The 57,671-nt window shown below is 35.9% G+C and carries 56 protein-coding genes and 1 tRNA gene (1 of these 57 running past the window's edge); 38 read left to right on the top strand and 19 right to left on the bottom strand.

Annotation, left to right across the window (positions count from 1 at the left end):
- The 6 genes in view from U6A24_RS22690 to U6A24_RS22665 are tightly spaced (at most 58 nt apart) and all read right to left on the bottom strand, a layout consistent with a single transcriptional unit that may run on beyond the window.
- Positions 1 to 418: the 5' portion of a porin family protein gene (locus U6A24_RS22690; RefSeq protein WP_324182323.1), read on the bottom strand. Its footprint begins 191 nt before the window's first position; the window shows 418 of its 609 coding nt (coding positions 1-418); it begins with the start codon at positions 416 to 418; its stop codon lies off the left edge, out of view.
- Between the two features lie 32 nt (positions 419 to 450).
- A complete protein-coding gene (locus U6A24_RS22685) occupies positions 451 to 1,179 on the bottom strand; it encodes a YebC/PmpR family DNA-binding transcriptional regulator (RefSeq protein WP_324182322.1) in 729 nt (242 codons plus the stop codon).
- 58 nt (positions 1,180 to 1,237) lie between these two features.
- Positions 1,238 to 1,525 carry a 4a-hydroxytetrahydrobiopterin dehydratase gene (locus U6A24_RS22680; protein WP_324182321.1) on the bottom strand — a complete coding sequence of 96 codons (288 nt, stop codon included), beginning with the start codon at positions 1,523 to 1,525 and terminating at the stop codon, positions 1,238 to 1,240.
- A gap of 25 nt (positions 1,526 to 1,550) precedes the next feature.
- Entirely contained in the window at positions 1,551 to 2,483 is a 933-nt protein-coding gene (locus U6A24_RS22675) for a septum formation inhibitor Maf (protein ID WP_324182320.1), read from the bottom strand.
- A 43-nt stretch (positions 2,484 to 2,526) separates the two neighbouring features.
- Positions 2,527 to 3,114, bottom strand: coding sequence for a Maf-like protein (locus U6A24_RS22670; RefSeq protein ID WP_324182319.1), 588 nt, complete (start codon positions 3,112 to 3,114; stop codon positions 2,527 to 2,529).
- Between the two features lie 3 nt (positions 3,115 to 3,117).
- Positions 3,118 to 4,011 (bottom strand): geranylgeranylglycerol-phosphate geranylgeranyltransferase, encoded by an 894-nt coding sequence (locus U6A24_RS22665; RefSeq protein ID WP_324182318.1) that lies wholly within the window; start codon positions 4,009 to 4,011, stop codon positions 3,118 to 3,120.
- A 185-nt stretch (positions 4,012 to 4,196) separates the two neighbouring features.
- Between U6A24_RS22665 and U6A24_RS22660 the strand changes: the two genes are divergently transcribed.
- The gene (locus U6A24_RS22660) at positions 4,197 to 6,770 is read left to right on the top strand and encodes an RICIN domain-containing protein (RefSeq protein WP_324182317.1); all 2,574 of its coding nucleotides are present in this window, start codon (positions 4,197 to 4,199) and stop codon (positions 6,768 to 6,770) included.
- Positions 6,771 to 6,788: 18 nt separating this feature from the next.
- Here U6A24_RS22660 and rlmH read toward each other — a convergent pair whose 3' ends face one another.
- Positions 6,789 to 7,262 carry a 23S rRNA (pseudouridine(1915)-N(3))-methyltransferase RlmH gene (rlmH, locus tag U6A24_RS22655; RefSeq protein WP_324182316.1) on the bottom strand — a complete coding sequence of 158 codons (474 nt, stop codon included), beginning with the start codon at positions 7,260 to 7,262 and terminating at the stop codon, positions 6,789 to 6,791.
- Between the two features lie 128 nt (positions 7,263 to 7,390).
- Between rlmH and nadC the strand changes: the two genes are divergently transcribed.
- The 7 genes from nadC to priA all read left to right on the top strand — a co-directional run bounded on the left by nadC (position 7,391) and on the right by priA (position 14,306).
- Complete coding sequence (gene nadC, locus U6A24_RS22650; protein WP_324182315.1) at positions 7,391 to 8,248, top strand: carboxylating nicotinate-nucleotide diphosphorylase; 858 nt, start codon at positions 7,391 to 7,393, stop codon at positions 8,246 to 8,248.
- A 2-nt stretch (positions 8,249 to 8,250) separates the two neighbouring features.
- Positions 8,251 to 9,174 carry a YihY/virulence factor BrkB family protein gene (locus U6A24_RS22645; RefSeq protein ID WP_324182314.1) on the top strand — a complete coding sequence of 308 codons (924 nt, stop codon included), beginning with the start codon at positions 8,251 to 8,253 and terminating at the stop codon, positions 9,172 to 9,174.
- 38 nt (positions 9,175 to 9,212) lie between these two features.
- A complete protein-coding gene (locus U6A24_RS22640) occupies positions 9,213 to 9,776 on the top strand; it encodes a chalcone isomerase family protein (RefSeq protein ID WP_324182313.1) in 564 nt (187 codons plus the stop codon).
- 146 nt (positions 9,777 to 9,922) lie between these two features.
- Positions 9,923 to 10,489, top strand: a complete 567-nt coding sequence (locus U6A24_RS22635; protein ID WP_324182312.1) for a chalcone isomerase family protein — start codon at positions 9,923 to 9,925, stop codon at positions 10,487 to 10,489.
- 111 nt (positions 10,490 to 10,600) lie between these two features.
- Positions 10,601 to 11,029, top strand: coding sequence for a DUF2147 domain-containing protein (locus U6A24_RS22630; RefSeq protein WP_324182311.1), 429 nt, complete (start codon positions 10,601 to 10,603; stop codon positions 11,027 to 11,029).
- 116 nt (positions 11,030 to 11,145) lie between these two features.
- On the top strand, positions 11,146 to 11,712 hold the full coding sequence (locus tag U6A24_RS22625) for a chalcone isomerase family protein (protein ID WP_324182310.1): 567 nt from the start codon (positions 11,146 to 11,148) through the stop codon (positions 11,710 to 11,712).
- 140 nt (positions 11,713 to 11,852) lie between these two features.
- On the top strand, positions 11,853 to 14,306 hold the full coding sequence (gene priA / locus U6A24_RS22620) for a replication restart helicase PriA (protein ID WP_324182309.1): 2,454 nt from the start codon (positions 11,853 to 11,855) through the stop codon (positions 14,304 to 14,306).
- On the opposite strand, the gene U6A24_RS22615 is transcribed toward priA, so the two are convergent.
- Complete coding sequence (locus U6A24_RS22615) at positions 14,303 to 15,010, bottom strand: LytR/AlgR family response regulator transcription factor (RefSeq protein WP_324182308.1); 708 nt, start codon at positions 15,008 to 15,010, stop codon at positions 14,303 to 14,305. The genes priA and U6A24_RS22615 overlap by 4 nt on opposite strands.
- Positions 15,011 to 15,388: 378 nt before the next feature.
- Here U6A24_RS22615 and rpsF point away from each other — a divergent pair, with 378 nt between their 5' ends.
- The 4 genes from rpsF (at position 15,389) to U6A24_RS22595 (ending at position 19,797) form a co-directional block, all read left to right on the top strand.
- Positions 15,389 to 15,727, top strand: coding sequence for a 30S ribosomal protein S6 (gene rpsF, locus U6A24_RS22610; protein ID WP_324182307.1), 339 nt, complete (start codon positions 15,389 to 15,391; stop codon positions 15,725 to 15,727).
- Positions 15,727 to 16,026, top strand: a complete 300-nt coding sequence (gene rpsR, locus U6A24_RS22605) for a 30S ribosomal protein S18 (RefSeq protein ID WP_201918229.1) — start codon at positions 15,727 to 15,729, stop codon at positions 16,024 to 16,026. The genes rpsF and rpsR overlap by 1 nt, the downstream gene beginning before the upstream one ends.
- Before the next feature lie 17 nt (positions 16,027 to 16,043).
- Positions 16,044 to 16,496: a 50S ribosomal protein L9 gene (rplI, locus tag U6A24_RS22600; protein ID WP_324182306.1), complete on the top strand. Its 453-nt coding sequence runs from the start codon at positions 16,044 to 16,046 to the stop codon at positions 16,494 to 16,496.
- Between the two features lie 115 nt (positions 16,497 to 16,611).
- Complete coding sequence (locus U6A24_RS22595; protein WP_324182305.1) at positions 16,612 to 19,797, top strand: outer membrane beta-barrel protein; 3,186 nt, start codon at positions 16,612 to 16,614, stop codon at positions 19,795 to 19,797.
- A 32-nt stretch (positions 19,798 to 19,829) separates the two neighbouring features.
- On the opposite strand, the gene U6A24_RS22590 is transcribed toward U6A24_RS22595, so the two are convergent.
- On the bottom strand, positions 19,830 to 21,152 hold the full coding sequence (locus U6A24_RS22590) for a M20/M25/M40 family metallo-hydrolase (RefSeq protein WP_324182304.1): 1,323 nt from the start codon (positions 21,150 to 21,152) through the stop codon (positions 19,830 to 19,832).
- 158 nt (positions 21,153 to 21,310) lie between these two features.
- Between U6A24_RS22590 and U6A24_RS22585 the strand changes: the two genes are divergently transcribed.
- A complete protein-coding gene (locus U6A24_RS22585) occupies positions 21,311 to 21,793 on the top strand; it encodes a DUF6495 family protein (protein WP_324182303.1) in 483 nt (160 codons plus the stop codon).
- A 10-nt stretch (positions 21,794 to 21,803) separates the two neighbouring features.
- On the opposite strand, the gene U6A24_RS22580 is transcribed toward U6A24_RS22585, so the two are convergent.
- The gene (locus U6A24_RS22580) at positions 21,804 to 23,039 is read right to left on the bottom strand and encodes an ABC transporter permease (RefSeq protein WP_324182302.1); all 1,236 of its coding nucleotides are present in this window, start codon (positions 23,037 to 23,039) and stop codon (positions 21,804 to 21,806) included.
- A 210-nt stretch (positions 23,040 to 23,249) separates the two neighbouring features.
- On the opposite strand from U6A24_RS22580, the gene hisS reads away from it, so the two are divergent.
- Together hisS and U6A24_RS22570 are read left to right on the top strand one after the other, a co-directional pair.
- On the top strand, positions 23,250 to 24,620 hold the full coding sequence (gene hisS / locus U6A24_RS22575; RefSeq protein WP_324182301.1) for a histidine--tRNA ligase: 1,371 nt from the start codon (positions 23,250 to 23,252) through the stop codon (positions 24,618 to 24,620).
- Between the two features lie 87 nt (positions 24,621 to 24,707).
- Entirely contained in the window at positions 24,708 to 25,223 is a 516-nt protein-coding gene (locus U6A24_RS22570) for a hypothetical protein (protein WP_324182300.1), read from the top strand.
- An 86-nt stretch (positions 25,224 to 25,309) separates the two neighbouring features.
- Here the strand turns inward: U6A24_RS22570 and U6A24_RS22565 are convergent.
- A tRNA-Met gene (locus U6A24_RS22565) sits at positions 25,310 to 25,383 on the bottom strand.
- 148 nt (positions 25,384 to 25,531) lie between these two features.
- Here U6A24_RS22565 and U6A24_RS22560 point away from each other — a divergent pair.
- Both U6A24_RS22560 and U6A24_RS22555 read left to right on the top strand, forming a co-directional pair.
- Positions 25,532 to 25,924 (top strand): START-like domain-containing protein, encoded by a 393-nt coding sequence (locus tag U6A24_RS22560; RefSeq protein ID WP_324182299.1) that lies wholly within the window; start codon positions 25,532 to 25,534, stop codon positions 25,922 to 25,924.
- A 63-nt stretch (positions 25,925 to 25,987) separates the two neighbouring features.
- Complete coding sequence (locus U6A24_RS22555) at positions 25,988 to 26,836, top strand: aminotransferase class IV (RefSeq protein ID WP_324182298.1); 849 nt, start codon at positions 25,988 to 25,990, stop codon at positions 26,834 to 26,836.
- Here U6A24_RS22555 and U6A24_RS22550 read toward each other — a convergent pair.
- The 5 genes from U6A24_RS22550 to U6A24_RS22530 all read right to left on the bottom strand — a co-directional run bounded on the left by U6A24_RS22550 (position 26,833) and on the right by U6A24_RS22530 (position 31,398).
- Positions 26,833 to 27,393, bottom strand: coding sequence for a YqgE/AlgH family protein (locus U6A24_RS22550; RefSeq protein WP_324182297.1), 561 nt, complete (start codon positions 27,391 to 27,393; stop codon positions 26,833 to 26,835). The genes U6A24_RS22555 and U6A24_RS22550 overlap by 4 nt on opposite strands.
- 132 nt (positions 27,394 to 27,525) lie before the next feature.
- The gene (locus U6A24_RS22545; RefSeq protein WP_324182296.1) at positions 27,526 to 27,798 is read right to left on the bottom strand and encodes an HU family DNA-binding protein; all 273 of its coding nucleotides are present in this window, start codon (positions 27,796 to 27,798) and stop codon (positions 27,526 to 27,528) included.
- A gap of 187 nt (positions 27,799 to 27,985) precedes the next feature.
- On the bottom strand, positions 27,986 to 28,933 hold the full coding sequence (gene fmt, locus U6A24_RS22540) for a methionyl-tRNA formyltransferase (protein ID WP_324182295.1): 948 nt from the start codon (positions 28,931 to 28,933) through the stop codon (positions 27,986 to 27,988).
- A gap of 3 nt (positions 28,934 to 28,936) precedes the next feature.
- A complete protein-coding gene (locus U6A24_RS22535) occupies positions 28,937 to 30,838 on the bottom strand; it encodes a RecQ family ATP-dependent DNA helicase (RefSeq protein WP_324182294.1) in 1,902 nt (633 codons plus the stop codon).
- A complete protein-coding gene (locus tag U6A24_RS22530) occupies positions 30,835 to 31,398 on the bottom strand; it encodes an ATP-binding protein (protein ID WP_324182293.1) in 564 nt (187 codons plus the stop codon). The genes U6A24_RS22535 and U6A24_RS22530 overlap by 4 nt, the downstream gene beginning before the upstream one ends.
- Before the next feature lie 179 nt (positions 31,399 to 31,577).
- Between U6A24_RS22530 and U6A24_RS22525 the strand changes: the two genes are divergently transcribed.
- From U6A24_RS22525 to murA, 7 genes are all read left to right on the top strand, one after another.
- Positions 31,578 to 32,039 (top strand): (2Fe-2S)-binding protein, encoded by a 462-nt coding sequence (locus U6A24_RS22525; protein WP_324182292.1) that lies wholly within the window; start codon positions 31,578 to 31,580, stop codon positions 32,037 to 32,039.
- Positions 32,040 to 32,056: 17 nt separating this feature from the next.
- Positions 32,057 to 34,210, top strand: coding sequence for a xanthine dehydrogenase family protein molybdopterin-binding subunit (locus U6A24_RS22520; RefSeq protein ID WP_324182291.1), 2,154 nt, complete (start codon positions 32,057 to 32,059; stop codon positions 34,208 to 34,210).
- 8 nt (positions 34,211 to 34,218) lie between these two features.
- Positions 34,219 to 35,286: an XdhC family protein gene (locus U6A24_RS22515; RefSeq protein WP_324182290.1), complete on the top strand. Its 1,068-nt coding sequence runs from the start codon at positions 34,219 to 34,221 to the stop codon at positions 35,284 to 35,286.
- Complete coding sequence (locus tag U6A24_RS22510) at positions 35,264 to 35,881, top strand: nucleotidyltransferase family protein (RefSeq protein ID WP_324182289.1); 618 nt, start codon at positions 35,264 to 35,266, stop codon at positions 35,879 to 35,881. The genes U6A24_RS22515 and U6A24_RS22510 overlap by 23 nt, the downstream gene beginning before the upstream one ends.
- A 78-nt stretch (positions 35,882 to 35,959) precedes the next feature.
- Entirely contained in the window at positions 35,960 to 36,244 is a 285-nt protein-coding gene (locus U6A24_RS22505; RefSeq protein ID WP_324182288.1) for a DUF493 family protein, read from the top strand.
- Between the two features lie 200 nt (positions 36,245 to 36,444).
- The gene (locus U6A24_RS22500) at positions 36,445 to 37,080 is read left to right on the top strand and encodes a DUF4290 domain-containing protein (protein WP_324182287.1); all 636 of its coding nucleotides are present in this window, start codon (positions 36,445 to 36,447) and stop codon (positions 37,078 to 37,080) included.
- A 51-nt stretch (positions 37,081 to 37,131) separates the two neighbouring features.
- Positions 37,132 to 38,448: a UDP-N-acetylglucosamine 1-carboxyvinyltransferase gene (gene murA, locus U6A24_RS22495; RefSeq protein ID WP_324182286.1), complete on the top strand. Its 1,317-nt coding sequence runs from the start codon at positions 37,132 to 37,134 to the stop codon at positions 38,446 to 38,448.
- A 60-nt stretch (positions 38,449 to 38,508) separates the two neighbouring features.
- Here murA and U6A24_RS22490 read toward each other — a convergent pair whose 3' ends face one another.
- Complete coding sequence (locus U6A24_RS22490; protein ID WP_324182285.1) at positions 38,509 to 40,386, bottom strand: sensor histidine kinase; 1,878 nt, start codon at positions 40,384 to 40,386, stop codon at positions 38,509 to 38,511.
- Between the two features lie 265 nt (positions 40,387 to 40,651).
- Here U6A24_RS22490 and U6A24_RS22485 point away from each other — a divergent pair, with 265 nt between their 5' ends.
- The 12 genes from U6A24_RS22485 to U6A24_RS22430 all read left to right on the top strand — a co-directional run bounded on the left by U6A24_RS22485 (position 40,652) and on the right by U6A24_RS22430 (position 52,244).
- Entirely contained in the window at positions 40,652 to 41,224 is a 573-nt protein-coding gene (locus tag U6A24_RS22485; RefSeq protein WP_324182284.1) for a Crp/Fnr family transcriptional regulator, read from the top strand.
- Positions 41,225 to 41,386: 162 nt separating this feature from the next.
- Complete coding sequence (locus tag U6A24_RS22480) at positions 41,387 to 43,201, top strand: acyl-CoA dehydrogenase (protein ID WP_324182283.1); 1,815 nt, start codon at positions 41,387 to 41,389, stop codon at positions 43,199 to 43,201.
- Positions 43,202 to 43,224: 23 nt separating this feature from the next.
- Positions 43,225 to 44,001, top strand: a complete 777-nt coding sequence (locus tag U6A24_RS22475; protein ID WP_324182282.1) for an SDR family NAD(P)-dependent oxidoreductase — start codon at positions 43,225 to 43,227, stop codon at positions 43,999 to 44,001.
- A 271-nt stretch (positions 44,002 to 44,272) separates the two neighbouring features.
- A complete protein-coding gene (locus U6A24_RS22470; RefSeq protein ID WP_324182281.1) occupies positions 44,273 to 45,496 on the top strand; it encodes an acyl-CoA dehydrogenase family protein in 1,224 nt (407 codons plus the stop codon).
- 62 nt (positions 45,497 to 45,558) lie between these two features.
- Entirely contained in the window at positions 45,559 to 46,611 is a 1,053-nt protein-coding gene (locus U6A24_RS22465; RefSeq protein WP_324182280.1) for a phosphotransferase family protein, read from the top strand.
- A 22-nt stretch (positions 46,612 to 46,633) separates the two neighbouring features.
- Positions 46,634 to 47,272 (top strand): transglutaminase-like domain-containing protein, encoded by a 639-nt coding sequence (locus tag U6A24_RS22460; RefSeq protein ID WP_324182279.1) that lies wholly within the window; start codon positions 46,634 to 46,636, stop codon positions 47,270 to 47,272.
- Between the two features lie 20 nt (positions 47,273 to 47,292).
- Positions 47,293 to 47,679 carry a hypothetical protein gene (locus U6A24_RS22455; protein ID WP_324182278.1) on the top strand — a complete coding sequence of 129 codons (387 nt, stop codon included), beginning with the start codon at positions 47,293 to 47,295 and terminating at the stop codon, positions 47,677 to 47,679.
- A gap of 19 nt (positions 47,680 to 47,698) precedes the next feature.
- Positions 47,699 to 48,454 carry an SDR family NAD(P)-dependent oxidoreductase gene (locus tag U6A24_RS22450; RefSeq protein WP_324182277.1) on the top strand — a complete coding sequence of 252 codons (756 nt, stop codon included), beginning with the start codon at positions 47,699 to 47,701 and terminating at the stop codon, positions 48,452 to 48,454.
- 27 nt (positions 48,455 to 48,481) lie between these two features.
- A complete protein-coding gene (locus tag U6A24_RS22445) occupies positions 48,482 to 49,492 on the top strand; it encodes an NADP-dependent oxidoreductase (RefSeq protein ID WP_324182276.1) in 1,011 nt (336 codons plus the stop codon).
- A gap of 207 nt (positions 49,493 to 49,699) precedes the next feature.
- On the top strand, positions 49,700 to 50,677 hold the full coding sequence (locus U6A24_RS22440; RefSeq protein WP_324182275.1) for an NADPH:quinone oxidoreductase family protein: 978 nt from the start codon (positions 49,700 to 49,702) through the stop codon (positions 50,675 to 50,677).
- A gap of 163 nt (positions 50,678 to 50,840) precedes the next feature.
- Complete coding sequence (fabG, locus tag U6A24_RS22435) at positions 50,841 to 51,578, top strand: 3-oxoacyl-ACP reductase FabG (protein ID WP_324182274.1); 738 nt, start codon at positions 50,841 to 50,843, stop codon at positions 51,576 to 51,578.
- A gap of 198 nt (positions 51,579 to 51,776) precedes the next feature.
- Positions 51,777 to 52,244: a MaoC family dehydratase gene (locus U6A24_RS22430; protein ID WP_324182273.1), complete on the top strand. Its 468-nt coding sequence runs from the start codon at positions 51,777 to 51,779 to the stop codon at positions 52,242 to 52,244.
- A gap of 59 nt (positions 52,245 to 52,303) precedes the next feature.
- Here the strand turns inward: U6A24_RS22430 and U6A24_RS22425 are convergent, their stop codons facing one another.
- A complete protein-coding gene (locus U6A24_RS22425; RefSeq protein WP_324182272.1) occupies positions 52,304 to 53,572 on the bottom strand; it encodes a hypothetical protein in 1,269 nt (422 codons plus the stop codon).
- Complete coding sequence (locus tag U6A24_RS22420; protein ID WP_324182271.1) at positions 53,572 to 54,591, bottom strand: nucleoid-associated protein; 1,020 nt, start codon at positions 54,589 to 54,591, stop codon at positions 53,572 to 53,574. The genes U6A24_RS22425 and U6A24_RS22420 overlap by 1 nt, the downstream gene beginning before the upstream one ends.
- Before the next feature lie 346 nt (positions 54,592 to 54,937).
- Between U6A24_RS22420 and U6A24_RS22415 the strand changes: the two genes are divergently transcribed.
- Complete coding sequence (locus U6A24_RS22415) at positions 54,938 to 55,762, top strand: alpha/beta hydrolase (RefSeq protein ID WP_324182270.1); 825 nt, start codon at positions 54,938 to 54,940, stop codon at positions 55,760 to 55,762.
- 250 nt (positions 55,763 to 56,012) lie between these two features.
- The coding region (locus U6A24_RS22410) for an Ig-like domain-containing protein (RefSeq protein WP_324182269.1) at positions 56,013 to 57,671 on the top strand (1,659 nt) is incomplete at its 3' end.

The raw sequence follows: 57,671 nt of genomic DNA, 5'->3' as shown, positions 1-57,671 counted from the left end.
TTTCTGTATCTATCCCAAGACTTTCTACACTATTGTTTGCAGATAATAAGAACCCGATTTGCGGTCCTGCTTGTATGCTAAACCCTTTAATAACATAATATTTTGTCATTAGAGGGAGGTTTAGATAATCAAGCTTGATCGTTTGTTCTATAAGAATTCCATTGTCAATAGGGTCATATTTTGCCCCCTGTGACGAGAAAAGTAATTCTGGTTGGAAAGCAAACTTCTCAGTAATTGGAATTTCAGACAATATTCCGATTTGTAATCCTACTCTGTTGAATTGATCTTGCGTTACAGCAACATCTCCAGAAAAACTTGCAATATTGATTCCTATTTTAACCCCGAATTTGATAGTATCTTCTTGGGCATTTGTAAGAATTCCACTGCATATGCATGCAATAAGTAGTAGTTTTTTCATTAAAATGATTTAGGGGGTTATTGATTATATGATTATTCTCCATTTGAAGAAGATTCTTCCATTGTGTGATATACATTTTGTACATCATCATCTTCTTCAATTTTTTCTAATAATTTTTCTACATCAGCTGCCTGTTCTGGAGTAAGTTTTTTGGTGACCTGTGGGATTCTTTCAAAGCCAGAGGATAAGATTTCTATATTTCGACTTTCTAGCTCCTTTTGGATAGTTCCAAAGCTACCAAATGGAGCATAAATTAGAATACCATCATCATCTTGAAATACCTCTTCGGCACCAAAATCTATAAATTCGAGCTCTAATTCTTCAGGATCAATACCTTCTCCATTTATTCTGAAATTACAGGTATGATCAAACATAAACTCAACAGAACCAGATGTACCTAAGTTTCCATCACATTTATTGAAATATGACCTAATATTGGCAACAGTTCTGTTGTTATTATCGGTTGCAGTTTCAACCAAAATCGCAATTCCGTGAGGAGCATATCCTTCAAAAAGTACTTCTTTATAATCACCTTGAGTTTTATCGGAAGCCCGTTTTATAGCTCTCTCTATATTGTCTTTTGGCATATTAACAGACTTAGCATTCTGTATAACCGCTCTAAGGCGAGAGTTAGAATCTGGATCTGGTCCACCTTCTTTTACTGCCATTACAATATCCTTACCTATTCTGGTGAACGCCTTGGCCATAGCAGACCAACGTTTCATTTTACGTGCTTTTCTAAATTCGAAAGCTCTTCCCATATGCTAATTTTAAAATCTAAATACAAACATAAGTAGAAACCAAGTTTTTGACAAATGTTTATTCTCCTTCTATAATCTCTTCTATGGTTTTGGCAAGTTTAAAATCATTGTCTGTAACTCCTCCTGCATCATGTGTGGATAGGCTAATTTGCAATTTGTTATATACGTTTGTCCAGTCTGGGTGATGTGATTGAAGCTCTGCTTCAAAAGCTATTCGAGTCATGACCGAGAAAGCATCTTTAAAATCATTGAATTCGAAAGTAGTATGAATCGCATTTTCATTATACTCCCATCCGTCAATTTTTTTTAGTTGCTCGTTAATCTCAGATTCTGTAAGTTTTTTCATTGTACTATGGAGTTTTAGTTTATTCTTATAATCCTAATTCTTCTCTAAGAACCTCATCCTTATTTCTGTTTTGTCCCCAATATGCCGACTTAATTTGTTTGATTTTGGTAGCCCTTGTAGTAAGTTCTCTTGCATTGGGACCAAAACCACTTCTAAAAGTCTCTGTCCAGTTTTCAATTTCAAAAGGGAAATTGCTATTAAAGGTGATACTGATATTTCTATTAAGTTCAGGATATTCAATACTGTAAATAGTAGCGTTGCCTTCAGTTTTAAGAGATGCTTTTGCAGAATACGCTTTGATTGCTTTGTGTCGTAATCTACTGAATTCTAGCGAAGGAATAATTTTTACATTTCCTGTTGGAAGGTCATCCGGATTGATTCGTATTCTTGTCCAAAGTTCATTTTCTAGAATGGCTTTGTTTAATGAAAATTCCTGGTCAGCTTCATTTTGAAAGTAGGAGTGCGAGGTGACCTCGAACTGTTCCCGATTATTTAATTGTGCATATACATGGCCACACCATTCTTGCATCGAGCTAGATACCTTTATAGCGTGTTGATTATCTGAAACCGGATAGAAGGTACTTTGCATAATTGAATATGGATAGATACCTGTATTAAATTTTTTGGTCGCGTTTAATTTAAGTACAGGAATGTTATCTGGATTTTGTCTGTCTGCTTTTACCTGCTCTTTGGGTAAAAAGTCTTCGGTAACAAAAATAAGTACAGCTATTCCCTTTCTTATCTCTCCGTATCGAGCTTGTTCTAATTGATAAGATGAAATTTCAGCCTCACCGGCATACCAGTACTTTTTAAAAGATTCAGAAAGATTTTTCGAAGGCTTCTCAATATCTTTTATCGGGGTGTCAATTGCTGTATTGGATACATCTGCTTTAACATTACTGCAAGCAATAAATATTAAAACACCTAATATTCCTAAAAGGAGAAATAACTTTTTCATAGCGGTTATATTAATTTACTTTCTAATGCAAATTACAATAAACCTAGGATGTGGCAAGAGTTGTTAACGTTTCGTAAACAAGATGCGTTGGGAGCCCCATCACGTTAAAGTAGCTACCTTCTATATTAGATATTGCTATAAAACCGATCCATTCTTGTATGCCATAGGCTCCGGCTTTATCCAAAGGTTTATGGGTGTTAACGTAATACTCAATTTCTTTTTTTGTAAGTTCTTTAAAAGTAACCTTGGTTTTGTGATGTACAATTTTGGTTTGTTGTTGTGTTTTGAAGCATACCGAAGTAATTACTTCATGAGTGTCATTAGATAAAGAAGCTATCATTTGCTTGGCTTCATTAAGATCTTTAGGTTTTCCAAGGGCCTTGTCTTTGTGCCAAACAATGGTATCGCTTGTGATCAGTATATCATCAGATTTTAAATCTTTAAAAGCATTGGCTTTGAGCTGTGCCAGATAATCTGAAATTTCTTCAGCTTTGAGGTGGTCTGGATATACTTCTTCCACTTCTTTCACCTGTATTACGAAATCCAAATCCAGATCTTTAAAGAATTTTTGACGCCTTGGCGAACCGGATGCCAAGATTATGTTATGATCTTTTAAGGTTTCTTTTAACATGTTTTATTTTAGAATGAATTGATACAATAACAAGGATAAAGAGGCAGCTATGAGGATCACTTTTAAAAGGTGTTTTAAAATAATAATATGCTTTTCTGATTCTGCGGTAAAACTTCTAATCATAAAATAAATAAGTGGACCAATAAGAAGTATTAATACAAAGATAACCGCCTGCGTATTTGAGAAAAGATATGTGTAGATGTAATAAATTATTGCTGCTATTGGTATGATGGCCGCTCCTCCAACGAGCTTAATTGTTCTACTTTTGCCATAAACTATCGGAATAGTTTTCAGCCCTGTATTATGGTCTCGATCCATATTCAAACAGTCTTTTACAATTTCTCTTAATAACACAATCAAAAAAGCAAAAACCGAGTAATCTAAAATAATAGAAAATATAACCGTTTGCGATTCTCTATTTTTTTCGGTGATTGCCGGAAGTAAATCAAAAATACCTACCACAATTAGGCTTAATGCCGCTAATATTGCGATTATGATATTTTTAACCACTAAAATTTCCTTTAAGTAAGAAGCATAGATGTAGAAAATACCAGAAACTAGGATAAAAAGGGCAGCAAAACCAGGTTTTCCAATAAGGTTGGCTAAATAAAACCCAATGAGGACACCTATAGCATTAAAAATAATAAATAATCGATTTGCTGATTTTTCTGTAATAGAAGAACGTAAAAGATTATTTCCTTCTTGGTCGTAAATCCTCAAAATAATATTTCCCGCTGCCCCAATAGAAATAGTAGCAATAACCAACAGGGCAATTCCAAAATTGCTAAGAGTAATGGCTACTCCAAAAGGTTCGAAAAGTCCATATTTGATGCATAGTTGTGCAAGCGCAATAATTAATAAATTATCAATTTTTATAAGCTTTAGGTAAGATAGCATAGAGGATTAGTTGATTAGTGAGCAAATGTAATAATTAAAACTGATTTTTGGACTCATTTACAACCCTTGATAGTAAAGGAATTCATTGGATAAATATGCTCAAATAAGAACTTCTTAGTATCAAAAACCAAAATATTCCATAGAATGTTCGTTATATATAAGAACCAATTTAAATAAACCACACAATGAAAAAACTAATCACACTAATTTGCCTTATTTTTTCTGTACATGCTTTTGCCCAAAGATCCCAAAAACCATGGGATAATTACCCTAATTATAAAGAAGATTTTCAAAAAATTAATCAGGACCGATCTAATTTAGAGTATCTTAAAACTTATTTTGAAAAAACTAATCAAAATCAAAAAGTAACCTTGAAAGATAAACCTAAACAAACCAAAGGAGTTGATGGGATTTCGTTTATTAACGGAATCAACCTTGCCTGGATTGAGTATGGAAGAGACGTTGGGGTTGACCCTTTTTTTTCTAGTAATCAATATCACCCCGATCTGGATAAGTTTGCCGAAGTAATGGATTTTGTGAAACAGCAAGGGGGTAATGTAGTGCGATGGTGGTATCATACCAATGGCTCTACGAACCCCGTTTTTGATAGTGATCAAAAAGTGACTCAAAATCCTTTATTCTTTCACGAAGATGTAAAAAAAATATTGGACTTAGCTCAAGAAAAGGGACTCAAAGTGCAGATTTGTCTTTGGTCATTTGATATGCTTAAAGATCAATGGGGGGTTGATGCCTTTGCTAATAAAAAGTTACTTACTCAGGATACTTATACTAGGGCGTACATTGACAATGCATTATTGCCTCTTGTTAATTATATAGGAAATCATTCCGCACTATTTGCATGGGAAATTTTTAATGAACCCGAAGGAATGACCAACGAATATGCTAGTCACTGGCCAGGGTTTAAAGAAAAAGTTACTATGCAGGATATCCAACGTTTTGTTAATAAAACGGCTGGTGCAATTAGACGTGCACAACCCAATGTAAAGATCACAAACGGTGCTTTAGGGTTTCTCACTAATGTAGAGGATAGTTCCAAAGGGTTTTGGAATGCGTATTCTGATGCGAATCTGATTTTTCAAGGAAACGATGATCAAGGATATTTGGATTTCTATAATATTCATTATTACAATTGGGCACGTTCCAAAGGCTCTCCGTTTCATAATGATTATGATGCAAACAAAATCGATAAACAAGCCATTATAGGTGAATATTACCCGGATAATCTCTTCTTTAATCAGCAAGGAGGTGATAGTGACCATAATCTTAATACTATACCTGCGGTAGATCTAGGTACTACGTTGGTGGACAGAAAATGGGCAGGTTCTTTGGTTTGGTCCTGGACAGATAGAAGTTCTGCCAACGAGAGAAATCGAATGGCGACTATTATCAAAAATGTGAGTGACCATTCTGACCATGAAATCATAGAAGAAGTAGCCTTTAATAATGCTTCGGATGTTATTCAGTCTCAGATCTCGTATACATTTAATATAGATTATAGTGCAGCTGAAGATCGAGAGATTGTTGTAGAATTTTGGGCTCCAGATAGATGGCTGGGAGAGAATACTAGTCGGGTTACAAAAGGAGAAGGTACACAATCGATAACGGTTACACTATCAAATCCCCCAACACCTGGATCTGGATTTTTTTATAAAGCTTATATACGTCCGGTAGGCACCACTTGGCAAGAAGCAATTCATAGAGTGGAATATCGAGATGTTTTAGTAATCGATGCTATTAATGACGAAGTGGCTTTTGTAAATCCTCTTTTAAGTTTAGCTCCTCAAAATTCGTATGAATTTATCATAGACTATACGGCGACAACCGATCGGGAAATTGTTGTCGAATTTTGGGCTTCAGATCGATGGTTAGGTGAAAAAGTAGAACAAGTGTCTTCTGGTACGGGTAGAAAAAATGTGATTGTATCATTGGAAAGCATACCAGAACAGGGAGATGGATATTTCTATAAGGCCTATATACGTCCGGTAGGCACTACTTGGCAAGAAGCTATTTATAGAGTGGAATTTACGGGAGTGACAGTAGGACCTTTACAACTAATAGAAGACGGTACTTACTATATTGTCTCACCAATTTCAAATCAAAGACTTATCTCGAGATGGTGGGAAAATTATAATGCAAGAATGTATGCAGCTAGAGATGGCAATAATCAAAAATGGACACTAAAACATTTAGGAGATAATGTATATACTATCCAGGATGAGGCGTATAATCGATATCTTGAGGTTAGAGATGCAGGATGTAATAACCGGGCCAATGTAATGTCATGGACAAGTGCTAATGATGATCATCAAAAATGGAAAATAGTTGCAGTCGATGATGGTTATTTTGTTTTTAAACCAATGCATTGCCTGGAAAAAGCATTAGATCGAGAAGGAGGGTTTAATAATGCAAATGTTCAATTATGGAGTTTTGATTCATCTAATTTCAATCAAAAATGGAAGATTGTTCCATCTTCTGATTCTAAAATAAAAGAGGGAATTTCGGGTACTGATAAATTAGAAGAGAATCTAAAGTTGTATCCCAACCCAGCTACAGAATATGTAAACATATCTGGAATTAAAAAAGGAGATAAAATAATTATTTCAGACCTTTTAGGTAAAGTAGTGAAAACATCAATAGCTAATCAAGAAGAGGAAAGGATATCGATTATAGATTTGGAGGCTGGTTACTATAACATTATGATTTCTGGTAGACCAAATAAAATATTAATCAAAGGATAAATAAAATAAAGAATGAGCCTATCTGTGATGATAAGGCTCATTTTTTAATATGGTAAAACCTCGATACAATTGCTCAACAAAAAATAGGCGTATCATTTGATGAGAAAATGTCATTTTTGATAAAGATATTTTGCTATTCGCTTGCTGATAAACTTGTGAATCAAAACCATAAGGTCCTCCAATTACAAAAACCAGTCGTTTTACACCGCTATTCATATGTTTTTGTAACATGTCTGAAAACCCAATTGAATCATATTGTTTCCCATTTTCGTCCAAAAGAATCAATAAGTCTGAATTTTCAATTTTGTTTAAAATTAATTTTCCTTCTTTTTCTTTTTGTTGTGACTCACTAAGGTTTTTCGCTTTTTTTATGTCCGGAATGATTTCAAAATCAAATCTGATGTAAAAACCTAATCGTTTGATATAGTTGTTGATAAGGTCCTCCAATTGTTTGTTATCGGTTTTTCCAATAGCGAGTAATTTAATATTCATTTTTATAAAGATTGTTTCAAAAAAGGACAAAACTTCTGCGCAGTAGTAGTATTAAACATAAATACCTCTTATTTCCTACTTCGTACTTCCGACTTCTTTTTTTACATTAGCAAAAATAACCATTCAATATGATTAGTGAAGCTCAATTCAATAAAGAAATTGATTTAATAATTGCTAATGCGATTCGTGAAGATGTCGGAGATGGAGATCACAGTTCATTGGCTTGTATTCCCAAAACCGTAACCGGGAAAGCAAAACTTTTGGTAAAAGATGAAGGTATTTTAGCTGGAGTTGAGTTTGCCAAGAAAGTATTTAATTACGTGGACCCGGAAATGATGATTGATGTGCGTATAAAGGATGGAGCCTCTGTTAAATATGGTGATGTTGCTTTTTATGTTTCGGGAAGTTCACAATCTATTCTCAAAGCCGAAAGACTTGTACTTAATGCGATGCAAAGAATGAGTGCTATTGCTACCAAAACAAATCATTTTGTAAAACTTCTCGAGGGCACAGATACCAAAATCCTTGATACCCGAAAAACTACTCCTGGGATTCGCGCCTTAGAAAAATGGGCAGTAAAAATTGGAGGAGGAGAAAATCATCGATTCGCACTATATGACATGATTATGCTGAAAGACAACCATATAGATTTTGCAGGGGGTATTACGAAAGCTATAGAAAAAACCAAAAAGTATCTTTTGGATAATAACCTTGATCTTAAAATTATTGTTGAAGCACGAGATCTTGAAGAAATAAAGGAGATTCTCAAAACACCAGGAGTCTATAGAATCTTAATTGACAACTTTAATTATGAAGATACTCGAAAGGCGGTAGAATTAATTGGAGATACGTGTTTAACAGAATCTAGCGGAGGAATTAATGAAAAAACCGTTCGCAAATATGCCGAATGTGGTGTGAATTACATAAGTAGTGGAGCATTAACACATTCTGTACATAATCTTGATTTAAGCTTGAAAGCGGTATAAATATGACCAAAGTTATAGAAGATAAGCTTAATAAAATCCCTGTAATCAGTCTTTTGGTGAAACTAGGAAAGAAAATTATTCTTCCCGGTTTTGAAGGGCTATCGCTATATGATTTGATTGAAATTTATGTTACTGGTATTATAAAGGGTACGTTTTCGGCAAGAGCAAGTGCTATTTCATGGAGTTTTTTTCTTTCGATTTTTCCATTTCTTCTATTTTTATTAAATCTAATTCCCTATGTGCCAATAGATAATTTTGAAAAAAACTTTTTCGAATTTATTAATAGTGCATTACCAACTCAGACTTCAGAGTTTTTTTCGGTAATCTTTGAAGATATAGCTTCCAATCCGAGAGGAGGATTATTGTCCACAGTTTTTATTCTTTCAATCTTGTTTATGACCAACGGGATCAATGCCGTGTTTTCTGGTTTTGAGTACTCTTATCACGTAAATTTAAATAGAAATTTTGTTCGGCAGTATATTGTGGCCTTGGGGGTTTCTATAATCGTGGCATCGTTATTGTTAATTACGGTTATAGGAACATTATATTTTACCTATTTGGTAAATAATTTAAACGAAATAGGAGTGGTAGATGATACACTTTTCTGGTTAACAGTAGGAAGATATTCATTATTTGTGTTCATGATATTTGTAATCATAGCAACATTATTTTATTTTGGCACCTCAGAAGGAAAACAAAATAAGTTCTTTTCACCGGGAGCATTTATGACGACATTGTTGATCATCATAACCACCTATTTATTTGGAATTTATATTGATAACTTTTCGAACTATAATAAATTATATGGCTCTATTGGAGCCGTTCTAATATTGATGCTTTACATCTGGCTTAATGCCAATTTGTTACTGTTGGGATTTGAGCTAAATGCATCATTAAATCAATTAAGAAAAAATTTTGACACATAAATTAATTATTAACACAAACATTAAACTATTATATTAAAATGAAAAAACTAAGCGTATTACTTTTTGTATTTATTTCAGCAATATCAGTTCAAGCACAAATAGAAGTAGGAGATGCTGTATTACCTAAAACTGTATCTTTTAATGGAGAAACATTATCCATAAATGGTTATGGTTTAAGAGAAAAAATATTTATCGATATCTATGCTGGCGGACTTTATCTCAAGAAAAAAAGTGATAATGCTAGTGCTATTGCTAAAGCCGATGAGACTATGGCGATCAAATTGCATATTGTCTCTGGATTAATGTCAAGAAATAAAATGGAAGGTGCCCTAAGAGCAGGTTTTGAAAAATCTACAAATGGTAACCTAAAACCTTACCAAGAGCGAATCGATAAGTTTGTAGGTTTTATAAAAGATGAAATCGAAGTTGATCAGGTGTATGATATCGTATATGAAAAGGGAAAAGGAAGTGTTCTTTATAAAAATGGAGAAGAAAAGGGATACATAATAGGTTTGGATTTTAAAGAAGCTCTATTTAATATTTGGTTAGGAAGCAAACCAGCTGATAAAGGACTTAAAAAAGAATTGCTAGGGGATTATTAATCAATAAGATATAATTGTATTTTTGTATTGTAAATAATGTGAACATATCTCATAATGTTGTGCGTGCATAATATTTTTCTATATTTGCGAGCTTGGAAAATAATAAAATGAAGTATTAATCCACCCCAAATAAACCTTATTTAATAATGAAGAAAATTACATTAGTATTGGTAGCGCTAATGGCACTAACCTCTGCTACTGCACAGATTAGAGTTGGTAGTAAAGCAGTGTTGCCTTATGAACAAACTTTTGCAGATACTGATCTCAAATTAAACGGAGCAGGATTGAGAGAAATGCTGTGGATTGATTTGTATGCAGGAGGGCTTTATTTACAAAACAAAAGCAAGGATCCTAAAGAGATATTGGATGCCGATGAGACCATGGCAATAAAACTTAATATTGTTTCGGGATTTGTTACTCAAAAGAAGATGATCAAAGCGGTAAAAGATGGTTTTGGTAAAGCTACTTTTGGGAATACAAAAGCTTTAGATGAAAGAATAACTAAGTTTATAAAATTCTTTTCAGAACCTATTGTGAAGAACGATATATTTGATTTGGTATACGTGAAAGGAGTAGGAGTTAAGGCCTATAAAAATGATAAAGAACTAGGTGTTATCGAAGGACGTGATTTTAAATATGCATTGTTTAAAATTTGGTTAGGAGATGAACCAGCAAGTGAACCTTTGAAAAAAGGAATGTTGGGATTACAATAATCTCGGTATTTCAAAATATTATAGTATCGAAAGCTATCTGAGGATTAATATCAGGTAGCTTTTTTTATCCTAATTTTATGTTTAATCTTTTAAAACAAATTGTTTGTTACTATGAATTTTTTTAGAATAATTTTTATAGCGGTATTCGTAATTACAGGAACTGTTAATGCGCAAGAAGAAGTACTAGGTAAATGGAAGACTATCGATGATAATACAGGTAAAGAAAGATCCATTGTAGAGATCTATAAAAATGGAGATAAGATTTTTGGTAAAATAGAGCGTATCCTTGATGAGGCAGAAAGAGGTAACCTTTGTGAAGAGTGTAAAGGGAATGATCACAATAAACCTATTGAAGGTATGGTGATCATAAAAGGACTAGAAAAAGACGGTAAGGAATATGAAGATGGAACTATCCTGGATCCCGAAAATGGTAAAGTTTATCGATGTAAAATATGGGTTGATGAGGGTGATCCCAAAATATTAAATGTAAGAGGATATATAGCATTTTTGTATAGAACACAACAATGGATAAGAATGTAAAATTGCATATTGACATTGGCCGTAATTTTGTCCAAAAATGTATTTTAACATTTTTTTAGTGTTAGTTTTTTAAAGATTATTGAACTAATCTCTAGTAATCTTTAAAAAACTAAACCATGAAAAGAATAATTACCCTACTAATTTTATTAATTGTTTCTAATTTATCTACTGCCCAGATAAGGATTGGAGATATTGTCGTTCCAGAAAAAATTACGTTCGAAGGAGAAGAATTAACATTTAATGGTGGTGCAATGAGAAAAGTACTATCATTTAAAACATATTCGGGTACCCTATATACCAAGAATAAGTATACAAACGATAAAAAGGTTCTTGATTCAGACGAAACAATGGCGATTAGACTTAACATTGCTTCAAAAAAGGTAACCAATGAAAGAATGATCAAAGTATTTAGAAAAGGATTTGATGATGCTATGTTTGGAAATACCCAGAGTCTTGATGCAAGAATCGAGGATTTTTTAAAGTTGTTTAATTCCCCAATGCAAATCAATGACTTTTATGATTTGGTATACCTAAAAGGTAAGGGGATTAAGACCTATAAAAATGGAAAAGAACTGGGATTTATTAAAGGCAGAGATTTCAAATATGCATTGTTTAAGATTTGGTTAGGTCATGAGCCCGCTTGCCAAATTATTAAAGGAGGGATGCTTGGATTGACAGAGTAATATTGTATAAATAATATATAAAAGTCTGGTTACTTCAGTTACCAGACTTTTTTATTGTTCAAATTACACCCTGTTCTTTCAGTTAAACTTGTATTTTTGTTTCAAAGAATCTTTTTTTCTGCTTTTCATTAGTTACGATAATGCCATATTTTATAGATGTAATCCTTCCTGTACCGCTCGATAAAGAGTTTACTTATAGCATTAACAAAAATGAGGCAGCATTCTTAAAACCCGGAATGCGCGTCGCAGTTCAATTTGGAAAGACTAAGGTTTATGCGGCGTTGGTGAGTAAGATTCATCAAAATCCGCCACAAATTTATGAGGCTAAGGAAATAGAGCATATACTAGACGAATCTCCGATAGTTACAGATTCCCAACTAGAACTTTGGTCCTGGATTGCACAATATTATATGTGTACCCGTGGTGAAGTGATGAGAGCGGCATTACCAAGTGCATTTTTATTAGAAAGTGAAACCATTATCTTTAAAAATGAACAAACAAAGGTCAATGAATCCGTACTTAAAGATGACGAATTCATGATTTATGAAGCCTTGCAACATCAAAGCTTACTTCGCATCCAGGAAGTAATGAATATTGTAAGTAAGAAAAATGTACTTCCTGTAATAAAAAGATTGCTGGAAAAAGATGTGATTACAGTTCAAGAGGAGATTTATGAGCAATATAAACCTAAGTTGGTTCGATATGTAAAGTTACACTCTAATTATAGCGAAGAAGGAGCATTGCGTTTGTTGCTGGATTCGATGACCAGAGCTCCAAAGCAGCGGGAGGCGTTAATGCAATTGTTTATGCTTCAAGCAAATTCTAATAAGCCAGTCAAAGTAGAAGAGCTCGTTAAGAAATCTAATAGTTCTTCTGCCGTTATTAGAACATTAATAGATAAAAATATTCTTCTGGAATACAACTTACAAACAGATAGAGTACAATATGAGGGAGAACAAAAGGTTGAAACCAAAGAACTGAATACATATCAAAACAAAGCTTTAGATGAGATAAATGACTCATTTCTAGAAAAAGAAGTGTGTTTGTTACATGGTGTAACCTCTTCTGGTAAGACTGAAATCTATGTGCAGCTTATAGAAAAAACAATTCAAGAAGAGAAACAGGTGTTATATCTACTTCCCGAAATTGCTTTAACAACACAGCTTATTGCTAGATTGCAGGAGTATTTTGGTGAAAAACTTACGGTCTACCATTCCAAGTATTCGGTAAACGAAAGGGTAGAAGCGTGGAATAACGTAAAGAATAAAAAAAACAAAGCACAAATAATAATAGGGGCGAGATCTGCAATATTTCTTCCTTTTGTTGATTTAGGGTTGGTCATCGTAGATGAGGAGCATGAAAGTACGTTTAAGCAATATGACCCAGCACCAAGATATCATGCAAGAGATACTGCAATAGTTTTGGCAAAAATGTTTTCTGCTAAAGTATTATTGGGCTCGGCGACTCCGGCACTTGAAACCTACTATAATGCTAAGAGTGAAAAATATGGTCTTGTTGAGTTGACTCGGCGATTTGGTAATGTTTTGATGCCAGAAATTAACTTGGTAGATATAAAAACCAAGTACAAGAAAAGAGAAATGACCGGGCATTTTAGTGATACTTTGCTGGAAGGCATCCAACATGCGCTTAAGGAAGGAGAACAAGTTATTCTTTTTCAGAACCGAAGAGGGTATTCACCGGTTGTAGAGTGTAATACTTGTGGTCACTCACCACAATGTCCAAACTGCGACGTAAGTCTTACTTTTCATAGTCATAGAAATCAATTGCGATGTCATTATTGTGGTTATACTATAGCGATGCTTCAGCAGTGTATGGCATGTGGTAGCTCGGAATTATCTACCAAGGGTTTCGGAACAGAACAGATAGAAAAGGAATTGGAAGAACTTTTTCCCGAACATACTATAGGTAGGATGGACCAGGATACCACACGTGGCAAACACGGATATGAAAGGATAATTAATCGTTTTGAAAATGGTGAAATCGATATTCTGGTAGGTACTCAAATGCTCTCAAAAGGATTAGATTTTAGAAATGTGAGTTTGGTTGGAATAATGAATGCAGATAATCTACTCAATTTCCCTGATTTTAGGGCTCATGAAAGAAGTTTTCAATTAATGCAACAAGTATCTGGTCGGGCAGGAAGGACACAAAAAAGAGGTAAGGTACTAATTCAGACGTATAACCCGTTTCATCAAATCCTTCAGCAAGTTTCTGTAAATGATTACCTTGGGATGTATAAGGATCAAATTGAAGAAAGGCATCAATATAAATACCCTCCCTTTTTTAGGATTGTTAAAATCACAGGAAAACATAAGGATTATAACAAAGTAAATGATGCTATGAACTGGTTGGTTAAATCTTTAAGAAATGTTTTTGCCGAAAATGTGTTGGGTCCTGAGTTTCCTCCGATTTCGAGAATTAGAAATCAATATCATAAAAATATTTTAATCAAAATACCACAAAAACAGTCTCTAGCCAAAACAAAAGAGGTTATAAAAAGAATCCATAACTCTTTTAAAAGTATAAAAGAATTCTCTGGAGTTCGCATAATAATAAATGTGGATAATTATTAGCCGTTCAAAGCTTCTATCAAAGAGTGCTTTTTATGTCTGCTTAAAGGAATTTTTTCATCAGCAATTTCTATATTACGACTGTTGTATCGTTCAACCTTATCAAGATTTACAATATATGACTTATGGATTCTTAAAAATCGATCGCTTGGCAATTGTGCCTCAAAAGACTTCATTGTAGCCAATACTACGATAGGATCACCTTCCTCCATAATTAACTTTACATAATCTCCCAATGCTTCAACATATTTTAGTTGACTAAGGAAGATTTTACGTTTTTTGAGATTACTCTTAACAAATATATAATCGTCATCTTCTACGGCAGCTCCTTCGGTCCCGATACGAGACATACTTAATGCTTTTTCAACAGCAGCATTAAAACGGTCCTTTTTTAGTGGTTTTCTTAAATAATCAACGGCATCATAATCAAATGCTTTAAAAGCATATTTAGTTTTTCCTGTAACAAATATGATATGAGGCTTGTTTTCAAGGTCATCCAAAAGATCAAAACCCGTAAGAATTGGCATTTCGATATCCAAGAATAATAAATCCACCTTGGTATCCAATAAACCATTTTTAGTCTCAATAGCATTATTCCATTCAGCCACTAATTCTAATGAAGAATGTTCATCTATAAGCTTAACTATTGCTAGTCTTTGAAGGCGGGAATCATCTACCACCGCACATTTTAATTGAGATTGTTCCACTTGTTTAGTGTTATATATTCTAATACAATATTAATGAATATATATTATTCCCACAAGGAATTTTGGCTTTTTGTCGATAAAAATAGTGTTTCGTCGAGGTGTGACGTTAAGCAGTAATGTCATTTTTGCTCATTTTTTATGTCGTAAAACCTTATTTTACAATGACTTCATTGCTGCTTTTTGATTACTTATAATTGTCATTTTCATAAGAAGTATTAACAAATTTTTATAGATTGATTTTTGCTTTTATTTAATAGCTACTAGTATTTAATTGTGTATTTCGCTGATGTCTGTGGCATAAATAAGTATGTTTTTTGGGTTTGAAAATCAAAAAAATAGTATTACTTTTGCAGCCAATTTTAATTAAAAATAGATTTTATGAATCATTATGAAACTGTTTTCATCTTGAATCCCGTTTTATCTGATGACCAGATAAAGGAAACAGTTAAGAAATACGAAGACATTCTTGTTTCTAACGGTGCCAAGATGATATCAAAAGAGGATTGGGGGCTTAAGAAGCTTGCTTATGCGATCCAACACAAGAAAAGTGGTTTTTATCACTTGTTTGAATTCCAGGTACCTGGTGAAGCTATTAATGCTTTAGAAGTTGAGTTCAGAAGAGATGAACGTATCATGAGATATCTTACCGTTCGTCTCGATAAGCATGCAATTGCTTGGGCAGAGAAAAGAAGAAATAGAAACAAACAAAAAGCTTAATTATGTCATCTATAGAACAACAAGCAAAAGGTAAAAAAGATGGAGAGATCAGATATCTTACTCCTCTTAATATAGATACAACAAAGAATAAGAAGTATTGTCGTTTCAAAAAATCTGGAATTAAATATATTGATTATAAGGATCCTGATTTTTTAATGGCATTTGTAAACGAGCAAGGTAAATTACTACCTCGTCGTTTAACAGGAACTTCATTAAAATACCAACGTAAAGTAAGTGTTGCTGTTAAAAGAGCAAGACACTTGGCATTAATGCCATATGTTGGTGATTTATTAAAATAAAATTTCGTCGTAACATTATGGAACTAATATTAAAGAGTGACGTTGAGAATCTAGGATTCGCAGACGATGTAGTAGAGGTGAAGAATGGTTATGGACGTAACTATTTGATTCCTCAAGGGTTAGCTGTTTTAGCAACTCCTTCTGCTAAAAAGGTACTTGCTGAAACATTAAAGCAACGTGCTTTCAAAGAAAAGAAAGATATTGAGGACGCTCAGAAACTTGCAAAGAAACTTGGAGGTTTTGAAATTAAAATCGCAGCAAAAGTAGGAACTGGGGATAAATTATTTGGATCTGTTTCTAATGCTGATGTAGCTGAAGCAATTGCAAAAGAAGGTGTAGAGTTAGAAAAGAAATTTATAACCGTTCCTGGAGGTACAATCAAGCGTTTGGGACAGTATGAAGCTTCTGTTCGTTTACACAGAGAAGTTATTACTCCGGTTGCTTTCGAAATTGTAGCTCAAGCAAAATAGGCTTAAATACAGTTGATAACTGTTTTATAACATAAAGAAAAATCGCTCATTAGAGCGATTTTTTGTTTTAATTTTACAAGGAATTAACGTACAATTATCTTACAAAATCATTTATATGAAAAAACTCATATTATTATCATTTTTGATAGTAGCAGGATTTATTACTAATGCTCAGGTAACAACTTCGAATATTTCGGGGGTGGTTTATGATAATGCAAATCAGTTGCTACCAGGTGCCAATATCAAGGCTGTGCATACGCCAACAGGCACTACGTATGGGGGTATTACTAATTTTGACGGAAGGTTTTCTTTAGTTAACCTTAGAGTAGGAGGGCCTTATAGAATTACGATAAGTTATGTAGGGTTTAAAAAACAACTTGTAGATGATGTATATCTTCAATTAGGACAAACATTTAACCTGGATGTCGTAATGGTAGAAGAAGATAATCAACTAGAAGAGGTTGTTATTACTTCAAACAAGAGTTCTACTTTTGGTAGTGAACGAACAGGTGCAGAAACTAGTGTTGGTAGAAGAGAGTTAAAATCATTACCTACGATTTCAAGGTCTGCACAAGACTTTACTCGTTTAGAACCGACTGCTAGTGGAAATTCTTTCGGAGGAAGAAATGATCAATTTAATAATTTTAGCTTAGATGGATCTATTTTTAATAATCCATTTGGTTTGGATGCAGCTACACCAGGAGGACAAACAAATGCTCAACCTATATCATTAGATGCGATAGATCAAATCCAGGTATCGACAGCACCTTACGATGTTACACAATCTGGATTTACTGGAGCTGCAGTAAATGCCGTAACCAAAAGTGGAACCAATGAGTTTAAAGGTACAGCCTATACTTTTTACCGAGATGATAATTTAACGGGAAGTAAAGTAAAAGGTGATGATATATTTGTGCCCGAATTAGAACAAACGCAGTTCGGGTTTAGTATTGGAGGGCCAATTATTAAAAATAAACTGTTCTTTTTTGCAAACTTTGAAAAAGATCAGAGAACAGATTTAGGATTTCCGTGGGTAGCAAACAATGGGGATGGTGTACAGGGTATTAATGAATCTAGAGTATTAGAAAGTGATCTTATTCGAGTACAGGACGCACTAAGAGGACTTGGTTATGAGCCAGGAACTTTTGAAGGATATTTGCATGAGTCAAATTCTACAAAAGGTATTCTTAAATTGGACTGGAATATTAATGAAGACCATCGTTTGGCCTTTATTTACAATTTCCTGGATGCTTCGCAAGAAAAACCAGCCCACCCAACAGCTTTAGGGATTAGAGGGCCTAATTCTCAAGTAATTCAATTCCAGAATTCGGGTTATGAGATTAATAATAGAATAAATTCTTTCTTATTAGAGGTGAATTCGACTTTTGGAGATAATGCAGCGAACAAGTTTCAAGTTGGTTATACCTTTTTTGATGACTTTAGGACACCGTTTTCTACACCTGCCCCAAGTATAACTATTCAAGATGGAGCGGGGAGTAATTATATAATAGCAGGTCACGAGCCATTTTCTATCAATAATAAATTAGAACAAAGAGTTATTCAAGCGACCAATAATTTTAATTATTTCATAGGAAGGCATACCATTACTGCCGGAGCTTCTTTTGAAATGTTTAGATTTAAAAATTCGTTTAATCTAGGTGTTTATGGCGGTACTTTTGGTTGGGACCTGGATAATAACCCAGATACCCCTAATACACAATTTGCTTCTGTAGATGAATTCCTTACGTTTGCACAGCCCGGAGGATTGGTAGATAATACTATTCAAGCTGCCGTTCAAACATTTAATAACAATAATCAATTTGGAGAAGGTGATCCAAATGGCTGGCAGTTAGCCGAAACCAATGTGGGGCAGTTTGCACTTTATGCTCAGGATAAATGGGAAGTAACAGACGATTTTAATTTGACATTAGGGATACGTTTTGATAAACCTTTGTATTTTGATACTGATGAAAAAATTCAGGAAAATATAGATAGAAAGGGTACATATGTTCCAGATATCGATTATTTCAACCCCGAGACTGGAGAAACGGTAAGATTGAGTTCAACAACACTTCCAAGTAACGATTTTCTTATTTCTCCTCGTTTGGGATTCAATTGGGATGTAAAAGGAGAAACGAAAACACAAATTCGTGGAGGAACAGGTATTTTTACAGGTCGTTTTCCTTTTGTTTGGCTAGGAAACCAGGTACAAGGAGTAGATGTGTTTTTCTATCAAATTGTTGATCCAGATTTTAAATGGCCACAAGTTTGGAGAACTAATATAGGAGCAGATCACAGATTTGAAAATGGTATTATCCTAACAGGAGATATCTCTTATACCAAAGATATTAATGCAGCTCATGTACAAAATTGGGGTCTAAGAAACCCTTCAGAAACATTGGCCGGAGTAGATAATAGACCTGTATATGCCGCTAGTGATAAAGGTAATAATGCATATGTTTTTACAAATTCTGATAAAGGTAGAATATGGAATGCAACCATTAAAGCTCAAAAGACTTTTGAAAATGGTCTGTATGCCAGTATTGCTTATAACTATTTGAACTCTAAAGACGTGAACTCAATAGAAGCTGAAATTACTGGTGATGCCTTTGATTTTAATGCTATTTCGGGTAATGCTAATGATGATGTGTTATCATATTCCAGATATGGTGATACGCATAGAATAATTGGTATTGCAACCAAAAACTGGACTTATGGTAAAAACAAGCAATGGGGAACTACAGTTTCTGGGTTCTTTGAATATGCGCAAGGAGGAAGGTTCAATTACTTGTATGCAGGTAATATAAACAATGATAGTTCTTTCCAAAACAACGATTTATTATATATCCCTACTTCGGCAGAGATAGAGCAAATGAATTTTGATGAGTCTAGAGGAGTGTCAGAGGCTGCTCAAAGAGAAGCTTTAGAAGCGTATATCCAACAAGATGATTATTTGAGTGATAATCGAGGGGAGTATGCCGAGCGTTATGCCGCATTGGCACCATGGAGAAGTCGTGTAGATTTGAAATTACTTCAGGATTTTAACTTTCAGTTGGCCAATGGAAAAACAAATACCATCCAGTTTAGTTTGGATATTTTAAACTTCGGTAATTTTATTAATTCTGATTGGGGAGTAATTCAGGAGCCTCGTGCTAATCAATTGATTGGTGTTTCTGTGGATCCTGTAACGAACGAACCTTTGTATAGTTTTGATCCTAATGTAACAGAAACTTTTACTAGTGATTCTAGCTTACAATCTAGATGGCAAATGCAGTTTGGGTTACGATACATATTTAATTAAAAAGTATTTTTTAAGAAGTAAAAAAAGAGGCTCTATTCAAGGCCTCTTTTTTTATTGATTAATCTATAAATAAGTAATGCTGTACGTTTGGTTAAATCTTGAAAAGTGCTAAGGTCTACAAATTCATTTGGAGTGTGAGCTCCTTTTCCCATGGTTCCTAATCCATCAAGACAATCTACGTATTCAGCGACAAATGAAGTATCTGCCGCTCCTCGCTTACCTGGATCAAAAGCTTTCACCTCTCCTTGGTTTAGATCGCGACTTACTTCATTTAAAAGAGCCAGAAGTTTTAGATTTCCTTCTGTAGGTTGCATAGCCGGGTAGCTATCTTTGAAACTTATTTTTGCACTGGTGATAGGAAGATTGTCTTCAACAATTTTCTTCATTTTTAATCGTGCATTTTCTTTTTGTTCTTCCGAAATGAAACGTAAACCACCTTTTATAACAACTTTTTGTGCAACTACATTGCTTTTTCCAAAAGCTTCACCTGTATTTTGTTCTTTATCAAATTCGATATCTGTTCCTCCTAAAATCACTCCCGGATTAAAGGTTAGAAATTCTTCTCCTTTTACATCGGTATAAAAAGTGTTTAATATACGAGAAGCTTCAAATATTGCTCCGGCACCTACATTTTTTTTAAAGATTCCCGAGGAGTGTGCTCTCTTGCCAGTTACTTCGAGTTCCCAACCCGAAGATCCTCTTCTTGCCACGGTGGCATAATTGAACCCAGTTGATGTTTCAAAACCAAGTGCTACATCGCTTCTTTTTGCGGCTTCAATAAGGTCTTTACGGCTTATATCAATAGGCTTCCCTGTGCTTTCTTCATCACCAGTAAAGGCCACTATGATTTGCGCATCGCTTAGAAGTTTATTTTGGTATAGGGCTTTTAAAGCAAAGAGAATAATTACGTCTCCTCCTTTCATGTCGTTGGTCCCAGGGCCATAAGCGATATCTCCATCTTTTTTAAATACTTGAAACGGGCTGTCTTTTTCAAAAACTGTATCCAAGTGTCCAATTAACAGTAGTTTTCTTCCTTTTTTTCCTTGTTGCTCAGCAAAAAAATGGCCAGCTCGATTTACCTCTTTGGGCATGTCAATCCAACGAGTTTTGAAGTTAATGGTTTCAAATTGTTCTTTAAATACCATGCCTACCTCTTTTACACCCTCATGATTCATAGTTCCACTATTGATATTCACTATCTTCTCCAAGAAGATAATAGCTTCTTCATGGTTTTGTTCTATGGTTTTGATAAGATTAGATTCTTTTTTAGATAGTTTCTGAGCCATGGCTAAAGTGATGTTTCCTAATAATAAAAAGATAAAAGTAAATATGAAGGGGATTTTTAATGATTTCATTTTAGAGTATGTTAGCGTTCTTGTAAATATACTGACTTTTAAAAGGTTATGTATTGTTTAATTGAGGGTGGATGCAAGTAACTTAAAAGAAACTAATGCTAGTTAAATCATCTTTTATACTTATTTTTGCATCCATTTTTAATCAAAAATAATTAGTGTTGAAATATCAAAGGCTTTCCAAGGAACAACTAGAAGAATTACACCAGGAATTTATTAATTTTTTGGCAACACAATCTATAACTGCTGCAGAGTGGAATGAGATCAAAACCAACAAACCAGAAGTTGCTGAAGAAGAAATAGATATTTTTAGTGATCTAGTATGGGAAAAAGTACTTTCTGGGGCGCAATATTTAGAACATTTTTCAAAAAATCAAATCCATTTATTCGAATTGGGAAGTGAGCAAATGACTCTAATCGCTATTAAGATAAATAATGAAACTATTGATGTTACCACCAAAGAAGGGTACAATTGGTTAAGAGACAATTTGCTAAATGATGAAGTAGTTTTTTATAACGCTTCAAAAGCGTATAGTGATGATAGAAATCTTGATAAATTCAAATTGATACAACAAGGTGCCAATATTACCAAAGGAGAATTGTATCATTATTTTGATCGTTTAGTTCAGCAAAATGAGGGATAAAAACAAGTAACTATTCGTATCTTAAAGATTCGATTGGGTCCTGTCTCGCTGCTTTTACTGCGGGATACAAACCCGATACTACCGCGGTTAAAAATGAGGTTACAACTGCAGCAAAAATTGCTAGCCAGGGTACACTAAATTCAAAATTAGAAATTGAAGCAGCTATTGCTCCTATGGCAATTCCCAAAATGATACCTATAACACCTCCAAATTGACCAATTAATACGGTTTCTATAAAGAATTGTCCAGAAATGGTGTTGCGTTTGGCACCCAAGGCTTTTCTTACTCCAATCTCCCGAGTTCGCTCGGTCACCGAAACCAACATAATATTCATTAAAGCAATCGAAGAGCCAAATATTGTAATGATACTTATGATCCAGGCGGCTATATATAAATATGATGTGATATTGGCGATACGATTTATGAGATCATCGCTACGTTCTAAGCCAAAGTTATTTTCTTCAATAGGGTTTAACCGTCTTATGTTTCTGAAAGTTATAATGGCTTCATCCTGGGCTCCTTCCAAAAATTGTTTGTCGTCTACTTTTACACTTATATTGTAATTGATATTGGGAAGTGTATACATAGATCGGGCTACTTGTAGGGGGATAAGTACTTTTAAATCTTGATTGTTTCTAAAGGTAGCCCCTTTACTTTCTAGAAGCCCAATTACCTTAAACTTTACACCTCTTATGCTTATCGTTTTACCAATCGGATTTGTGTTTTTAAATAAATTTTTGGTAAAATCTGATCCAAGTAGGCATACATGATTGTTGTTTTCAATATCAAAAAATGTAAAATTTCTTCCTTTTTCAATTCCTGTTCCTGTGTTTTCGAGGTAATTTTCATTTACGCCTACCACTTGAGCTTCTGGGTCGGTTTTTTCACTTTCGAACTTTACTTCGGCATTACTGGTGCCAGTAAAGAAAACAGAGGTTTTGGTATAGGGATATTGAAAACGGTCACTAAATTCTTTTACATTACGATAGCTTATTACGGGATTAATCTTTTCTCGTTCTCGATTATTGCGCGTAGTGAATTCGTACCGCTGAATATTAAAGGTATTAGAACCCATTGATGCAAAATCGCCCGTAATTGTTTTTTCTAATGCCCCCAAAAAAGTAAGAATCCCAACAAGAGCTGTTATTCCAATAGCGATTATTAGTACCGTAAGAACAGTGCGTAAAACTTGACCTTTGATCGAATCCAGAGCTATACGGATATTCTCTCTAAACAATGAAAACATAATGGGTAATATTAACCAGTTTGTAGTATTTGACTACAGATTGAGTCTAAAGTTACTGAAAAAACAAGATTTTTTGCTTTTGGTAGAAATGTCTTTACAGTTTTTTATGATATTTGCAGCCTTAAAAGGTTTAAGTTTTTAGGTGAAGCTTCAAAGTTTTTTGCATTAGTAAAACCTATAAATTGTAATCTGAAATAATAAACTAGAATAATGGCACAAAAACCGTCTATACCAAAGGGAACGCGTGACTTTTCTCCTGTAGAAGTAGCAAAAAGAAATTATATTATTAATACTATACGAGAGCAGTTTCAAGTATTTGGTTTTCATCCCATAGAAACCCCAAGTTTTGAAAATAGTGAAACCTTAATGGGTAAATACGGAGAAGAAGGAGATCGCTTAATTTTTAAGATCTTAAATAGTGGAGATTATTTAAGAAAAATAGATGATAATCTATATAGTAGTAAGGATAGCAATAAGCTAACAAGCAAGATAAGTGAAAAAGCGTTGCGTTATGATCTTACCGTACCTTTTGCCCGATACGTGGTGCAGCATCAAAATGAGATAGATTTTCCATTCAAGAGGTCTCAAATCCAGCCAGTTTGGAGAGCCGACAGACCCCAAAAAGGAAGGTTTAGAGAATTTTATCAATGTGATGCCGATGTGGTAGGTAGTAAGTCATTATGGCAAGAAGTTGATTTTATTCAGCTTTATGATAAGGTTTTCACAAAACTCAATTTACAAGGAGTTACTATAAAAATTAATAATAGAAAAGTATTATCTGGAATTGCAGAGGTAATAGGTGCAAGTGATAAACTAATTGATTTTACCGTTGCCCTTGATAAGCTGGATAAAATTGGAGAAGATGGTGTTAAGAAAGAAATGCTGGAAAAAGGCATACCGGAATCTTCTATCGAAAAAGTGAAACCATTATTTAATTTTACAGGTACGTCTTCTGAAAAGATTGATCAATTAAAGAATCTTTTGGCCTCTTCTGAAATAGGAATGCAAGGGGTTGAAGAGTTGCAGTTTATTGTGAATTCGGTTAATGAAATGCCTTTAGAAACTGCTTCTTTGGACCTCGATGTCACTCTAGCTAGAGGTTTAAATTACTATACAGGAGCTATTTTTGAAGTAGCCGCTCCAGATACTGTTAAGATGGGATCTATAGGAGGCGGAGGGCGATATGATGATCTTACCGCGATTTTTGGACTTAAAGATGTAAGTGGGGTAGGAATATCTTTTGGCTTGGATAGAATCTATTTGGTTTTAGAAGAGTTAGGTCTTTTTCCCGAAACTGTTGTGCCATCTACAAAGGCTTTGTTTATCAATTTTGGAGAAAAAGAAGCGCTTTATTGTTTAAAAGCAGTCAATAAATTAAGAAGTGAAGGTGTTGTAGCAGAACTTTATCCTGATAATGCTAAAATGAAGAAGCAAATGGGATATGCTAATAAAAGAGGGGTTAGATATGTAGTGTTGGCAGGTACTTCTGAAGTTGACAACCAGGTGTTTACAGTTAAAAACATGCATTCAGGAGAACAAGAAGAAATGAATTTTGAGAAATTAAGGGGGATTTTGATATAAAAATTGTTAACTTAATAGTTTGAATTTTATGTTGCTTCGAATATAAAAAACCATTTATATAACTTTTGTTTTCCTAAAATTGAAATTATGAAAAAGACCATTTTTGTTACTTTTCTGGGTGTAACATCATTATTACTAATTGCTTCTTGTAAGAAAGATCCAAAGGGTGCTAATATTAATGAACTTGAAGCAGTAGAATATCCTGTAGACTCAACAGATGTTAGTAGTGATAAAGGAGTGGTAGTAAATGCACCTGGAGCAAAAAAGAAAAAATCTACCACCAAAAAGAAAAAAACAACTTCTACGAAAAAAAATACTACTACAGATAATGGCGAAATGAGAATACCCGGTACCTTTGAAAGAACCAATAATTCTTATGCCAAAAAATATATAAGAGATTATGAAAAGTATGTTTCAAATTATAAAAAAGCTGTAGAGGCACATGATATGGATTCTTTTTTGAAGCTAAATAGTGCTAGTAGTGACCTATCCCGACAATATACTCGTTTGATGAGTATTCTACCTGGGGAAGAAATAGAAAAGCTAAGCAAGTATATGGAAGTGAAATCAAAACAAATCAATGAGCTTTCGGCAAAAATGTAAATTGTTGAAGTACTTTATGTTATAAATAAAAAAAGGTTGCCATTTGGCAACCTTTTTTTTTGTTATTGCAAGTATTATTTTTATCGTAGCGAGGGGGGGGCACGATCCCCCGACCTCTGGGTTATGAATCCAACGCTCTAACCAGCTGAGCTACCTCGCCTAATAGATGCTACATTAATAATAAATGCGGGTGCAAATATAAAAACAAAATACATTGACGCAAACAATAATTAAGAATTAATTTTTTTTTCATTGTCCTTTTAAAGTCGACAATTAATCTATATATTGGCTTACCAACAATTAATGATATGTCTGAAAAAACAAAATATGAACTTGAATTTGTGGTACAATCATCACCGCAACTATTATATCAATATATTTCTACTCCATCTGGACTTTCTGAGTGGTTTGCAGATAATGTAAACTCTAGGGGAGAATTGTTCACTTTTATTTGGGATGATTCTGAAGAAGAAGCAAAGTTATTAAGTAAGAAAAGTGGGGAACGAATTAAGTTTAGATGGGTCGAAGACGAAGATGATGACAAAGATTATTTCTTCGAAATGCGCATCCAGGTAGATGAAATAACCAAAGATGTCTCTTTGATGGTAACAGATTATTCTGAAGATGACGAAATGGACGAAAATAAAATGCTTTGGGATAACATGATTAGTAATCTTAAGCATGTATTAGGTTCAGCATAGTATTTCTTTTTTTTAATATAAATTACGCGCCCATAGAGTTCTAATTTTTATGGGACTTTTTTTATGATCAATATTAATGGTAGTTTAATACAATCCGATAAAGCGTCATTAGAAATTACAAATAGAGGATATACCTATGGAGATGCTTTGTTTGAAACGATTCGGGTTAATGCTGGTAAAATTATATTTTGGGAAGATCATTATTTTAGATTAATGGCTTCGATGCGTATTCTTAGAATGCAGATTCCTTTGAAGTTTACTCCAGAATTTCTAGAAAATGAAATCTTGGAGGTTATAAAAGAAAATGATTTGTTTAATACTGCAGCTAGAGTAAAATTAATAGTAAATAGGGGCTACGGTGGTCTTTATACACCAACATCTAATGCAATAGATTATGTCATATCGGCTTCACCTTTGGATTTAGGATTTTATAGCATATCTAATGAACCTTACGAGGTAACACTTTTTAAAGATCATTACGTAGCGGCAGATTTACTTTCTACATTAAAGTCTAATAACAAATTGGTAAATATACTTGGAGGTATTTTTGCTAAAGAAAATGGCTTTGATAATTGTTTGTTGATGAATTCAAACAAAATGATTATCGAAGCGTTAAACGGAAATTTGTTTTTGGTAAAAGATGACGTGATTAAAACACCGCCAGTAGCTGATGGCTGTCTAAAAGGTGTATTGAGAACTCAATTATTAAGAATTTTAAATGAATTACCCGATTATAAGGTTGAAGAAACTTCAATTTCTCCTTTTGAGTTACAAAAAGCAGATGAGTTATTCATTACAAACGTGATTCAAGGAATTCAGCCAATATATAAATACAGGAAGAAAGAATATGTTACCATAGTTAGCAAAAGATTATTGGGGATTGTAAACACCAAAATTAGGCTAGGAAGTTAGTTATATGTTGGATTTTCAGGGGCATTTGACCATAGTAAATATTCACCTCCAAGCTCAATCATTTTTTCTTTCCAAAAAGTATCGTAGGATTTTCCAAAAATGTTTTTCTCATAATCGTTCTCCACAATAACCCAAGAGTTAGCTTCTAGTTCCTGGTTAAGCTGATGAGAATCCCAACCAGAATATCCCAAGAAGAAACGAATTTCACTTTGAGTAATTTTACTTTCCTTAATTAGACGAGAAACAACGGCAAAATCTCCGCCCCAATAAATGCCACCCGATATTTCAACACTATTTGGTATAAGATGAGGAACCTTGTGAATAAAATACAAGTTATCCTGTTCTACCGGCCCGCCATTATAGATCTTAAAATCAGATTCTATTTCTGGTATTAGATCAGAGAGAAAATATTCAAGAGGTTTATTCATAATAAAACCAATAGACCCTTGATCGCTATGGTCTGCAAGTAGAACTACAGAGCGATTAAAAGAAACATCACCTATTATAGAAGGTTCTGCAATTAAAAGATGTCCTTTTGAGGGTTGAAGTGATATCATTTGATGGCTTTGATTATCTTAAAGCTAAATAATTATTTCTAATAATCAAAGTGGTAAAGGCTTTTTTGCGGTAAAACCACAAAAAAAGCCCTCGAAACCGAGAGCTTTTTAATAATATCGAAAACGAACTGATTAGTTTACCGCACTTGATAAATCAGCACCAGCCTTAAACTTAACAACGTTTTTAGCAGCGATTTTGATAGTCTTACCGGTTTGTGGGTTTCTACCTTCTCTTGCAGCTCTTTTAGAAACTGACCAAGATCCAAATCCTACTAAAGAAACACGGTTCCCTTTTTTAAGAGCTCCTTCAACGTTTCCTAAGAAAGATTCTAAGGCTTTTTTAGCCGCTGCTTTAGTGATTCCAGCATCAGCTGCCATTGCATCGATTAATTCTGTTTTGTTCATAATTCTGTTTTTAAATTAATTGTTGGTTAAACCAATCTTTATGTTAAACGCTCTACAAATTTATACGGATTTATGATTCGTGCAAGGAATAGCCCAGTAAATACAAGGATTTGTTGATAACTCAAGGCGATTGTTAATAAACAACGAAAGATTTTATAGTTTTTTAAACCCCAATATCAGGTTAACTTCAGCTCATTTTGGCATCCCGATAAAAAATATAACCATTTAATAGGGCTTTGCCCTCCATTGCTTTTTTTCCCGGTAGTTGTAATTTGTTTAGAATAAGATAGCCTTTTTCAACGGCGACCTTAATAGTAGAATCTTCAACAATGATTTTACCAGTATCAAAATTATGAGTTTCTATTATTGGAGTGGCATCATATATTTTAACCGATTGAGAAGTTCCCTTATTATATAGTTCACACCATGCAGAAGGGTATGGGCTTAGACCACGAATAAGATTGTTAATTGTATTAATATCGTTAGTCCAGTTTATTTTGGTGTTGTCTCGATTAAGTTTATATGCCGTTTTGAAAGTATCTTCCTTTGGTTGTGGTTTGACTTCGATAGTGTTATTTTCTATTCCTTTTAAAGTATGTATAACGAGTTCTGCCCCGGTGACCATTAATTTGTCATGCAATGTTCCTGCATTATCGGTTTCTTCTATAGGTACTTCTTCTTGGTAAATAATATGTCCTGTATCAATTTTTTCATCAATAAAAAAGGTAGTTACCCCGGTTTTTCGTTCTCCATTAATAATTGCCCAGTTGATCGGGGCTGCTCCTCTGTAATCTGGTAAAAGAGATGCGTGTAGATTAAAAGTACCATATTCGGGCATATCCCAAACTGCTTTAGGCAACATTCTGAAAGCCACTACGACATTAAGATTAGGTTTAAGTCCTTTTAGTTCTTCTATGAAATTTTCATCTTTCAGATTTGTTGGTTGAAGTACCGTTAAATTCTTTGATAATGCATATTCTTTTACAGCAGAAGCTTTAAGTTTTCTTCCTCTTCCGGCAGGTCGATCTGGAGCGGTGATAACGCCTACAACATTATAATTGTGTTCTATTATGGATTTTAGAGTAGCTACGGCAAAATCTGGAGTACCCATAAATACGATTCGTAAATCTCTCATTTTTTATACTAGTTGATAGTTATTGTCGTGGTTGATTCTTATAATTTGATGTTCATTCATTTCACGCAGCACATCCAGCATAATTCTTTCTGGATATTCCAATCTATCGATCAAATCTCTTGAAGATAATTTTTTTTCTTGTAAAAGCCTTAATATATCCGATCTTATTTGATTTACATCATAAGATGTATTTTTAGTTTGTTTTCTTGTACAGAAACTGCAGATTCCGCAATCTGTGGCGTTGTTTTCTCCAAAATATTGTAAAAGTTGTTTGCTTTTGCATTCGATGGTATTTTCAGTAAATGCTAGCATTGCTTTAACCTTGTCAATTTTTGAATTGTTCTGCTCTACTAAATGATGTTTTATTTTGTTGATTGTGCGATCATCTTCTCTAGGTACCAAAAAGATAATTTGGGCGTCAGATACACTATGTTCAAATTCTAATAGCTCAGCATCTTGAAGTTTGCCTAGGATTGTAATGATTTCATTTTCTGGTTTATTAGTTTTTGAGGCAATTAGAGGAATGTTTATGCTTATTTCTTCATCAAAAATACCTCCATAAGTCCTTAGTATGGTTTTTAGGATAATTTCATACCCCTTGTTGTTTTCGATATACTTCAAAAGATGATTTCCAGTGGTGAGTATTTTCAGATTGTTCTTTTGTGAAAATTGTTGAGTAAATCTTATCACTCCGCATCGATCAAGAAATTGTAATGTATTATAAGTAGTTAAGGTGTTAATTTCATATGTTCTGCAAAATGAATTGAAATCGAAATTGTGCGCAGTATGCTCTCCTTCGCCGTAAGATATCTGAAAATAATTGCAAAGCTTACGGTAAACCAATTTTACTGCATCTATATTAGGGAGTACTTTTATAAACTGATTATTGAGTCTTTGATTATCATTTTTGTTCTTTAAAAGAAATGCATAAGATTTTTTGCCATCTCTTCCAGCTCTTCCTGCCTCCTGGAAATAACTTTCGATACTTTCGGGAATATCATGATGTATAACTGTGCGAACATTTGGCTTGTCGATCCCCATGCCAAAAGCATTGGTAGCTACCATTATTTGTGTTTCTTCTTTTAACCATTGATTAAAACGAGTAGATTTGTCTTTTGCATCGACTCCTCCGTGATAATAGGTAGCCGTAAACCCATTATCATTAAGCATACGACTAAGTTCGATAGTTGCTTTTCTGTTTCTAACATAAATTATCGAGGAACCAGAATATTTCTTCAGTATTTGAAGGGTTCTATAGGTTTTATCTTCAGCATTTATTACCCAATACGCTAGATTTGGTCTAAAAAATGATTGTCTGAATATTTTGGTTTGGAAAAGGTCCAGTTCTGTAATTATATCATCAACAACTGGTTTTGTAGCAGAAGCTGTTAAAGCGATCATAGGAACATAGGGGTGTAGTTCTCTAAGTACTTTGATTTTTTTATATGAAGGTCTAAAATCGTTTCCCCATTGTGAAATGCAATGAGCTTCATCGATGGCAATGAGATTAATATTCATCTGTTTTAATCGCTCCTGCACAATATCTTGCTGAAGTCTCTCTGGTGATAAGTACAAAAACTTATAGTTTCCATAGATGCAATTATCTAAAAGCGTATCTAATTCATTATATCTTATTCCACTGGTAAGTGCTATGGCTTTAATCCCTTTTTCCTGTAGGTTTTTTACCTGGTCCTGCATCAATGCAATAAGTGGTGAAATAACAATGCAGATTCCCTCTTTTGTCATAGCCGGAACCTGAAAACAAATAGATTTCCCGCCACCTGTTGGTAACAAAGCAAAGGTATCCTCTCCTTCCAGAACAGCGTTAATAATTTCTTCCTGAAGTGGTTTGAAACTATTATGTTTCCAATATTCTTGTAATATTTGGAGAGGAGATTTTATCAATACTTTTTTATGTTGTTAAGAATAAAGTTGTTTCGTTCGGCTACGGTTCCAAAAGGAACTTCTATACAATCATACCCTAAGTCGGTATAAGTGTTTAATAAATGATAATGAATTTGTTCGGCTTGTTCAAAACTTTCAAATCGTTCCTCATCAGAGATATAAATTTCTTTCCATGGGGGCAAAATAAAAACATGATCATAAACATGTTTCTTGCATTTGTCGATGAAATGATCCTCATATTTTTGATCAAAATAATCCATGTAAGCCAAAACATCAGGAATGCCGCGGTCATAAAACAAAATATCATCTACTTTTGATAAAGCGTCTGTAAATTGTTTAATTCTGGCATTTAGTATGGTGGTATTAAATTGATACGGATCAGAAACCGAAACAATAGGATTAGAAACGATACTATTTGAACCATTACTTTTCTTTGCTTCTTGAGTCATAGCTCTTATCACCTCATGAAAACAAAAAAAATTGGCTTCTTCTAATTTCAAGATAACTGAAGTTTTTCCTGTTCCAGGAGCACCTGTAATTACAATTCTTTTCTTTGTCAAATGAATAATTTTGATACAAATTTCGTAATTATATAATGAATTAAAAAATACTATTAACAGAAGTATAAAGCTCTGTTAAAGTTGAATTTGATCAACTGTTTTTTTACTAACTTCAGTAGCAATTCTTAGTAAATTGCTTTATTTAGACTAGTTAAGAATAAATTCTAAAACAAAAACTCATGCCAGTTTATAATTTAAAAATAAATGGTCAGTCTCACTCTGTTGAAGCCGATCAAGATACTCCGTTATTATGGGTGCTTAGAGACCATCTGGATATGGTAGGTACTAAATTTGGCTGTGGTATAGGCCAATGTGGAGCCTGTACCGTTCATGTTGATGGTTCGGCTACCAGAAGTTGTTTACTTCAGGTTTCTAATGTAGAAAATATGGAAATTACTACAATAGAAGGGATATCTGAAGACATCTCGCACCCCGTGCAACAAGCCTGGAAAGAAATCGATGTTCCTCAATGTGGATATTGCCAAGCGGGACAAATAATGTCTGCTTCTGCTTTTCTAAGTCAAAATCCGAACCCTAGTAAATCTGAAATTAGGGACGCAATGAGCGGTAATATTTGTCGATGTGCTTCTTACAATAGAATAGAAAAAGCCGTAGAACTTGCAGCCAGTAAAATGAGCTAACCTTAAATTGCAAAGAAATGAAAAATACACTATCACCTTCATTTAGTAGAAGGTCTTTTATAAAAACGTCGGCTTTGGCTGGTGGGGGTATGTTAATAGGATTTAATCTTTTTCAGGCCTGTAAACCAGAGGCCAAACCTCCTGTTGATATTTCTCAACTCAATTTTAATGACTTCAATGCATTCATAAAAATTGCCGATAATGGTATGGTTACTATTTTTTCTCCTAATCCAGAAATTGGACAGGGAGTCAAAACATCAATGCCAATGATTATAGCCGAAGAATTGGATGTTTCTTGGGATAATGTACATGTTGTGCAAGGAGCACTAGATACCAAAAACTTTACGCGCCAGGTAGCAGGCGGAAGTCAATCAATACGATTTGGTTGGGAATCTTTACGACAAACAGGAGCTACTGCTCGTCAGATGTTAATCAATGCGGCGGCGGCAAAGTGGGGCGTTGATGCTTCTTCCTGTAAAACCGAGAATGGAACAATTATTAATGCAAATGGGGATAAGCTTAGTTATGGAGAAGTAGTTAAAGAAGCTGCAGCTCTTGAAGTGCCCGAAAATGTAACACTAAAGGATCCAAAAGACTTTAATATTATAGGTACAGATGCAAGTAACGTAGATATCGATAAAATTATAACCGGGAAACCATTGTTTGGCCTGGATTATAAGGAAGAAGGAATGGCGTATGCTGTGGTACTGCGACCACCAGCTTTTGGTAAAAAGCTTGAGAGCTATGATGATGCAGCTACCAAAGCAATCTCTGGGGTACAAGATGTAGTAAGATTTGGAGATAAAGTCGCCGTTTTGGCAAAGGATACCTGGACCGCAATGAAAGGAAAAAAAGCGCTGGAGGCTACCTGGACTTCAGATTCAAAACTTGAAAACACAGAAGCTCATGATAAAATCCTAACAGACCTTCTTAATGGAAAAGAGTTTAAAACCATGCGAGCCGATGGTGATGTCAAAAAAGCTTTTGCAGCGGCAGATCAGGTAATCGAGAGAACATACGAATCTCCTTTCTTACCTCATAATTGTATGGAACCTATGAACTTCTTTGCTGATGTTACCGAAGAAAAAGTAAGATTGGTAGGTCCTATACAAACCCCAGCAGGTACCGCTAGAAGAGTTGCCGAACTTTTGGAAAGAGAAGCTGAAGATGTTTCCGTAGAAATGACCCGTATGGGTGGAGGTTTTGGTAGAAGACTATATGGGGATTTTGCATTAGAAGCAGCAGAAATTTCGAAGCTTGCCAAAAGACCGGTAAAAGTTGTTTATTCTAGAGAGGATGATATGACAGCCGGAATATATCGTCCATCTATAAAATATAGAATTAGTGCTTCCGTAAAAGATGGAAAAATAACAGGGTACCACCTGAAGGAAGCTTCCATAAACTCCAATATGTATGGATTAATTCCTAATTTTTTCCCGGCAGGCGCGATAGAAAATTACCAGGTTGATGTCGCTGCTTATGATAGTAAAATAACTACAGGAGCCTGGAGAGCACCATATACAAACTTCTTATCCTTTGCAGAGCAAAGTTTCTTTGATGAGCTAGCCGAGATTCTAGAAGTAGATCGTATCAAACTTCGTTTGGATTTACTTCAAAAAGTAAAAGGAACCACAGATGAGAGAATTCAGTATTCACCAGAACGATTAGAAAATGTGATAAAAGTTGCCGTAGAAAAGTCGGGTTGGGGTAATGCAAAAGAAGGAGTTTATCAAGGTTTTAGTGCTTACTATTGTCATAATACGCATGTAGCCGAAGTTGCCGAAGTTGAGCTTGAAAATGATGTCCCTGTAGTGAAAAAAGTCACTTGTATTGTGGATTGCGGAATTGTTGTTAACCCTTTAGGCGCCAAAAATCAGATAGAAGGAGGGGTAATCGATGGTGTAGGACATGCAATGTATGGTGATTTATCATTTAAAGATGGAGAGCCGCAAAGTAAAAACTTTGACAAGTATCGATTAATCCGTATTAATGAAACGCCAATAGTGGAAACACATTTCATAGAAAATGGACTTTCTCCAACTGGGCTGGGAGAACCAACGTTACCTCCCGCAGGTGCGGCAGTGGCCAATGCTATTAAAGCAGCAAAAGGTATACGCTTGTATAAGCAGCCATTTATTAAGCATATGAAAGCAAAAGCTCCACTAGGATAATCAATAAGATGACACACGAATTTAAGGAAATTATAGAATCTTATGTTGTAGCAAAACAGCAGGGAATACCTGCTGTTATGGCTACTGTGGTAGATGTAGAAGGTTCTTCCTACCGAAGACCGGGAGTGGGTATGCTCTTGCTACAAAATGGGGTTACAAAAGGCGCTGTAAGTGGTGGCTGTGTTGAAAAAGAAGTATTCAGGCAAGCGCAATCTGTATTTGAGACCGGTGTTCCAAAAATGATGACTTATGACGGTAAATACCGGTTAGGTTGTGAAGGATTGTTGTATATTCTAATAGAAACTTTTGATATACATGAAAAGGTTATTGTGACTATTAGAGAAAAACTAAAATCTCGAAAATCATTCGAAATAACCTCTTTTTATTCTAAACATAAGACAAATAGCGATCATCTTGGATCTGTCGTACAATTTGATGATGGAAAAAAGTTTCCGTTTTCTAATCACCTCAATCTAATTTCGTTTCAGCAACAAAAACAGGAAAGTTTTCAAAGAAAAATGCAGCCTTGTTTTCGTTTGATTATTATAGGAACCGAGCATGATGCAGTCAAACTTTGTCAATTGGCTGCCATGACAGGATGGGAGATAGAAGTCGTTGGATCTCCTAAAAATCCGAAACAATTAGAGGAATTCCCTGGTGCAAACAAGGTCCTTAATTATGATCCTGGAGATGTAAAGATTAAACAAGTTGATAAACAAACTGCAGTTGTTTTAATGACTCATAATTTTGCAAAAGATTTGTTATATCTTCAGGCTATAAAGGGCGAAAAACCGATTTATATAGGTTTGCTTGGTCCCGCTAGACGACGAGAAAAGCTACTTTCTGCTTTTATAGATTATCATCCAGAAGTTGCCGATGAATTTTTAGATAGTATTCACGGTCCTGCAGGGTTAAATCTTGGAGCAGAAACACCAGAGGAAATCGCAATTTCTATAATCGCCGAAATTCTTTCAGTAATACGCAATCAAGAACCGATTCCGTTGCAAAATAAAAAAGGAGCAATTCATGATGACCCTAAACGAAAAAGTATAAATGTCATCTCTTCAAAACCCTAAAATAGCTCAGCTCATTCTTGCAGCTGGAGCCTCAAACAGAATGGGAGAGCCAAAGCAATTGTTGCCTTGGAAAAACACGACACTTATTGATCATGCAATTTCTCAGTCTTTGGTAATGAAAGAAGTGTCGACTTATGTTGTTTTAGGAGCGTATTATGATTCGATTTATAGACAAATTAGTCAGCTCCCGGTAACAGTAATCAATAATCCAGATTGGGAACGTGGTATGGGATCATCTATACAAGTTGGGATTAAAGCAATTCTCAAAGATATCCCAACGCTTGATGCTGCATTAATCTCACTAATAGACCAGCCATTAATACCTGCAACTCATTATAAGGACTTAATTACTTCTTTTGCTAAAAACAATGTTCCCATTGTTGCATCGGATTTGGGTAATAGGATAGGGGTTCCGGCCATTTTTTCAAAACGTGTTTTTAAAGAGTTAGTGGAGTTAAAAGAAGACTACGGTGCACGTTTTATCATAAAAAAATATTTGAAAGCTATTAAAACAATTCCACTAACCGATCAAGGAATAGATATAGATACTCAAGAGCAATATCAAAAAATAGTGGCAATTTTTTCTAATCAATAAAAAAGAGTTTGTGCTTTCTGTCTCGTTTTTGTAAATGATAACCCGTATCTTTGGCTCAAAATTTGTGAGATAGAGAATATGGATAATTCTGAAGAGTTTTATAAAAAATTAAAGACACAATTAGCAGATACGGCTTTATGGCCAACGGCATATTTGTATAAGTTTATTGTACCTACCGATAGCACTAAAATAGCGCAAGTTGAAGCTATTTTTGATAACCTTGGAGCTGTAATAAGTACAAAACAATCCAAAAACGGTAAGTATACAAGTGTATCAATTAACGTAAGGATGAAAAATCCAGATCAGGTTATTCTTAAGTATAAAGAAGTTGCTTCAAAAGTTGAAGGTGTCATCTCTTTATAATAGTACTTTTTTATACGTTTTACTTCATAAAAGTTATTTGTTGGCTATACACAATTAATCACTCGAATAGGTAGTGAGTTATTACATAAATAATTTTATAGAAGTAGTGTGTAACTTACTTATTTAATTTTAGTATTTTGCGAGACGAATTATTCTTGCTCTATACTATAAACGAGAATACTTCACTTAAATGTTTTTTGATGAAAATTGATAATTTAGAATATAATACAGAGAGAGAGAAGCTTATCATTCCTGAATATGGGCGCCATTTACAGAAAATGATAAATCATGCAGTATCTATTGAAGATAAAGAAGAAAGAAATAAAGTTGCTAAATCTATTATTGCGGTGATGGGTAATTTGCAGCCGCATTTAAGAGATGTGCCAGAGTTTCAGCATAAGTTGTGGGATCAGTTATTTATTATGAGCGATTTTAAACTCGATGTTGAAGCTCCTTTTCCTATTTTAACCAAAGAAAAGTTGCAAGAGCGACCAGAACCTTTAGAATACCCTCAAAACTTTCCTAAATATAGATTTTATGGAAATAACATCAAGAGAATGATTGATGTTGCCAATAAATGGGAAGAAGGAGATCTAAAAACGGCACTTGTTTACACCATAGCGAATCACATGAAAAAATGCTATCTTAATTGGAACAAAGATACCGTTGAAGATAGTGTTATTTTTGACCACCTTTTTGAATTAAGTAACGGTCAAATAAACCTAAAGGGAAGCACCGAAGACCTTACCGATTCGTCTAATTTAATGCGAGGTAAAAAGAAAAAAAGTAGCGGAGGCAAAAAGAACTATAGAGGAAGAGGCAAAAAACGTTACTAACTAACACTCCCCAATATAATTATTAACCACTAACTAACGCTTATATACCAAATGGGTACTTTTCAGATAGAAGGAGGGCATCAACTCAAGGGAGAAATTACTCCGCAGGGTGCAAAAAATGAAGCTCTTCAAATTCTTTGTGCAGTATTATTAACTCCAGAAGAAGTTGTAATCTCTAACATTCCAGATATTAGGGATGTAAATAAATTAATTGATATTCTACGTAATCTTGGGGTAAAGGTTCAAAAACTTGACAAAGGAGTGTATTCTTTTAAAAGTGATGAGCTTAATCTTGAATATTTAGAGAGTGAACAATTTAAGAAAGAAGGAAGTGGTCTAAGAGGTTCCATAATGATTGTTGGTCCGCTCTTGGCGAGGTTTGGTAAGGGATATATCCCACGCCCGGGGGGAGATAAAATAGGAAGGAGACGTTTGGATACCCATTTCGAAGGTTTTATAAACCTGGGAGCAAAGTTTAGATACAATAAAGAAGAACGTTTTTATGGTGTTGAAGCTCCAGAAGGTCTCACAGGTACCTATATGCTATTAGATGAAGCTTCTGTAACAGGTACCGCAAATATTGTAATGGCTGCGGTATTGGCAAAAGGAACTACTACCATTTATAATGCAGCTTGCGAACCGTATTTGCAACAACTATGCAGGATGTTGAATTCTATGGGAGCAAAAATTACCGGTGTAGGTTCTAATTTGCTTACCATTGAAGGTGTGCAAAAGTTAAGTGGTTGTAAACATCGCGTACTACCAGATATGATCGAGATAGGATCATGGATAGGTCTTGCAGCCATGACCAAAAGCGAAGTTACCATAAAAAATGTTAGCTGGGAAAACCTTGGGATTATTCCAAATACCTTCAGGAAATTGGGAATTACCTTGGAACGAGTTGGAGACGATATTTATATTCCCGCTCATAAAGATGGATACCAAATAGAAAGTTATATTGATGGTTCATTTATGACCATTGCTGATGCTCCGTGGCCAGGTTTTACTCCCGATTTACTAAGTATTGTATTGGTGGTAGCTACACAAGCAAGAGGAGAAGTAATGGTGCATCAAAAAATGTTTGAGAGCCGTCTGTTCTTTGTTGATAAGCTTATTGATATGGGGGCAAAAATTATTTTATGCGATCCGCATAGAGCCACAATCATAGGTCACGATTTTAAATCTACCTTAAAAGCAACCACAATGGTGTCTCCCGATATTCGAGCAGGAATATCTTTATTAATTGCTGCATTAAGTGCAAAGGGGATCTCTACAATTCATAATATTGAACAGATTGATCGTGGCTACGAAGATATAGATGAACGACTTAGAGCCATAGGTGCAAAGATTACGAGAATAGAAAGCTAATTAAATTTTTAGCCAAAGGATAATAAAAAAAGGAAAACAAGAACGTTTTCCTTTTTTTATTTATGCTTTCTTGTACGGTATCTTAAAATAAAAAGTAGAACCTTTACTTTTTTTACTTTCCAACCATATTTTTCCATCAAGCATATCTACATAGGCTTTAGCTATAGAGAGTCCAATGCCTGCACCTTCGAGTGCATATCGATCCTCTATATCTGCCTGAACGAATCTTTCAAAAATGGCTTCTTGTCTGTTCTTGGCAATTCCTATGCCGGTATCTTTTACATAAAATTCCAGAAAATCATCTTTTAGTACATATCCAAATTCAATAGTACCTTTGTTTGTATACTTAATCGCATTTTTAACCAGGTTGGTAAGTATTGCGTTAAATTTTTCCTTGTCGGTACTAATTAGAGCTTCTTCTTCGGGTAAACCATTTTGTAGTAAAAGTGTGACTCCTTTTTTGTCGGTTTCAGGTTTAAAGAAATTGTATAAATATTCGGTTTGCGTATTTACATTAATCTCATTAAGAAATACTTTTACCTGATTGGCTTCAATTCTGGAAATATCTATGATGTCTTTAATAATATTAAGCATTCTCGCTCCACTTTCTTTGATAAGGTCAAGATATAATTGTTGTTCATCCCCGGTTAATTTTGGTTCTTTTAATAATTCTGCAAGACCTAATATTCCATTCATAGGAGTTCGTATCTCATGGCTCATATTGGCCAAGAATGCAGATTTTAGCCGATCACTTTCTTCGGCCTTTTCTTTAAGTCTGTTAAGTTCTATTTCATATAACTTGATATCCGTAATATCTGTTATGGTACCTACATAGCCAGTAACTTGCCGTTTTTCATTATACTCTGGGATAGCTTGCCCCAGAACCCACTTGATGGACCCATCAGATCTCAAAAATCGATACTCAGCATCAGAGTTTTTCTTTTTCGTCGCATCGGCATACCACCCTTGCTTAAGTTTAACCCGATCTTCAGGATGAACTGCATTTAACCAGCCATCATTCAGTGCATCTTCATGAGATAACCCTGAAATCTCACACCATTTAGGATTAACAAACGTAGTTTTACCATCGGCCCGAGTCATAAAAATTCCCACAGGAACAAGATTGGTCAAGGTATGGTATCTGCTTTCGGTTAATTGAATCGCTTTTTCGGCTACTTCAAATTTTTGTCGGTATGTAAGCGAATGATAAATATCTTTAAAAGAAAGATAATTAGGGCGAAATTCCTCTTTTTCAAAATATTTCAAATAAATAGTGAATACAATACTATAGAAAAATGCCATGAATATTTTAGACACCAATCCCGAATACAGAATTCTTGTGATATCATTAAAATACCAGAATGAACCTATTGAAAAGCAAATAGCATCAAAACTTAATACCAGGGTCATGGTAATTAAAATTCTAAAAAATAGATTCTTGATATGTTTTGAAATAAATTCGAAAATAAAAATGATCAATAAAGAATCAATATATAGAATCCCTGTACCTACAAAAAGAACGAATACATTTGTATAAAAGAATTCTGTAGATATGTCAAAAGGATTATAACTATAAGCCCCTTCAATGTTTAATCTAAAAGAAAGTAACAGAAAGCATAGTATTACATTTGCTATCACCAATGCATAGATCAATTTACGTGTGGTAATAGCATCTTCTTTTATATAAATCAGAAGTACCGCAAACAAGGTTCCCGAAAATAGTACCGACGACCCAGGTGATACCACAAGAGTATCCGAAATTTCAAAATAAAGCGTACTAGCTAGAAATACCTGAATAAATTGAAATAACCCCAACGAGGTGAACAATAATCCATGTCCCATTGCAGCCCGTAAGCGAAATAATAGCAGTATCAATGATGCGACTATTAATCCCTGAAGAACGAAAATCGATATTTGATAATAATTTATTGTGTCCATAAAATCCAATACGCTATTGGATAGGTTGTTTGAGGCCTTGTGGAAAGCGCTGCAAATATAGGTTTTAAATTAGTTTAGCGTCCTTTAAAGCTACGAACAAAAGTTAACTTATGGTTGCGGGAAACCCGTAATATTTACAAAAACTCAAAAAATACTGATTTTGAGGGATTTAATTAATAAAATTTCTGTGTTTTTATGGAGTATTTAGACTAATTTTTGCGATTTAAAAAATATTTCGTTTTTTCGTTAAAAACACTATATAACCTTGGAAGACCTAAAGAGAACTATAAGATCCTATACACATGTGAGTGACTCCGATATGGAGTTTGGTCTTCAGTTTTATAAAAAACAAACTTTCAAAAAAGGTGACTTTCTTCTAAAACCAGGTCAGTATATTGATAACTTTTACTTTGTAAAACAAGGGTGTGTTTCCTATTACACTATGGAAGAAGGAACTGCACAGGTAATGGAGTTTTTTACCGAAGGGTATTTTTTTACCGATTTATATGCCTATATAGAAGATATCCAATCTTCGTCTTATTTAGAAGCTCTTGAAGATACTATTGTATATACCATTTCAAAAGCAGATGTACAAAAGGTTTTTGATCACTCACATCAATTAGAACGTTTTGGTAGATTATCTATGCAGCATACATTTGTTATAAATTTTCAGCGAATCAATCAATTAAGAAACCTATCTAATCAAGAACGATATCTTGAACTTCTTAGGAAACGTCCAACGCTGTTTCAGAGAGTTCCTCAATATTTAATTGCTTCTTACTTGGGTTTAACCCCTGTTGGACTTTCCAAAATCAGAAAACGTCTTAGCCAAAAGTAAGATTTACTGACGGTTACCTATCATTTTTTGAATATTACTTTGATTGTAAAAAGTTAAGAGTATCTAAAAATTGATATTTATTAAACTGGTTTAATGAGAATTCATCAAATATTCCCGAAATTTATTACAGTTTTAATATCCAACTTCAAAAAAAATCACACAATGGCTAATCAATATATAGATTTCGAGACATTAAAATACCTTTTATACGATGTACACCAGTTAGAAGATGTGTTACAAGCAGACCGTTTTGCAGATCACGACAAGGAATCGCTTGACATGTTTTTAGAATCTGTAAAAGAGTTTTCAGACCGAGAACTGTTCCCATATGTCAAAGAAATGGATGAAAAACCTGCATATCATAAAGATGGTACAGTAATCGTACATCCGCAGGTTGATGTTATGATGAAAAAAGGTGGAGAAATGGGACTCATTTCTGGGACTTTTGATTATGATGCTGGGGGACTACAGTTACCCATGACAGTATTTACTTGTGCAGCGTTTATTTTGGATGCTGCCAATAACCATTTACCCGGTTATGCGGGACTTACCCTTGGATCGGCAGAGTTGATTGTACATTTTGGAAACAAAGAATTGAATGATACGTATGTGCCCAAAATGCTTTCAGGGGAATGGGCAGGTACGATGTGTCTTACAGAACCTCAAGCCGGAAGTTCTTTATCTGATGTAGTGACAAAGGCAACACCAACAGACGATGGTTATTATAAGATCTCAGGTCAAAAAATATTTATATCCGGTGGTGATCATCAATATGCCGATAACTTTGTGCATTTGGTATTAGCACGTATCGAAGGTGCACCTGCCGGAACCAAAGGTATTTCTTTATTTGTTGTGCCCAAAAAACGCCCAGATGTTAATGGTAATCTTACTCCTAATGATGTTACGACAGTAGCCGACTTTCAAAAGGTTGGACAACGCGGATATTGTACGACACACTTAGGCTTTGGAGATGCCGATGATTGTCAAGGGTGGTTAGTAGGAGAAGCACATCACGGACTTAAATACATGTTTTTAATGATGAATGGTGCTCGTATCGCTGTCGGACGTGGGGCTGCTGCTATTGCATCGGCAGCATATCACGCATCATTACAATATGCCAAAGAACGCCCACAAGGTCGAAAACTTTCTAGCGATGGAAAGAAAAACCCAGAACAAGGACAAACCTTAATTATCAATCACCCTGATGTTCGAAGAATGTTGCTACAACAAAAGGCTGTGTATGAAGGCTCTTTGAGTTTGGTTATTTTGGCAGCAAAGTATTATGATTTTAAAGAAACACTTCAGGATAAAGAAGAAAAAGAAAAATATGCATTGTTACTTGAGCTCATCATTCCCATGGTAAAAACTTATCCTTCAGAGATGGGGGCAGAGGCCGTTTCAAATGGATTACAAGTTCTAGGGGGGTATGGATTCTGTACCGATTTTATCTTACAACAATACTATAGAGACATTCGTATTTTTCCGATTTACGAAGGTACAACAGGAATCCAATCTCAAGATCTTTTGGGAAGAAAATTACTAATGGAAAATGGTAAGGCCCTGCAATTGCTAACCGCAGAGATCATGCAAACCATTCAGGAAGCTTCAAAGTATGATGATCTAAAAAAGTATGCTTTAAAACTTGGAGAAAAACTTCAACTGGCTCAAAAGGTAATAGGTTTTTTAGTTGGATTTGCTCAAAAAGGAGATTATGAGCGATTCTTATCAGACGCGACACCATTTATGGAATTCTTGAGCAATATTACAATGGCCTGGATATGGCTGGATGTTGCCTCTCACGCTAAAAATGCTTTGGTAACGGGTCAGAAAACATATGCTGAAGACTTTTATGAAAGTAAAATTCATACGATGAAATTCTTCTATAAATACGAGCTACCAAAAACGAATGGTTTGGCAGAAATATTATTAGATGAAGAAGCATTAACCATAGCCGGAGAAAAAGAAATACTGAACTAAACAACAATTTACCAATATAATTAATGAACACAATTAAGCAGTCCTTCAATCTTGAAGGAAAAGTAGCCATTATCACAGGCTCAAGTAAAGGAATCGGAAAATCAATCGCCCAGGGTCTTGCAGAACACGGAGCCAAAGTAGTGATAAGCAGCAGGAGCCAGGAGGCCGTAAATGAAGTCGTTGCCGAATTTGAAAAAGCAGGTCTGCAGGCAATTGGTATCGCCTGTCATATAGGGAAAGCCGATCAACGCCAAAACTTAATACAAAAGACTATAGAACAATGTGGCGGCATTGATATTTTGGTCAACAATGCCGCAATTAATCCTGTATATGGACCCATTGAAGATGCTGAAGAAGCTGTTTTTGATAAAATCATGGATGTAAACGTAAAAGCACCCTGGATGTTGTCCAATCTAGCATTACCTTCTATGAAAGAACGAGGAGGTGGAAGTATCATTAATATTGCATCTGTTGAAGCGTTACACCCTGGTGCTGGACTAGGATTATATAGTACAAGCAAGGCAGCATTATTAATGCTTACCAAAAATCAAGCAAAAGAATGGGGACAACATGGTATTCGCGCTAATGTGGTATGCCCAGGATTGATCAAAACCAAATTTAGCGCAGCGCTTTGGCAAAACGAAAAATTGCTACAAAAAATAGAAAGAACATTACCAACGGCCCGAATGGGAATGCCTGATGAAATGGCCGGAATAGTATGTTTATTAGCTTCAGATGCTGGTGCGTATATGACGGGTGGTGTCTATAATGCCGATGGTGGATATATGATCGCCGGATAAAAATTAAGGGGTATGCAAATGTTCCGAAGCAAAGCTTTTAAACCTTTTTCTACCAGTATAAGATTTGGTTTGCGTTAAAAAATCTTGAAGCCTTGGAAAGATTTTAGCAAAACAAATCTGGTTTTCAGTAAAACTGAAAAATACCTTGGAAAAATTGCCTTTTCTTTTGGTTCGTTTTCTTTGGGCGAGCAAAGAAAATGAACAAAGGATAGAATTTAAGTAGTAAGTTTTAATCTTAATAGGATTATGCTTTTAAAATTTAAAAAAGAATATGAACTTCAATTACACTGAAAAAATAACGTCACTTCAGGATAAACTCAATGCATTTTTTGAAGAGCACATACTTCCTATAGAACAAGAAGTAAGTACATTTAATTATAGTGCCGAGAATCGATGGAAACGTTGGCCGGGAATGGATGACCTTAAAGCCAAAGCCAAAGCAGCGGGTTTGTGGAATTTATTCCTTCCAAAAAGTTATGGTGATTTAAGCCCCGGACTTACTAATCTTGAGTATGCGCCGTTGGCAGAGATTATGGGTCGTGTACTTTGGTCCTCAGAAGTGTTTAATTGCAATGCTCCGGATACCGGAAACATGGAAGTATTGGCAAAATATGGTTCTCCCGACCAACAAAAACAATGGTTAGAACCCTTGATGAATGGAGATATACGTTCGGCTTTCCTGATGACAGAACCGCAAGTAGCCTCATCTGATGCCACAAATATTGAAACCTCGATCACCCTTGATGGTGATGAATACGTAATCAACGGTCGTAAATGGTGGTCTTCTGGCGGGATGGATCCTCATTGTAAAATAGCCATTGTCATGGGTAAAACCAACCCTGATGCTCCTCGTCACCAGCAACAAAGCATGATTTTGGTACCTATGGATACTCCTGGGCTTAACGTCATAAGGCCTTTATCCGTTTTTGGGTTTTATGATTCTCCCGAAGGACATGCCGAGATCGTACTAGAAAATGTGCGGGTTCCTAAAGAAAATTTAATCCTGGGTGAAGGAAGAGGTTTTGAAATTGCACAGGGACGTTTAGGGCCTGGTCGAATTCATCATTGTATGCGTTTGATTGGGATGGCACAACGATCGCTAGAATTAATGTCGCAACGCGCTTCAGAACGTATCGCGTTTGGTAAAACATTCAAAGACTTTAGCAGTATACGACAAGAAATTGCTCAATCCCAATGCGAAATAGAACAAGCACGATTGCTTACCCTTTCGGCAGCAGATAAAATGGACAAAGAAGGGAATAAAACCTCAAAGGACCTGATTGCTATGATCAAAATTGTGGCACCCAATATGGCGTTGAATGTCATTGATCGGGCCATGCAGATCCATGGAGGAAAAGGAGTTGGACCCGATACTCCGTTAGCACACTTTTTTGTAGCAGCACGCATGTTGCGCCTGGCCGATGGACCCGATGAGGTACATATGTATCAGTTAGGAAAGAGTGTGATTAATAAACATGCTAAAATCAAGATATAATATTTAAAAAAATCGAATTGTTTGTCTGAACTTTTTGAAGACCAACTAACCAATATAATACAATGCAAAACGTACGTCAAGGCGAAGAACTAAACGAAAAGACACTAAAAGAATTCCTTCAAAAAGAAGGAGTGATTACCAATAGCCAAAGCGATTGGCAAGTTACCCAATTTACCCATGGGTATTCAAATCTTACCTATTTAATTACGATCGAAGATAAAGAATACGTATTACGTCGTCCTCCATTTGGAGCGATTAAAAGAGGGCATGATATGGGGCGCGAATTTAGAGTGCAGTCCGGACTTTATCAAGCGTTTCCAAAGGTGCCAAAAATGTATGTATTTTCTGAAGATGAAGATATTTTGGGATGTCCTTTTTATATCATGGAAAAGGTAGAAGGAATTATTCTGAATGTGAAAGAAGCCAAAAAAAGAAATATACCACCTAAGGATTTCAAAACCATAGCCAACTCGTGGTTGGATACTTTTGTTGAGTTACACAATGTAGATTATAAAGCCATCGGATTAGGAGAATTAGGAAAACCCGAAGGCTATGTCGAACGACAAGTACTTAACTGGGGAAAACAATATCTAAAAGCCGCTACCGAAGACGTACCTGCTGCAGAAAAAGTAATGCGTTGGATGGAAGAAAATCAACCAACATCATATAAACATAGCCTGGTGCATAATGATTTTAAATACGATAACATTGTTTTTAAAGATGACAGTTGGAAAGAAGTAGTGGCTGTTTTAGATTGGGAAATGGCTACCCTTGGTGATCCTTTGATGGATCTGGGAACTTCTTTGGGATATTGGACCATGGCGAGTGATCACCCTTTTGTACAACAAGGAATTCCGTCACCAACCATCATGGACGGAAATCCCAGTCGAAGTGAAATTGTGGAATTATATTCCCAAAAAAGTGGAAGACAAGTCGATCACTTGGTGTTTTACTACGCTTTTGGACTTTTTAAAATTGCGGTGATTGCACAGCAAATCTATTATAGGTATAGCAAGGGGCTAACTACGGATCCGCGTTTTGCTCAACTCAACAAAGCAGCTGAATTGCTTTGTAACCTTGCTTTGCAAGCTATACAGAAAAATAAAATTGACTAAAATTTAGAATGAACTATTTAGAATGAACTATTTAGAATCTACATATTTTTTGGATTATGAGTCGGATGAAATTCAGGAACTCGTAAAAGAATTCAAAACAGATACCTTATCTGCAAAAGAAAAGGCAATAAAACTATATTATAAAGTTCGTGATCAATGGCGCTATGACCCATACAATATTCATCTTACTAAAGAAGGGTACAGGGCCAGTGAGATTGCCAAAAAACCATATGGTCATTGTGTTGATAAATCAATTTTGTTAATCGCAGGCTTAAGAGCACTGCAAATACCAGCCAGAATTCATTTGGCAAAAGTTAAAAATCATATTGCCGTAGAGAAATTAACCGAAAAATTCGGAACCAATGAATTAACTCCTCATGGAATGGTAAACATTTTTCTTGATGGGAAGTGGGTCAAAGCATCACCGGCGTTTAATAAAACGTTGTGTGAAAAATGCAATGTAGCGCCACTCGAGTTTGATGGCGAAAACGATTCTATGTTTCAAGAATTTGATGCCGCAGGTAATATTTTTATGGAGTATCTAGAGGATTATGGTCATTTTGAAGATATACCCTTTGATTTTATGATTGATAACATGAAAACGCATTATCCAGAACTCGTTACTATGTCTGCAGATTCGGGAATAGTAAAGTTCGAGTAAATAACACTAAAAATCAGAACATGAGCACAAAGTATATTGGGGTTACCACCGAACAATTTCAAACTTTTAGTCAGTTGCCTGTTGAAGGTCCTTTTCAGATGTTGAATCTATTAAAATTCAAAGATAAAGTTGAAGAAACCGGAACGACAGGAGCCGAGGCCTATGCTCAATATATGAAAGCCGTGATCCCTTTTTTTCAGGCTTCAAAAGCCAAGGTAGTGTATCAGGGAAAACCTCAATTTACCCTTATCGGCCCAGAAGATGAAAAAGAATGGGATAAGATATTGATTATAGAATACGCGAGTAAAGAAGATTTTATAAAAATGATCACTGCAGAAGGATATCCTGCCAAAATGCGCAGTCAGGCACTAGAAGATTCAAGATTGATACTAAGTATCGCTCAATAACCAATTAAATATAAAACACATGCAAGTAAAAGATAAAATAGCGATCGTAACAGGAGCGGGCTCTGGGATCGGAGCTGCTACAGCAAAACATTTGGCAAAACATGGAGCCAAAGTTGTGGTTTCAGATATCAAAGAAGAAAAAGCACAAATGGTTGCCGATGAAATTTCAAAAGAAGGCGGTGGTGCTTCAGTTATAACAGCCAACGTTGCAAAATTTGAGGAGGTAGAGAAACTTATTGCAGATACCGTTAAAAAATATGGGCAATTAGATGTGATGGTGAATAATGCGGGGATTGGTCCACGAAACATGGCTAGGGTAGGCGAGTATACTTTAGACGATTGGGACAGCGTAATTGCGGTAAATCAAACCGGTGTTTTTTATTGTATGAAACAAGCACTTATACAAATGACCAAGCAAGGACATGGCAACATAGTAAATATTGCTTCTTTGGCAGGGTTAAAAGCATCGCTGAATAACATTTCATATTCTGCAAGTAAGTTTGCCGTTGTGGGTATGACCAAATCGGCTGCTTTAGAATATGCTACCAAAAATATACGTATCAATGCGGTTTGCCCGGGATATACCGAGTCGGCTTTGCTTGACAAATTATTATCGGTACGACCTGATATGGATCAGCGTCTTAAAAGTGTAATCCCAATGAAACGATACGGTCAAGCCGACGAAATTGCCGATGCCGTGGTCTGGTTAGCTTCAGATAATACGCGATTTATTACCGGACAAACCATTACACTAGACGGCGGAACATCCTTATAAACACACAATTCTTATAATAACAATATCATGAGCAACAACAAACAACTAATATTCAAAAAACGACCTGTGGGGCTTCCAAAAGCAGATACCTGGGAACTACAATCCAACCCGATTCCTGAACCCAAAGAAGGTGAAGTTTTAATTCAGCAACATTATATATCCTTAGACCCTGCGATGCGAGGCTGGATGAATGAAGGAAAATCTTATATCGAACCTGTTCAGGTAGGCGATGTTATGCGTGCCGGATCGGTAGGGAAAGTGATCAAAGCCAACAATCACCCTAAATATAAAGAAGGAGACTATCTTACCGGTTGGGGAGGTGTACAACAATACTCGGTAACCGATGGAAGCAATTGGTATCCTGTAGATCCAAAATTAGCTCCGCTACCCATGTATATTGGTACGTTGGGAATGCCTGGGATGACAGCCTATTTCGGTATTCTGGAAGTAGGAAAGATCAAGGAAGGGGATATTGTTTTAGTTTCGGGTGCGGCAGGTGCCGTAGGGAGTGTGGTTGGACAGATTGCCAAAATCAAAGGCTGCCGAGTAATCGGAATTGCAGGAGGAGCCGATAAGTGTAAATATGTTGTCGAAGAACTTGGGTTTGATGGCGCCATAGATTATAAATCTGAAAATATTCATGCCGGATTAAAAAGAGAATGCCCAAAAGGAATCGACGTATATTTTGATAACGTAGGAGGCGAAATTCTGGATGCAGCCCTGGCTAGACTGCGAATGCATGCAAGAATTGTTGTTTGCGGAGCCATTTCACAATACAACAACAAAATAGCGATCAAAGGACCAAGTAATTACCTTTCTCTATTGGTTAATCGAGCTACCATGCAAGGAATGGTAGTAATGGACTATGCTAAGGATTATGGCAAAGCAGCTATGGAAATGGGCGGCTGGATGATGCAAGGAAAGCTAAAAAGCAAAGAAGATATCTACGAAGGCATCGAAAACTTCCACGAAACCTTTTTACGCCTATTTTCAGGAAACAAAATGGGGAAATTGGTCTTAAAAGTGATTGAGGAATAAAAAGCGTCAGTTCGAGTGATTTTCCGTAACGAAGTGAAGAAAAATTGTATCGAGAACAGCTTTTTATTCTAGTAGAACGTCATCCTGAACTTGATTCAGAATCTCATTAAGAAAATTAGCAGGATGAGATGCTGAAATAAATTCGGCATGACGAATTAAATCATTTAGGCTGAAGTACTCAATAACTCAAAAACTCACTAACTAAACATGAAAGCAATAGTTTGTAAACAATTCGGACCACCATCATCCTTGGTCCTTGACGATATAGAAAGTCCAAAACCCGGAGAAAAAGAAGTCGTAGTGCAGGTAAAAGCCTGTGGCGTTAATTTCCCGGATACCTTGATTATTCAAGGATTGTATCAGTTTAAGCCTGAGTTACCCTTTACACCCGGTAGCGATATCGCTGGAGTGGTAAAAGAAGTAGGCACCAAAATCAAACACGTAAAACCCGGTGATGAGGTCTTTGGATTTGTGATGCACGGCGGCTATGCCGAAGAAGTAGTAGTGCCCGGCAATGCATGTTTTCCAAAACCTCCCGGAATGGAATTTCCGGTAGCGGCTTCGTTTATGATGGCCTATGGTACTTCGTACCATGCCTTAAAAGATCGTGGTCGATTAAAAGAAGGAGAAACGCTCTTAGTTTTGGGAGCTTCTGGCGGAGTAGGATTAGCAGCGGTAGAATTAGGAAAGCTGATGGGTGCCAAAGTAATCGCCGCAGCATCGTCTACCGAAAAACTCGAACTCTGCAAGGAATACGGAGCCGATGAGGTGATTAATTACGATACCGAAGATCTAAAAGCTCGTATCAAAGAGCTTACAGATGGCAAAGGAGTAGATGTAGTCTACGATCCTGTAGGTGGTCGATATTCTGAACCTGCAATACGAGGTATGGCCTGGGAAGGTCGCTACCTGGTGGTAGGATTTGCCGCCGGGGATATTCCTAAAATTCCGCTGAATTTGGCCTTGCTAAAAGGATGTGCGATTGTGGGGGTATTCTGGGGAAGCTTTGCCATGAAAACACCCGATCAAAACATGCAAAACACCATGCAATTGATGCAATGGTACGGCGCGGGGAAACTAAAACCCCATATCCATAAGATATACCCTTTAGCCGAAGCAAAAAACGCCCTAGAAGATATGATCAAACGACAAGTAAAAGGAAAAGCGGTTATAGAATGCTCGTAAATTCAGTTCCTTCTCCCTGGACGACGTTGCAATAGCAATGGGTGAGATGGGGCGTAGGAGTTAGGATGAGGGGAATTACACCCTCACCTTAATCCTCTCCCTCAAGGGAGAGGAGACTAACTATAGAATACTTTAATAAGTAATTAAACCTCACATATAACACATGAGACTAAAAAACAAAATGGCAATTGTAACAGGCGGAGCCCGAGGGATCGGAAAAGCCGTTTCAAGCCTCTTTGCCAAAGAAGGTGCCTCGGTCATTATCTGGGATCTGTTGGATGAAGGTGTCGAAACCGCCAAGAGCATAAATAATGAAGTTGGTACCGCAGAATTCACCAAAATATCAGTTACGGATAAAGCTGCGATTGAAGCAGAAGCCAAAAGAATCCATAAAAAATATGGTAAAATCGATATCCTGATCAATAATGCTGGGATCACCAAAGACCGAACGCTTCATAAAATGAGCGAAGAAGAATGGGATGCGGTAATCGATGTGAACCTGAAAGGGGTATTTTTATGTACCCAAGTGGTTTCACAATACATGAAAGAAGCGGGGTACGGACGCATAGTCTCTGCAGCTTCCAATGTGGGATTACGCGGTAATTTTGGACAAACCAATTACTCGGCAACCAAAGCGGGAGTAATTGCTATGTCTAAAACCTGGACCATGGAACTGGGTAAATACGGAATCACAGCCAACGCCCTGGCACCGGGATTCACTTTAACCGAAATGACCGGCCAGATCCCAAAAGAACATATTGAAGGAATCAAATCGCAAATCCCACTTAAAAAAGCGGCTTTGCCGATAGATATTGCCTATGGATATTTATATCTGGCTTCAGACGAGGCGTCATACGTATCTGGGATATGCCTAACGATTGATGGGGGAATCTCGAGATAGTAGGTAGGTTTGAGGTTTGAGGTTTCGGGTTTCGGGTTTCAGGTTTCAGGAATACAGGGTTTGAGAACCTCACCCTTCGAATATCGTATGTATTTTGAACCCTGAGCGGAGTCGAAGGGTGAATCACACAATTGAAAATGAAGATTATGTCGCACTTCGACTCCGCTCAGTGCTCGGAAAAAACTAAAAAATATAAATATGAACCAACTTATTTGCAAAAACTTCGAAGAGTTTAAAACCCACGTAGGGAAACCGTTACCTACTGGAGAGTGGATCACCGTAACCCAGGAGATGATCAATGCCTTTGCTGAAACCACTCAGGATTTTCAATGGGTACATGTCGATGTAGAACGCGCTAAAAAGGAATCCCCGTTTAAAAAAACGATTGCCCATGGGTTTTTATCGATCTCGTTGCTCTCAAAAATGTTGATGGATCTGGTGGTGGTAGAAAGCGCGGTGATGGGCGTGAATTATGGATTAAACAAAGTACGTTTCCCACACCCGGTACCTGTAGATAGTCGATTGCGATTGCATAGCAGTCTACAACACATAGAACCCTATGCCGAAAACGGTATCAAAATCACCTGGGATTGCGCTGTAGAGATCGAAGGTATTGAAAAACCGGCTTGTGTGGCGGAGTTTATTTCTTTGTTGTTTGAGGGGTAGAGATCGTATTTATAATGTCACACGGAAAATATTTCCATGTTCTTTGGTTTTTTCTCACTTCATTCTTCTTTTTTTTCATTCCAAATAGTGTTTCTTGCGAAGACCATAACCGTGATAATAGCAATCGAAATTAGTAAAATACCTCCTTTTGGGACATTTAAATATGATAGAATAATGCCAATAAGCGCCGTATTAGATAAACCTAATATCCAAAAATATGATTCGCATACAATTATCAAATTTTGAATTCGATTATCGATACGTGATTTAATTTGTTGGAATATTTGAAACTCATTTGGAAATCTAATAAAAAAATTATTGCCTTTGATACTATTATAATCTTTGTCGGAAAGCTGTTTAACATATTTTAAATCTCTAAAATTCATCTTTAAAAGTAGAATCAAATATATTGTAGTTACAAGAATAACAACTGCAATAAAATAAAGAGATGTCGAATTTGCTTTTACTTTTTCAACTGCAAAAAGAGTTGATGCAATTACTATTGGGAAGCCTATAACTTGTTGAGATATTTTTTTTAAAATATCTGATACTTCTGAGAAGTATTTTGATTTGTATTCGTCATAGTCCTTTCGAATTTTATCTATTGATAAGTTATTTATATAAATTTCAAAATTTATTTTTGCTTCATCAACAATACTTCTTAAATTCTGAAACACCAATTTTAGCCTTTCATCAGGTTCATATCTGGAGGCATATTTAATTAATACACTTTTAAGGAATTTTGGAAGATTATTGTTTTCCTGTTCAAAACAATTCTTGAATTGATCTAAGCTTACAGAATAATCTTTGTTATTGGGTAAATTTGGAATTTCTTTGAAATATCTGAGAATAATTCGGCTTTTTTCTGTTATACTAGTTAAAACTATTTTTCTGTTAACATCATTTGAATAGTCAATAAAATGGAAAGCATCTTCTGTCTCTTGGTCTCTACTTTTCAAAAAGTTTATAAAGTTTACATAATTCTCAGGATTTTTAAAGAAATAAAAATCTTCTTTTAGTGTAAAATTTATATAAGCTTGGTTTTCTACCCTACTTAAAGGTCTATCTTCATAGTTTAGAATTAAGATATCCCTCTCTTTATTCATACTATTCTCTATTAAAAAATCTGTAGCGTTTTCAAAGACTTCAAATCCAAGATCTGAAAAACTAATATGGATTTCCTCGGTTCTTATACTTTCAAAATCAATATTCGTATTCTGTAGATAATCATTAAGTTCTTTACTATAGGAAAAACGAAGATAATCGGACTTGATTTCATAATTCAATGATCCACTAAATTCGTGTATTTTTTTTTGACGTTCTAACATCAATTATTTAAGTTGTTTACTTCGTTTCTGAGAGCATTTGCAAAGGCAGCAGATTCTATTATAACAAGACTATCATCCTGCTCTGAAAATCTTACCTTGTCGTCAAAAGTACCTCGAGATATTTTGAAGTTTATTCCATCTCTATTTACTTCAAGTTTAATAAACCTTTTAAGTTGCCTGGCATTATATCTGAATTCAGTATCTATTGAAATGTCGTTTTCCAAGGCATAGTTAGGTAAAATGTTTGGATTATTATAGAAATGTTGGCTTAAATCTCTAAGATTAATTGTTCTATTTGGACTGCTTGTAGCATAGTTATAAACAAGGTTTCTAAAAACCTCAATTTCATATTCTTGTCCAGTATCTGGATTTTCAGGTCTTTCGATTTGAGAGATTATTTCGTAAAGTTGTTTGGTATACTCACTACTGCTTTCAATTTGCTCAATTGAAATCCAATTCTTAAAATACTCTGAGATTTCTTGCTGTCTCAATTGAGTGAGTGAAAGATAGTTTTCTTCATCTATTTCATATTTTCCATGATTTATTCTACAAGCCATTGCTAAGTTAGACGTGTCTACGTACTCAATACTATCTATTGAAAATGAATTTTCGGTCTTACTTAATGTTTTACCTTCTGTATCTCTTATTAGAAATATTCCTAAAAAATCATTGTTATTGTTACTGTACTCGGAAAATACGAAGTATCCACCTGTTGCTAAGGTTATTGGTTGAATTAAAGTCTCTAGATTACCAATCACATTTCGTGTTAAAGAAATAAAATCTTGGGTATCTTGTCCGGAATCCTTGTATTCGCTGAACTTCTCTGGAAAATATTTTCCATCGGATTTATCAAACACGGCATAGAGAACTCTATCACTATTATAACTCTTATTTAAAGCCTCCACCAGTCCAACCGAATTAGCGTCAATATCAACTAATTCATCAGAAAGAATTAAGTTGGTTTCGTTAGAACCGCTTACTTTGTTTAATTCGTGAATAATAATTTTATTTAATATCATACATAATTCATTTGTTGTTCAATTTTTATTTATAATACGGTGCTAGAAATTACTTTATCTGCTTTTTTTTGATTATTTACCCAAACTACAACAATCACCAACCAATTTTTTACGGAAATCCACATTGCTTATCAATTTTATTAAAAAACGTCAGTTCGAGTGTTTTGTCTGAATGTAATGAAGACAAAATGTATCGAGAACCGTTTTTTAATCAAAATCCTATTCTCGATACATCTCGATTACCATCGAGACACTCGAATTGACGGATTTTGATTTAGTGGACTTTCAATTATTGCTCATTGGTTCTAAGTACTCGATGTGACGATTTTTATAGTATATTTAACCCATGCAACACCGGGAATTCTTTTTTGAGCATAGCAAACAACAACTTTTTGGTCAGTATTGGGTGCCTAATGATTGTAAAGCCATGGTGGTGTTAGTGCATGGTATGGGAGAACATTCGTCTCGTTATGCCGATTATGTGATTCCAGAGCTGTTAGCAAAACATATTGGGGTACTTACGTATGATAATTTTGGGCATGGCAAGAGCAATGGCAAACGTGGGCATTGCCCGGGATATGAGTCGCTATTGGCGGTAGTTGATACGATGTTTGTAAAAGCACAAGCGCTTACCAAAGGTGTTCCTTTATTTATATACGGCCACAGTATGGGGGGCAACCTGGTGATCAATTATGTATTGCGTAATCGACCTGAGATCGCTGGAGCGGTATTAACCAGCCCGTTTTTACGATTGGCATTTCAACCCCCGGCCTGGAAAATGACTATGGGTAAATTGATGCAAAAAATTGCGCCTTCGGTAACACTACCTTCAGGATTAGATGTTAATGCCATCTCTAGAATCCCCGAAGAGGTCGAGAAATATAAAAACGATCCCCTGGTGCATGATAAGGTTAGTCCTAATTTTTCATTTCCGATTATGGAAGCGGGGGAGTGGGCGATCAAAAATGCAGCTACACTGGATACACCTGTGTTACTACTACATGGTACCGATGATCAAATTATAGACTACAAAGGTTCTCAAGAGTTTTCAGAAAACACAAACCAAGCCAAATTAATCCTTGTCGATGGCGGCTACCATGAACTGCACAAAGACCTTGAAAAAGACAAGGTGATACGTACCATCACCAAATGGATACTTAAGAAACTATAGGCTTGGAACCAGGGAGCCGAAGGGTAAGTAGTACGAAGCATGATCAGGGCTTCGATTCTTCGAGTAACCTCAGATGCGCAACCCCCAATTCTCCATATCCTCATACCTCATACTTTATACCGAAACCCTCCTTATCCCTAAAATATCCTATTTCATCCCAACCTTAAAAGGTTTTGACACTAATAATTGATATTTCCTTTGTATGATTCTTACTTTGTTTAATATACAAAAGTCATAAAAATAACTCCCAATGAAAAAACAAATACAATTACAATTAATAGGGGTATTCCTTTTTGGTGCCATACACTTTGGCGCCTATGGCCAGGTACAGATAGGCAGTGATATCGATGGCGAGGCAGCGGGTGATGGGTCAGGAATTAGTGTAAGCCTGTCGGCTGACGGTAGCGTGCTGGCCATAGGGGCTACAGGCAACGATGAAAACGGTGATTTTTCAGGCCATGTACGGGTGTACAAAAGGGATGCCAGCGCCCCGCTGGGTTGGACACAGCTGGGCAGTGATATCGATGGCGAGGCGGCGAACGATTTTTCAGGGGATCCAATAAGCCTGTCGTCCGACGGCAGCGTGCTGGCCATAGGGTCTGCGCTCAACGATGGAAACGGTCGTTCTTCAGGCCATGTACGGGTGTACAAAAGGGATGCTAACGCCTCTTTGGGTTGGATACAGCTGGGCGGTGATATCGATGGAGAGGCGACGGGCGATGTGTCAGGAATTAGTGTAAGCCTGTCGGCCGACGGCAGCATGTTGGCCATAGGGGCTTCAGGCAACGATGGAAACGGTGATGGTTCAGGCCATGTACGGGTGTACAAAAGGGATGCTAACGCCTCTTTGGGTTGGATACAGCTGGGCGGTGATATCGATGGCGAGGCGGCGCACGATTGGTCAGGAAATATTGTGAGCCTGTCGGCTGACGGCAGCATGTTGGCCATAGGAGCTCGTGAAAACGATGGAAACGGTGATGGTTCAGGCCATGTACGGGTGTACAAAAGGGATGCTAACGCCTCTTTGGGTTGGATACTTCTGGGCAGTGATATCGATGGCGAGGCGGCGAACGATTTTTCAGGGGATCCAATAAGCCTGTCGTCCGACGGCAGTATGTTGGCCATAGGGGCTTCCGTCAACGATGGAAACGGTAATGCTTCAGGCCATGTACGGGTGTACAAAAGGGATACTAACGCCGCGCTTGGCTGGATACAGGTGGGCGGTGATATCGATGGCGAGGCGGCGAACGATTTTTCAGGAAGGAGTGTAAGCCTGTCGTCCGATGGCAGCGTGCTGGCCATAGGAGCTATTGAAAACAATGGAAACGGTGATAGTTCAGGCCATGTACGAGTGTACAAAAGGGATGCTAACGCCTCTTTGGGTTGGATACAGCTGGGCGGTGATATCGATGGTGAGGCGGCGGACGATTTTTCAGGGACTGGTGTGAGCCTGTCGTCCGACGGCAGCGTGCTGGCCATAGGGGCTACAGGCAACGATGGAAACGGTATCGATTCTGGCCATGTACGGGTGTACCATATAGGCGCAAGTGATGTTTCCATAGAAGCTCCAGTGCAAGTAAATGCCATGACTCCCTTTGAGGTTACCTTTACCTTCGATAGGGGAATTACCGATTTTAACAAAGAAGATATTGCTGTGGCCCATGCCACGGTCGATAATCTTACGACCATCAACGCCGCTACCTATACGGCCACCATAGCACCCGATATAGCCACATGTAACCCTATTGCCATTAACATACCTGCGGGCTCAGCATTCGATGTAGCATCGAACCTACCCAATTTTGCAGCGCAGGAGATGGTCGTCGAAGTCGTGGACGATGTTCCCCCCGATGCCAGGGCCAAGGACATTACCGTGGCGCTGGGTACCAACGGGCAGGTGATCCTCAAT

This window comes from Aquimarina gracilis, assembly GCF_035285365.1.
GTDB classification, from domain to species: Bacteria; Bacteroidota; Bacteroidia; order Flavobacteriales; family Flavobacteriaceae; genus Aquimarina; species Aquimarina gracilis.
The sequence above is the reverse complement of the archived record's forward strand: the minus strand, read 5'-3'. Positions and strand labels throughout refer to the sequence as shown.

Excerpts from the sequence above, each read along its gene's own strand:
- U6A24_RS22685 (WP_324182322.1), bottom strand. The coding sequence starts at position 1,179 with ATGGGAAGAGCTTTCGAATTTAGAAAAGCACGTAAAATGAAACGTTGG.
- U6A24_RS22680 (WP_324182321.1), bottom strand. The coding sequence starts at position 1,525 with ATGAAAAAACTTACAGAATCTGAGATTAACGAGCAACTAAAAAAAATT.
- U6A24_RS22675 (WP_324182320.1), bottom strand. The coding sequence starts at position 2,483 with ATGAAAAAGTTATTTCTCCTTTTAGGAATATTAGGTGTTTTAATATTT.
- U6A24_RS22670 (WP_324182319.1), bottom strand. The coding sequence starts at position 3,114 with ATGTTAAAAGAAACCTTAAAAGATCATAACATAATCTTGGCATCCGGT.
- U6A24_RS22665 (WP_324182318.1), bottom strand. The coding sequence starts at position 4,011 with ATGCTATCTTACCTAAAGCTTATAAAAATTGATAATTTATTAATTATT.
- U6A24_RS22660 (WP_324182317.1), top strand. The coding sequence starts at position 4,197 with ATGAAAAAACTAATCACACTAATTTGCCTTATTTTTTCTGTACATGCT.
- rlmH (WP_324182316.1), bottom strand. The coding sequence starts at position 7,262 with ATGAATATTAAATTACTCGCTATTGGAAAAACCGATAACAAACAATTG.
- nadC (WP_324182315.1), top strand. The coding sequence starts at position 7,391 with ATGATTAGTGAAGCTCAATTCAATAAAGAAATTGATTTAATAATTGCT.
- U6A24_RS22645 (WP_324182314.1), top strand. The coding sequence starts at position 8,251 with ATGACCAAAGTTATAGAAGATAAGCTTAATAAAATCCCTGTAATCAGT.
- U6A24_RS22640 (WP_324182313.1), top strand. The coding sequence starts at position 9,213 with ATGAAAAAACTAAGCGTATTACTTTTTGTATTTATTTCAGCAATATCA.
- U6A24_RS22635 (WP_324182312.1), top strand. The coding sequence starts at position 9,923 with ATGAAGAAAATTACATTAGTATTGGTAGCGCTAATGGCACTAACCTCT.
- U6A24_RS22630 (WP_324182311.1), top strand. The coding sequence starts at position 10,601 with ATGAATTTTTTTAGAATAATTTTTATAGCGGTATTCGTAATTACAGGA.
- U6A24_RS22625 (WP_324182310.1), top strand. The coding sequence starts at position 11,146 with ATGAAAAGAATAATTACCCTACTAATTTTATTAATTGTTTCTAATTTA.
- priA (WP_324182309.1), top strand. The coding sequence starts at position 11,853 with ATGCCATATTTTATAGATGTAATCCTTCCTGTACCGCTCGATAAAGAG.
- rpsF (WP_324182307.1), top strand. The coding sequence starts at position 15,389 with ATGAATCATTATGAAACTGTTTTCATCTTGAATCCCGTTTTATCTGAT.
- rplI (WP_324182306.1), top strand. The coding sequence starts at position 16,044 with ATGGAACTAATATTAAAGAGTGACGTTGAGAATCTAGGATTCGCAGAC.
- U6A24_RS22595 (WP_324182305.1), top strand. The coding sequence starts at position 16,612 with ATGAAAAAACTCATATTATTATCATTTTTGATAGTAGCAGGATTTATT.
- U6A24_RS22590 (WP_324182304.1), bottom strand. The coding sequence starts at position 21,152 with ATGAAATCATTAAAAATCCCCTTCATATTTACTTTTATCTTTTTATTA.
- U6A24_RS22580 (WP_324182302.1), bottom strand. The coding sequence starts at position 23,039 with ATGTTTTCATTGTTTAGAGAGAATATCCGTATAGCTCTGGATTCGATC.
- hisS (WP_324182301.1), top strand. The coding sequence starts at position 23,250 with ATGGCACAAAAACCGTCTATACCAAAGGGAACGCGTGACTTTTCTCCT.
- U6A24_RS22570 (WP_324182300.1), top strand. The coding sequence starts at position 24,708 with ATGAAAAAGACCATTTTTGTTACTTTTCTGGGTGTAACATCATTATTA.
- U6A24_RS22560 (WP_324182299.1), top strand. The coding sequence starts at position 25,532 with ATGTCTGAAAAAACAAAATATGAACTTGAATTTGTGGTACAATCATCA.
- U6A24_RS22555 (WP_324182298.1), top strand. The coding sequence starts at position 25,988 with ATGATCAATATTAATGGTAGTTTAATACAATCCGATAAAGCGTCATTA.
- U6A24_RS22550 (WP_324182297.1), bottom strand. The coding sequence starts at position 27,393 with ATGATATCACTTCAACCCTCAAAAGGACATCTTTTAATTGCAGAACCT.
- U6A24_RS22545 (WP_324182296.1), bottom strand. The coding sequence starts at position 27,798 with ATGAACAAAACAGAATTAATCGATGCAATGGCAGCTGATGCTGGAATC.
- fmt (WP_324182295.1), bottom strand. The coding sequence starts at position 28,933 with ATGAGAGATTTACGAATCGTATTTATGGGTACTCCAGATTTTGCCGTA.
- U6A24_RS22525 (WP_324182292.1), top strand. The coding sequence starts at position 31,578 with ATGCCAGTTTATAATTTAAAAATAAATGGTCAGTCTCACTCTGTTGAA.
- U6A24_RS22520 (WP_324182291.1), top strand. The coding sequence starts at position 32,057 with ATGAAAAATACACTATCACCTTCATTTAGTAGAAGGTCTTTTATAAAA.
- U6A24_RS22515 (WP_324182290.1), top strand. The coding sequence starts at position 34,219 with ATGACACACGAATTTAAGGAAATTATAGAATCTTATGTTGTAGCAAAA.
- U6A24_RS22510 (WP_324182289.1), top strand. The coding sequence starts at position 35,264 with ATGTCATCTCTTCAAAACCCTAAAATAGCTCAGCTCATTCTTGCAGCT.
- U6A24_RS22505 (WP_324182288.1), top strand. The coding sequence starts at position 35,960 with ATGGATAATTCTGAAGAGTTTTATAAAAAATTAAAGACACAATTAGCA.
- U6A24_RS22500 (WP_324182287.1), top strand. The coding sequence starts at position 36,445 with ATGAAAATTGATAATTTAGAATATAATACAGAGAGAGAGAAGCTTATC.
- murA (WP_324182286.1), top strand. The coding sequence starts at position 37,132 with ATGGGTACTTTTCAGATAGAAGGAGGGCATCAACTCAAGGGAGAAATT.
- U6A24_RS22490 (WP_324182285.1), bottom strand. The coding sequence starts at position 40,386 with ATGGACACAATAAATTATTATCAAATATCGATTTTCGTTCTTCAGGGA.
- U6A24_RS22480 (WP_324182283.1), top strand. The coding sequence starts at position 41,387 with ATGGCTAATCAATATATAGATTTCGAGACATTAAAATACCTTTTATAC.
- U6A24_RS22475 (WP_324182282.1), top strand. The coding sequence starts at position 43,225 with ATGAACACAATTAAGCAGTCCTTCAATCTTGAAGGAAAAGTAGCCATT.
- U6A24_RS22470 (WP_324182281.1), top strand. The coding sequence starts at position 44,273 with ATGAACTTCAATTACACTGAAAAAATAACGTCACTTCAGGATAAACTC.
- U6A24_RS22465 (WP_324182280.1), top strand. The coding sequence starts at position 45,559 with ATGCAAAACGTACGTCAAGGCGAAGAACTAAACGAAAAGACACTAAAA.
- U6A24_RS22460 (WP_324182279.1), top strand. The coding sequence starts at position 46,634 with ATGAACTATTTAGAATCTACATATTTTTTGGATTATGAGTCGGATGAA.
- U6A24_RS22455 (WP_324182278.1), top strand. The coding sequence starts at position 47,293 with ATGAGCACAAAGTATATTGGGGTTACCACCGAACAATTTCAAACTTTT.
- U6A24_RS22450 (WP_324182277.1), top strand. The coding sequence starts at position 47,699 with ATGCAAGTAAAAGATAAAATAGCGATCGTAACAGGAGCGGGCTCTGGG.
- U6A24_RS22445 (WP_324182276.1), top strand. The coding sequence starts at position 48,482 with ATGAGCAACAACAAACAACTAATATTCAAAAAACGACCTGTGGGGCTT.
- U6A24_RS22440 (WP_324182275.1), top strand. The coding sequence starts at position 49,700 with ATGAAAGCAATAGTTTGTAAACAATTCGGACCACCATCATCCTTGGTC.
- fabG (WP_324182274.1), top strand. The coding sequence starts at position 50,841 with ATGAGACTAAAAAACAAAATGGCAATTGTAACAGGCGGAGCCCGAGGG.
- U6A24_RS22430 (WP_324182273.1), top strand. The coding sequence starts at position 51,777 with ATGAACCAACTTATTTGCAAAAACTTCGAAGAGTTTAAAACCCACGTA.
- U6A24_RS22425 (WP_324182272.1), bottom strand. The coding sequence starts at position 53,572 with ATGTTAGAACGTCAAAAAAAAATACACGAATTTAGTGGATCATTGAAT.
- U6A24_RS22420 (WP_324182271.1), bottom strand. The coding sequence starts at position 54,591 with ATGATATTAAATAAAATTATTATTCACGAATTAAACAAAGTAAGCGGT.
- U6A24_RS22415 (WP_324182270.1), top strand. The coding sequence starts at position 54,938 with ATGCAACACCGGGAATTCTTTTTTGAGCATAGCAAACAACAACTTTTT.